Below are 46042 nucleotides of genomic sequence, written 5' to 3'. Positions count from 1 at the left end.
TTGAAGACGACGAGGTAGATAGGGCAGAGGTGGAAGCGCAGTAATGTGTGGAGCTGACTGTCACTAATAGGTCGAGGGCTTAACCAAGACGGTTTAGGAAATACAGAATTACGGATGATTCAATGTGCAGTTTTGAAGGTATATGAGAGAGGAGAGCTGTGTTCCAGAGATGGAACATGGCTTTTTTTGTTTTTTAGGAAAAATTCAGCATATTTAATATTTATTGATTGTCGGTGCATCAGTATCTGTTTGGTATCTTTTTGTCTGCTATAATACGCACATGAGATGGAAAGCAAAAGATAAAAAATAAAGACAGAAAGAAAAGAGGAGACTCATGATGAGAAAGAAAAAATCAATGGCAATTGGAATCCTGACGATGGCAGCCACCGCAGCTTTGATGACGGCATGCGGAAATGGCGGCGAAAAGATTCAGCAGACGGAGAGCACAGCGGTAAGTGCAAGCGAAGAGCAGAAGACAGAGACTAAGGGAGAATCAGTATCTGCAGGCACTGCCGAGGAGAGCACACAGGCGGAGAATGGGGTACAGACGGAGCAGGCAAAGCGAATCAGTCCCCTTCCGTCCACATTAAGCTTAGATGGGCTTCAGGATGCGACATTTGCGGCATCGATTCAGACCTCAGGTGTTACGATGGAGAATGGAACCTTGTCAGTTCGCATGATCGTTTATGATTATGAGTTGTTTGACATGACAGAGATCTCTCAGCTGAAAGAGGGAGATACGCTGGTGTGCAATGGAGAGGATCTGCTTGTGACATCCGTGGAGCGCGGAGATGGCGGAATGGTGACGGTGAACGGAGGACTTGAGGAAGGTGGATGCTATCTCGCGACAAACGGGGATGGTGTTTATTATGAGTCCGGATTTGATGATATGAAGAGCTATTATTCAATTGGGGAGACGGTTCTTGAGGCAGCCCCGGACTTTGTATTTGTTGATCGCTCGGACATTGAGATTCAGAGTGAGAAGACGATGAATGCGGAGGAATTTGCAGAGTTTGTCAAGACACAGGATGACAATGCCTTTTTGCCGACCGGCACACAGGTGAGAACCGAGAATGGAAAGATTGCGGAGATTGACAAAAACTATACGCCGTAACGGAAGGAAATGGACGTACGCTGTAAGCAATAAGTAACATAAAGATAAAGTAAGAAAGAAAATAGACGAAAAAAATAAAAAACAAGCCATCTATCAGACACCGGGATCGGATGGATTTCCTTTCCCGGTATCGATAGATGGCTGGGGATTATAGATCTATGGATCAGGATAATTTTTATGACTTATTGTCGCTTGGACGGCTGCCGAGTGTGACTGTGACATCGTGTTCCTGATACGTTCCGTTTTCGAGTGACTGAACGGTCAGGGTGACAGTGGATCCGCTCTTATAGTAGGTGAGCATTTCCTTTAACTCGTCCATTGTGGTGACAGACTGTCCGTCGAACTTGGTGATGATGTCCTTTTCCTTCAAGTCGGAGGAAGCGGCAGCACCGTCATCAAGAATCTTGTAGACATAGATGCCGACCGGCATTCCGTAAGCCTTGGAGGCGTTTGCATCGATGTTGGTGCCCTGGATGCCGAGGAAGCCCTGAGCACTCTCGTCGAGAGCCTCACGAGTCTGTTTTGTCTTCAGGTTGTCCAGAATTTCACCGGCTTTAGAGATCGGGATCGCGTAGCCGATGCCCTCGACTTCCGTGGATGCAGTTTTTGCTGCATTGATACCGATGACATTGCCGTTCAAATCGATCAGGGCGCCGCCGCTGTTGCCCGGGTTGATGGCTGCATCCGTCTGGATGTAAGAGTGTTCAACACCGTTGCTGTCGGAGATCTCACGGTTCAGGGCACTGACGTATCCAACTGTCACGGACTGACCGTAACCGAGCGCATTGCCGATGGCGATGACCTGCTGGCCTGCTTTGAGGTTGTCAGAATCGCCGAGGGAGGCAACCTTGATCTTGCTCAAGGTATCTGAGGAGATGTCACTCAGCTTGACTGCGATGACTGCAAGGTCTGTCGCAGAGTCGGTGCCTTTGACTGCGGCACTTGCGGTGTTGTCATCCGAGAAGGTGACGGTCAGATCGGTTGCTCCGGATACCACATGGTTGTTTGTGGCGATCAGAAGTTCACTGTCCGTCTTGTCGATGATGATGCCGGAACCGCTGCTCTGTGCCTGGTAAGTTTCTGGAAGACCAAAGATTCCGTACTGCTGAACCGTCATCGTATCGTTGATTGCGACAACCGATGGCATTGCCTGTTCTACGACATCGGAGACATCCATTACCGTGTTGGAGACAGGAGAGGAACCTGTGCCCGATGTATCTGAACTGCTGTTTCCGACCGTGGTGGAGACGGCAGGGATCCGGGTGTATCGCTCACCGAGATAGCTGACACCTGTCATCACGCCGCCGGACACAGCGCCGAATAAAACGGCTGCGGCAACAATTCCCGCTGTCTTTCTGGCAAGACTTTTTGAGGATTTCCGATGCTTTAAACCGGAAACGTCGTGCTGCTTGGGCTGCTGCGGGGCAGAACTGGTTTCATCTATATTTTGACGTTCATTTTCATTCTCATACATATCAATCACTCCTCTCAGAGAAATCTTTGTCACAGATTCATTGTTGAACAAATCTTTTCTCTCTTTCTGAGTACCAATATAGTAGGGATGTTTGATATAATTGTGATGTAATTGTGGAGATTTTGTGTCTTCTGACACAAAAGGAAGAAAAAAGAAAACGTAAGAAAAGAGGAAGCAAAGACGATGAACATTCAGATTTTTGGAACCGGAAAATGCTTTGACACGAAGAAGGCAATGCGCTATTTCAAGGAGAGAAAGATACCGTTTCAGCTGATTGACATGAAGGAAAAAGGCCTCAGCAAGGGCGAATATCAGCGTGTCCGCCAGGCGGTGGGCGGCCTTGATGCGATGCTTGATCCGAAGTGCAGGGACCAGGATACTCTGACACTGATTAAGTACCTTGCGGAGGAGGACCGGGATCAGAAAGTCCTTGAAAACCAGCAGGTGCTGAGAACTCCGATTGTGCGAAACGGGGCACAGGCAACGGTCGGGTATGTGCCGGATGTGTGGAAAACCTGGAAATAAAAAATCAGAGAAAATTCATAGGGAAAAGAGGATGATTCAGATGAAAATGATCTGTTTTGGGGATTCCAATACATATGGATACGATGCCTGCTCTGCCTTCGGCGGCCGTCTGCCGAAGGAGGAGCGCTGGGTGGATGTTTTGGCGGAAATGTCAGGCTGGAATCTGGTGAATGAGGGATTAAACGGGAGAGAGATCCCGCGTCAGTGGTTTTTAGAGCGTCTTGATCAGATTCTTGAGGCAGATGTTCCGGCAGACCGGCTTTTTCTGATGCTTGGCACAAATGATATTTTAAACGGAGGATATGTGGATGTTTCCGGCATTGGAAAAAGGATGGAGATGCTTTTAGCCCACCTGCTCTCACAGCCGTATTTTCGTGCAGACCAGATTGTGCTGGCATCGCCGCCACGTCTTGTGATGGCACATATGGGGATTGCGGAGGCATCAATGGAGAGAGCGATTGCAAAGCTTCGCCCGGAGTACCGGAAACTCGCCGAAAAATACGGCGTCCGATTTATCGATGTGGGAGGATGGCAGATTCCGCTGACTCCAGATGGAGTTCATTTTACCGCAGGGGGTCATGTGATGTTTGCGGGAAAGCTCTGGGAGGAATTGAAGCTTTGGGAGAGTCAGGAGAAAAAGTTTTAAATGAAAGGCTGAGGAGGGAGCACGATGGCATTGTATGCGATGGGGGATTTTCATCTCGCCTTTTCTACCGGAAAGACGATGGAGGTCTTCGGGCGGGAGTGGAAAGATTACGTCAATCGGATTGAAAAAAATTGCAGAAAATGTCTCAGACCGGAGGACACGATTGTGATTACCGGGGATCACTCGTGGGGGAAGAATCTTCAGGAATGTGAGCCGGATCTCAAGTTTATTGAAGATCTGCCGGGGCGGAAAATTCTGCTTCGGGGCAATCACGATATGTTCTGGGATGCAAAGAAGACAGAAAAATTAAATCAGATGTTTGAGGGAAGACTCCGTTTCCTTCAAAATAATTTTGAGGTTTACGAGGATTATGCGCTTGTCGGCACGAAGGGGTACTGTTACGAGGGAAAAGACAGCATTGAGCATTTTTATAAGATTCGGGACCGGGAGATCGAAAGGCTCCGGAATTCCTTTGAACTTGCGAGAGCAGCGGGATACCGGAAGTTTTTGATGTTTCTTCACTATCCGCCGACGAGTATCGGAGAACAGGAGAGCCCGTTTACACAGATGGCAGAGGAGTACGGGGCTGAGAAAGTGATTTATTCACACTGTCATGGACAGGAACGATATGATGACAGCTTTAAGGGGGTGGTAAATGGGGTGGAATATTTTCTGGTTTCTTCGGATTACCTGAAATTTCGTCCACAGAAACTGATGTAGTGGAGACAGGTATTTTTTCACAACTCAAAAAGAAAGATAAAAGAGAAAGAAAAAGAAAAAACAGGAGGAAATGACTTATGAAGTACGAGATTATCGGAACGACAATGCCGGCAGTGGAAATCACATTTGAGCGGGGAAGAGAGAAGATGTACACACAGTCCGGCGGAATGGCGTGGATGACAGATGGTGTGGAGATGAGCACAAATACAAAAGGCGGTCTGATGAAGGGTCTTGGAAGAATGTTTGCCGGTGAGTCCATGTTTATGGCGACCTACACTGCAACCCGCCCGGGCGCGTCGATCGCATTTGCATCCACTGTTGCAGGACAGATTTATCCGCTCGACGTCACAGCGACAGGCGGAATGATCTGCCAGAAGGGAGCTTTTCTCTGTGCAGAAGAGGGTGTGGAGCTGAATGTCACCTTCACAAAGAAAGCTTCCGCAGGTCTGTTTGGCGGAGAGGGATTCATTCTGGAAGACATCTCCGGAGATGGAATGGCATTTCTTGAGATTGACGGTGACATTATTGTGAAGGATCTTGCTCCGGGTGAGGTTCTGAAAGTGGATACCGGAAATGTCGTTGGATTTGAGCGCAGCGTCGAGTTTGAGATTGAGACGATCAAGGGATTCAGCAATGTGCTGTTTGGCGGAGAGGGACTTTTCCTGACGAAGCTGACCGGTCCGGGACGTGTCATCATTCAGACTCAGAATATCAATGAGTTTGCAATGAGAGTGGCAAGATACATTCCAAGCAGCAGCAAATAAACCGCAGCATGGACGAATAAATTTATCGGTGAGGAATCACAAACTTTCTCGGAAGAGGATGTCAAATGGCATCCTCTTTTTCTGCTTTTTTCATGCGCAGAATAGGCAAAAAGAAAACCAATACAGAAAGAAAAATGAACGAAAGTATCAAGTGATAAAAAGGAATTAAAAAGGTGTCAAAGGACATAATGACGAAATTGAAAAAAGTGCTTACGAAGATGAAAAACTTTCGGTATAATGGGGACTTGCAGTCTGAGAAAATAAAAATTTTCTGAGAGAAATCTGAGCCGGAATCAAAGGCAAAGAAGAGGAAAAAAGAGAAGAACAAAAAAGAAACAGAAAAACAAAAACAGCAAGAGGAGAGAAAGTAAGTATGCCGCAGAATAAGAGAGAGAGTTTGATTTTCACCGTGATGATGTGCTGCACGATGGTGCTCTGGATGAGTATTTATAACGTAACCCTTCACATGGGAGCATTGAACCTGACGACGATCAGGGAAGCATGGGTCGGGTTCCCGATCGCCTGCATTTTTGCAATGTGTCTGGACTGGTTTGCAGTATCTGGATTTGCAAAGGGATTTGCATTCCGTTTTCTGGTAAAACCGCAGGACAGCGGACTCAAGAAGGCGATCTGTGTATCTACCTGTATGGTTGTTCCGATGGTATTTTTCATGTCCCTGTACGGAGCACTTGAGGCGACGGTTCACACCGGAAACTGGGGTCTTGTTCCGGTCATCTGGCTGACGAACATTCCGAAAAACTTTATCATGGCACTTCCGTTCCAGCTGATTGTGGCAGGACCGCTTGTGCGCAAAGTGTTCCGCAGCCTTTTCCCGGAAGGAACGGTTCTGGCATAAGAAATAGTAAAAGAAATAGAAAAAGAAATCTCTTTCTGATGTGATTCTGATTCTGGAAACAGATCAAACAGATCATATCGAGAGAGATTTCTTTTTTGTTATGATAGTATCGTATCATTCAATATATGTTGTGAAACTGTGTCAAACCACATACATTTTGAGTGAACGGTCCACTTTTACTGCGTATTTTCCGGAAGATTCTCGTGAATGAGATTTAATACCGTTTTCAGATCTTCGGCATTGATCTGGCCAGGAGCGGAGGCCTTTCCGACGGCGCCGAATGTCAACGCAGATCCGAAGACTTCTCCGCAGAGGCGGCTGATGAGTCCGGTACCGCTCATCGACATCGTGATAATCGGTTTCTCGGAAAAATGAGATGCGGTTTCTGTCGCGGACAGCAGACGGAGAACATCTCGTCTGGAATTCGGCATCACGGCGATTTTTAAGATGTCAGCGCCGAGAAAATCCATTTTTTTGAAGATGTTGAGGATGGTTTCCTCATCCGGAGTCTCGTGAAAATGGTGATTGGAGGCGATGACCGGAATCTGGTGTGTGTGAGCTTTTGAAATAATTTTCTGCACGACATCATCTCCGCTGAAGATTTCCACATCGATCAGGTCGACGAGACCGGAAGTGATTGCGCGATGGTTCAGGAGGATATAGTCTTCCATTGCGATCTCGCGCTCACCGCCCTCCTTTCTGGTGCGGAAGGTAAAGAGCACAGGGGTGTCCGGAAGAACTTCGCGGAGTGTGTGCAGAGCTTTCTTCATCTGTTCTTCGTCGAAAATGTCAGAAAAGTAATCAGCACGCCATTCCACAATGTCAGGAGCAACCTGTCTGATTGAAAGAGCGGAGCTCCCTAATTCTTCGATAGTGCTTCCCACGATGGGAACACAGACTTTCGGGATGCCCTCTCCGATGGTAATTCCGCGAACAGTAATCGTTTTATCCATAATTTTCCGATGTCCTTTCCTTTATAAGTAGGTTAAATAAGTAGATAGATAAAATAAATAAGAAAATCCGATAAACAAAGTTTTGTTTTCTTGAACTTATGATACCATGGAGGTAGATCGGGTGGCAAGAGAAAAAGCGGTTGACATAACGGATGGATTCTCGTTATGATTATAAGATAAGGCGAAAACAAAAGAAAAAAGGGAAAGAAGGAAAGATGTGTTATGCCAGTGGGAATTTTAATTAACGCTTTGTCGATTGTGGCAGGTGGTCTGATCGGTCTGTTTGTGGAGGACAGACTTGATCTGGATTTCAAGGAAAAGCTCAACATGATTTTTGGTGTCTGTGCGATGGGAATGGGAATCAGTTCGGTCATGCTGATGAGAAACATGCCGGCAGTCATTTTCTCTGTAGTAATCGGAACAGCAGTCGGACTGATGATTCACCTTGGGGATTGGATCCAGAAGGGCGCAGGCATGATGCAGCGTGCAGCATCAAAGATCGTCACGAACAAGAACACCTCGATCTCAGAGGAAGAATTCATGACCACTCTGGTGACGGTGATTGTCCTGTTCTGTGCAAGCGGAACCGGAATTTACGGTTCGATTGTCTCTGGGATGACCGGAGATCACAGCATTCTGATCGCAAAGTCGGTGCTGGATCTGTTCACGGCGATGATTTTTGCGTGCATGCTTGGCGGAGTGGTATCTCTGATTGCGATTCCCCAGCTCGTCATCTTCCTTGCACTTTTCTTTTGTGCAGGCTTGATCTACCCGATGACGACACCGGAGATGATTGATGATTTCAAGGCAGCGGGTGGCTTCATTATGCTGGCAACGGCATTCCGGATGATGAAGGTAAAGATGTTCCCGACAGCAGATATGATCCCGGCGATGGTGCTCGTGTTCCCGGTCAGCTGGATCTGGAGTACATGGATTCTTCCGTTGGTCAGCTAAACGAAAGAGAAAATTTCCCAAACAGAAAATCTCTTATGGATACGGTTGCGGGAGCAGAGTTTGGCTGGAGATGACTGGAAAATAGGAGTTGACAGAAAACGTTTTTTTTCTGTATAATTATAACATAAACGAAGTACACAAGTACTTCATGTGATCAGAAGGATCACCGGATATCAGGCGCAGGCCTGTATTTGGTGATCCTTTTTTTACTTTAATAGGAAAGGACAGAACATATGGATCAAAGAAGAGAGAAGAGACAGAACAATCAGAGAGAGAACAGTCACGAGCGGACAAAGAAACTGACGCTTGCGGCGATGTTTTTTGCACTTGGAATCGTACTTCCATTCTGGATCGGACAGATTCCGGCGATTGGAAAAGTCCTGCTTCCGATGCATATCCCGGTGCTGCTTTGCGGACTGATTGTCGGCTGGAAATACGGTCTTGCGGTTGGATTTCTGCTTCCGGTTGTGAGAGGAATGCTCTTTGGCATGCCGAAACTCTTCCCGAATGGAATGGCAATGGCGCTGGAACTTGGAACATATGGGCTGGTGATCGGTCTCGTTTACGGACATTCCAAATGGAAATGTATGCTGGCACTGTATCGGAGCCTGATTACTGCAATGATTGCGGGGCGTCTCGTGTGGGCGGCAGCTGAAGTGGTACTTTTGGGTGTGACGGGAAGTGCGTTCACCTGGCAGATGTTTGTGGCGGGGGCTTTCCTCAATGCAATTCCGGGAATCATTCTTCAGCTTGTGCTGATTCCGACGGTGATGGCAGCGCTTAACCGCGCAAATGTCCTGAAATTTTCCCGGCCGGATGCACTCCGCGAGAACGCACAGTGATTCTAAGTGGCTTAGTGTGTGTGAAAATAAAAGGGAAAGAAAGATAAAAAACAGAAGATAGGACAGAGCGATAAATGGCAGAGAAAACAAGACAGACAAAAGAGATAAGTCAGACAGAGATAGGGCAGACAGAGACGGCACAGGAGTCGTCATACATGGCACAGGAGGCAGACCTTGTCATGCGAGAGATCCGCGGATTGCAGAAATTGCATCCGCGGGTTTTTGTCGCTGTTGACGGCAGATGCGGCGCCGGCAAGACGACACTTGCACAGGAAATTCGGAAGCAAACGGGATGTGCGCTTTTCCACATGGACGATTTTTATCTGAGGATGGAGCAGAGAACAAAGGAACGGTATGAGGAGCCGGGAGGAAATGTTGACCGGGAGCGCTTTCTTGAGGAGGTTTTGACTCCGCTAAAGACGGCAAAAGATGGAGAGATATTATCATATCGCCCGTTCCTCTGCGGAAAATGGGTGCTCGGTGATCCGATTTCGGAGCAGGTGGGATCGCTGATTGTCGTGGAAGGATCCTATTCCTGCCATCCGGAACTCTTTGACCGGTATGATCTGCATGTGTTTGTGGATATTGACCCGCAGACTCAGCAGGAGCGCATTTTGAGAAGAAACGGGGCGGAAAAGCTGGAGATGTTTAAGAACCGATGGATTCCGATGGAAGAGGCATATTTTTCTGCTTTCGGAATCCGGGAGAAATGTGAGATTCAGCTGAATGGAGGGCGCTGAAAGAAAAGCGGCAGATAAGAAAAAACCAGAATCCGGAGAGCGCACGAAGAGATAGAACAGAGAGAAAGAAAGCAACAGAAAATAAAGAAAGAGAAAGAAACAGAATACGAAAAAACGGAGAAAAGACAGGAGAAGAACAATGAGATCATTATATCTGGAATGTTATTCGGGGATCAGTGGGGATATGACAGTGGCAGCACTTCTTGATCTGGGGGCAGATCAGAAGGTTCTCGAGAAGGCGCTTGCAAGCCTTCCGGTTCACGGTTTTCAGACAGAAGTCACGAGGGTGAAGAAATCGGCGTTAGATGCCTGCGATTTCCTCGTAAAACTTGATGCGGAGCATGAGAATCACGACCATGACATGAAGTATCTGTATGGACATGATCACAGTGAGGACCACGAGCATCACGACCACGAGCATCCCCACAGCCATGGTCATGACGAGAATCACAGCCATGGTCATATTCACGAAGAAGAGCATGAACATGAGAACCATGAAGATCATGACCATGAAGAGCATCATGAGCACGATCATGCGCACCACCATCACCATGAACATCGCGGAATGAAAGAAATCATGGCGATTTTAGAGCAGGCCGAGCTGAGTGAGGGTGCACGCAGACTTGCGGAAAAGATTTTTACGATTCTCGGGGAGGCAGAGGCAAAGGCGCACGGAACGACTCTGGATCAGGTGCATTTCCATGAAGTCGGAGCGATTGATTCCATCGTGGATATTGTGGCTGCGGCAGTGTGCTTTGACAATCTCGGAATCGAGAATGTCATCATCCCGTTTCTCTGCGAGGGAAGCGGAACTGTGCGCTGCCAGCATGGCGTGCTTCCGATTCCGGTTCCGGCAGTGGCAAATATTGCGGCGGCAAATCGCCTGAGACTGCGCATGACCGGCGCAAAAGGCGAGTATGTGACTCCGACCGGAGCGGCGATCGCAGCGGCTGTGCGGACTTCACAGAAGCTTCCCGAGACGTTTGTGATTGAGCGCATCGGTCTTGGAGCGGGAAAGAGAGAGCAGGAGCTTCCGGGAATTCTGCGAGCAATGATTTTAAATGACAATGATGGGGAAGAATAATTACCAGAAAAATCTCTATTTCTTCCAGTAGTTCTGTTTTTCAAATCTGATTATAATGTCAGAGGAATGCAGAGAAATACGAAAGCACGGATCAGACAGATCGGTCGGACCAGGGATTTGAGACATCGTGGAGTGACGTGAAAAATGGGACGGGATGTGTTCTGAGAAGGCAGCGATTACCCCCATAATACAGCAGTATTTCTCTGCGTTCTGAGTAAAAAGTGACAGGGTTTGAGAGGATTTTTCAAAAGTTTCTTTTGGGAAAATAAGAATAGGCAGGTTTCAAAGAAAGAGGAGGAACGAGAGATGCGCTTTTTTGTGGATACGGCAAATGTGGAAGAGATTCGGAAAGCAGCGGATATGGGTGTGATCTGTGGTGTGACGACAAATCCGTCTTTGATTGCAAAAGAGGGACGGGACTTCAAACAGGTGATTGAGGAGATTGTCTCCATCGTGGACGGACCGGTCAGCGGTGAGGTCAAGGCGACGACCGTGGACGCAGAGGGAATGATCCGCGAGGGACGTGAGATTGCCTCCATCCATCCGAATATGGTTGTAAAGATTCCGATGACCGTGGAAGGTCTGAAGGCAGTAAAAGTGCTGACCGCAGAGGGAATCAAGACAAATGTGACTCTGGTATTTTCCGCAGCGCAGGCACTTCTGGCAGCGAGAGCCGGTGCCACCTACGTTTCTCCGTTCTTGGGACGTCTGGATGATATTTCCATGCCGGGTATTAACCTGATCGAGGAGATCACGGAGATTTTTCAGATGCACGATATTCAGACGCAGATCATTGCCGCAAGCATCCGCAATCCGATTCATGTGATTGACTGTGCGAGAGCAGGCGCAGACATTGCGACGGTGCCGTACAAAGTCATTGAGCAGATGACAAAGCATCCTCTGACAGATGCGGGAATTGCGAAATTCCAGGCAGACTACGAGGCATCTTTGAAGTGATGGATAAAATCGATGTGTTCTAAATGAGTCAGAATCCGAATAAGATGAATCTGAATAAGGTGAATCCGAATAAGAAGAATAAAAGCAAGAAGAGTTAAAACAAGAATGAAAACAACAAAAAAGCTGTGGCAAGGAGAAAATTGAGGGAGTACCTCATTTCCATGCCGCAGCTTTTTTCTATTTTCGGTTTTTTATTGAGCGTTATTAGGAATCAGATGTTATTCGCGATGATTGTTATTACACACCTTCTGCATTATTGGCATTTCCGAGAGCGCCGGAGGCAGGTCTTGAAGCACTCGAAGCCGGATGATATACGGCAATCGGATTGCCCGGTCTCCACCAGTTTAAGAGATATGCAGCTACAAACATCAGGGCAACTCCGCCGAGAATCACCCAGGTCACGAGGTTTGCACCGTAGACACCGAACTGTGCAATGACAATCGGGGGAACAACCTGGAGAGCGACGAGGATCGGGCGGTTGAAGAGATCGGAGATGCCGGAATCCTCGATGCCGCGGGATTTAAGATCCGGATCGACGACGCGCTGGAGAAGAACACCTGTTGCAGCGACACCTGTTGCATGACCCCATACCATCATGTTGCGCTCAAACCAGTCATAGGGAGAGCTCTTTGCACCGACTGCCATGAACCAGAGGAAGGTGACAAGGAAACCTGATGCACATACCACGATGAGAGGAACAGCATAGTGCATGACAAGCGCGAGCTTTACGGATCCGACACCGGAGATAATCAGAAAGTCCGTGGAAGTTCCGCTGATGCGGCTGACGGTGCTTCGGTCAATGTACTTGATTGCGCCGGTGCGTTTTAAGATTCCCTGCATCAGGAAACCGAAGAGCAGTGCCATACAGAATGCCGGGATCTCAGCCGGAATCAGAGTCTTTAAAAACTGGCAGAGGTAATATCCGCAGAGAGACGGAACAAGAATGATTGCAAGATGAAATGCCATTGGGTCTACACAGATGCTGGAAATCGTGATCTTTCCGCCCTGTTTCTGTTTTTCCGGAGCGATCAGACCGGTGCGAAGCTCAGATGGAAGATTTTTTGGGTCAGTGACATAGTGGGTGTAGCCTTTTCGAGTCCCCCAGTTGATGATTGCAATGCCGCCGATGATGCCGCCGACGATGCCGACGGTTGCCGTTGTCATTGCGAGGTCTCCTGCTTCCTCCCAGCCGAGACCGGCGAAGGTGGAGCCGACAGCGGCAGCGGTTCCGTGACCGCCGTAGAAACCGGTTGCCATCATCAGGCCGAATCCCGGATTCAGATTGGTGAAGAAGCGGTTGAGTACATATAAGGAAAGAAACATGCCGACGCCGTACTGGAGAACAGCGATTCCGGTGATGTTAAAAAACATGCCGCCAATGGCTCTTCCGCTTAAATGTTCTTTCGCGGGAGCATCCCCGATCGGCATTGCCGCAAAGATCAGAACGATCAGGACGCTGGCGTAAGTTCCGAGACTTCCGGAAAAGGGAATCACGTTAAGGCCGTTCGGTCCGAAGGCGAGTGCCAGAAAGCCGGCGATCAGAGACGGGGGAATCAGAAGTTTCTGAAAAAGTTTTACGTTTGCTCTCAGCACCTGACCAACCAGAAGAAGTCCGGCCATCAGGCTTACATCGGTAAATACAGTCCACAAGGTCATATTCGATACCTCCATACAGAAGCGTTTCACTTGAAAATTCCGGCATTTTTTCCGATCCGATATCGTTGTCTATATACCAGATATCTGGATATCTCTGATATTTCATCAGGGTAAGAAAAATGGCGTCGAAGCAATAAAATGTATAAATATGCATATTATGCATAAAACACATTTCCGCAGCTTGTGCGGATGCCTCTGACGCCTTTGCCAGTTTTTGTCAATGTTGGAAACGTTATTGATCAGTTTCGCTCGAGTTGCCTGTATTATACGACCCGAAAATCGAAAAGTCAAGCGATTTTACAATATTTTTTCTGTTATAGCCACAACTCTTTTATTGTGAAAGTCTGGGGCGAAATTATTGAAAAATGTTTTGGAAAGAAATTGACAAAGTGAAAAAAGTGTGTATATAATGCATACATGTTGCATACGAAACAGCCACCGCTTTGCCGGATGAATGGAGCGCAACACAGATTGAAAAACAAAGTCGATGCCGAGATGCCGCAGGACGGTGAGGCGATAATAAGGAGACTTGAGAGGAGGCAATTATGATCAAACAGGATGCTGCCGTTACTTATGACTGTCTGATTATCGGAGCCGGTGTCGTGGGAAGTGCGATTGCGAGAGAGTTATCGCGGTACTGCCTGAACATCGGAGTGCTCGAGAAGGAACCGGATGTGTGCTGTGAGACGAGTGCACGAAATTCCGGAGTGCTTCATGCCGGATTTAACAATAAACCGGGTTCGCTGATGGCGCGTTTCTGTGTGGAAGGAAACAGAATGTTTGACCAGGTTGCGAAAGAGCTGGATATTCCTTATAAGAGAACCGGAAAACTGATTGTCGGCTTCAATGAGGATGACAGAAAACGCCTTGAACAGATGAAAGCGACCGGAGACAAGAACGGGGTCCCGGGTCTTGAGCTGATCGACAAAGAGCGGATTCATGAGATTGCTCCTCTAGTCGGCGGAGAGTTTGCAATGTGGTCCCCATCCACGGCGATTCTCGATCCTTTCCAGTACACGGTGGGAATGGCAGAAAATGCGGCGAAAAACGGAGTTTCGTTCTTCTTTTCTCATGAAGTCACAGCGATTGAGACGGATGAAAATGGAATTTACACGGTTGAGACGACAAAGGGAAGTTTTCGGAGCCGCTGGATTGTAAACAGTGCCGGTCTCGGCTCCGCTAAGATTTCCACGATGCTTGGAATCGATGAATATACGATTTATCCGTGCCGTGGCGAGTATTTCATTCTCGATCAGAAGGTGGGACCGATGCTTCCGGTTCCGGCTTATCCGGTTCCAAACCCGAAGGAAGGAGGACTCGGCATTCATCTGACGCCGTCGATCGATGGAAATGTGTTTATCGGACCGAGTTCCGAGTACATCGATGCAGATGACGACTATTCGGTGACCCAGCATACGATGGATCTGCTGATCAAGGATGGATCCCGGATTTTCCCATATTTAAAGAGGGAATCCTTCATCCGAAATTTTGCGGGAATCCGCCCGAAGCTGGCACCGAAGGAGGAGGGCGGCTATCATGACTTTGTGATTGAGCGCCGGGATGACATAGCGCCTCATGCAGTCAACCTCGTGGGAATCGAGTCTCCGGGCCTGACGAGTGCCGTGCCGATCTCAAAAGAAGTTGTCCGGCTGATTGAGGAAGTGGAACCGCTTAAACCAAATCCGGACTTTGACCCGATCCGCAGACGCGTGGAGACATTCCGGGATAAGACGCCGGATGAGCAGGCTGAGCTGATCCGCAAGAACCCGGATTACGGCGATGTGATCTGCCGCTGTGAGAATATCACGAGAGCAGAGATTCTCTCCGCAATTCACAATCCGCTCGGCGTTCACACGGTGACAGGGGTAAAATACCGCTGCCGCGCGATGATGGGCCGCTGCCAGGGCGGTTACTGTCAGGCAAAAATTGCAGAGCTGCTGATGCAGGAGACAAAGACGGCGAAAGAAGATCTGCGCTATTGCAGAGATGATGGATGGATGTTTACAGGCGATGTCCGGACAAAGGTGAAAACGATATAACGACGATATAACAACGATATAATACAGTGGTGGCAGCAGATTTTGCCGGTTTGGAATGTGAAGCATCAGGAGCAGAGAAACCGGACAGGAGGGATGGAGAGATGAATCCAGTACATAAGAGCGTGGTTATCATTGGCGGCGGTCCGGCGGGACTTGCAGCCGCACTCAGACTTTATGAAAAGGGAATCAGGGATCTCGTGATTCTCGAGAGAGAACATCGGCCGGGCGGAATTCTCCGCCAGTGCATTCATGACGGGTTTGGACTGACCCGGTTTAAGGAGACGCTCAGTGGTCCGGAATATGCCGCAAGATTTGTCGATCAGGCGGAAAAACTCGGCATTGAGATCATCACGGACACGACAGTCATCGGTCTGACGAAAGACCGGATTGTGACGGCGGCTTCCCCGAAGGGCCTTCTCCAGTATCAGGCAGATGCAGTCATTCTTGCGATGGGATGCAGGGAGAGAACGAGAGGGGCACTCTCGATTCCGGGAGAGCGTCCGGCCGGCGTCTTCACCGCAGGCGTGGCACAGACTTACGTCAATCTGAAAAATACAATGGTGGGACGAAATGTCATCATCCTCGGTTCCGGGGACATCGGCATGATTATGGCGCGGAGAATGACGCTTGAGGGAGCGAAAGTGCTCGCAGTCTTTGAGATTCAGCCGTACCCGAGCGGACTTCCGAGAAACATTGAACAGTGCCTGAACGATTACGGAATCCCGCTCTATCTGAGTCACACGGTGACCGGAATTCACGGAAAATCCAGACTGGAGTCCGTGACCGTCAGTGAGGTGGATGAGAACCTCAGACCGATCCCGGGGACGGAGAAGGACTATGATTGCGATACGCTGATTCTCTCTGTCGGTCTGATTCCGGAGAATGAGCTCTCCTTAAAGGCCGGAATCGAGCTCGACCCGAGAACGAAGGGACCACTGGTGGATGAGAACTGCCAGACGACAGTTCCGGGAATCTTTGCTGCCGGAAACGTCCTTCATGTGCATGATCTTGTGGATTTCGTCTCTCTTGAGGCGGAGCGGCTTGCGGATGCGGCAGCCGACTGGGTGAAGGCACAGGCACTTCCGGAGTGTGAGATTGCTGTGCAGGCTGAGGGACCTCTCGGATATGTACTTCCGGAGGCGATCAGCGGAGAGAAGGATGTGACACTCTCGATGCGTGTGCGCCGTCCGATGAAAAACTGTCGTCTGGAGATCTGTCAGGACGGGGAAGTTCTGGTATCGAAAAAACTGAAAAAAGCGATTCCGGCGGAGATGGAGCAGATTGTGCTTCCTCATGCAAAGCTGAAATCAAAAAATCCGGTAAAGGTGGTGATTTGCGGTGAATAGAGTGTTTACCTGTATTTTATGTCCAAACGGATGCGAGATTGATGTGGATTACGAGGGCACGAAGATTCATTCGGTGAGTGGAAATCTCTGCCCGAAGGGAAAAGAGTATGTGACGCAGGAACTTGTTTGCCCGAAGCGCAATATTGCGACTTCGGTGCTTGTGGAGGGCGGAGAACTTCCGCTTGTGAGTGTGCGCCTGACATCTCCGGTTCCCAGAGAGGAGATTTTCCATGTGATTGAGGAGATCCGCAAACAGTGTCTGACGGCTCCGGTTCATGCCGGAGAGGTGATTCTTCCGAATGTTCTCGGACTCGGAGCAGACGTGATTGCGACAAAAACAGTGGAGAAGGTGTAGCGTGTGAAAATAGAGGGAAATGAGAAAGAAAAAGCGGCGATGGCGGAATTTCATAAGGGCAACCGCGCAGAAGGTCTGCGTCTGCAGGAAGAGTTTGCGAGTGAATTTCGCACAGAATATGCAGACAAAGACCACTGCCCGTGCCAGAAAGCCTGCAGATATCACGGAAACTGCAAGGAGTGTGTGGCGATCCACAGGGCGCATCAGGAGCATGTGCCAAACTGTATGCGTCCGCTGATCAATGCAAAGATCAAGATTCTGTCTGAGCTGACAGAACACACGATTGCAAAGGAAATTGAGGCGCCCAAAGAGATCCTGAGAAAAGAATTTCTATAACTCAGACATCACAAACTTTTATTTATTTGTTACTTGCTCTGCGGCCGAGCTGCCAGAAAGCGACTGCACTTGCGGCGGCGACATTCAGGGAGTCGACTTCATGGTACATCGGAATCATTACCGTGTAGTCGCAGTCTGCGATGGTTTCCTCTGCGAGACCGTCTCCCTCTGTCCCGAGAATCAGCGCGAGTTTTTCTTCGCTCATCAGTTTCGGGTCATCAATTGAGACGGAATCTGTCTTGAGTGCCATCGCGGCAGTGCGAAATCCCATGGATTTCAGCTTTGCCATTCCAGCCGCTGGCCAGTCTCCATCGATGAATGTCCACGGAATCTGAAAGACCGTTCCCATGCTGACACGTGAGGCGCGGCGGTAGAGCGGGTCGGAGCATCCGTGTGTGAGGAGAACTGCGTCGATGCCGAGGGCGGCAGCGGAGCGGAAAATGGCGCCCACATTTGTCGGATTCATCACATTTTCGAGAATGGCGATGCGGTGGGCATCCTTGCAGACACTCTCCACAGACGGGAGTGCCTTTCGGCGCATTGCGCAGAGAACTCCGCGCGTTAAGGCAAAGCCGGTGAGTTTCGTCAGAACATCAAAACTGGCTGTGTATGCCGGGACATCCGGGTATCTGGCGAGCAGGTCGGCGGCCAGTGTTTTGTTGTGTTGCCCGGCAGGCCGGGACTGGGCCACAGACGCATCCGACGATTCGAGAAGAAAAGAGACGGGCTCGTACCCCGCCTGAAGCGCCCGGGAGATGACATTGGGGCTTTCTGCGATGAAAAGTCCGGTCTGCGGTTCGTAATAGCGAAGAAGCTGGTTTTCATTCAGCCGGGCGTAGAGATCCAGTTCCGGTGCGGAAAAATCTTTGATTTTGATGATATTTGCCATATTGAGAAACTCCGTTTCATTTTTTTATTCAAAACTCTTTCATTCAAAACTCTTTTATTCAAAATTCTTTTATTTGAATTTTTATTTCTGCCAAAATTAAAAAAACAGCCAGAATCCATTTTATTTTACAATGGGGCGGACGTGTTTGTCCAGAATAAAAGAAATTGACAGTTACTGTTTGCGCAACGCGTGAACAGTAACAATTGACATGTTTTGCCAGTTGTGGTATGGTTACCGTATATAAAATAATAAAACAAACCAAACAATAAAAAAATAGAGTGACAAGCGCGGGAGTCTGTGTGGCAGACTGAGAGGAAGATGAATCTTCGACCGTACCTGATTTGGGTAATGCCAACGGAGGGAAGCCTGGGTATGAAGAGCATATCTTCGGAACGAGTTTCCTGAAAGATATGTTTTTTTTATTTCATAGGAAATGGTGTCCTATCATTCTGTTTTATTTTGGGGGAGATACATTCTGACTGCACAGCTTCAAAATCCTTAAATCCTTGTTCTTGTCTGTAAGATGAGCCGGAGACCGGCGATGAAGAAAAATAGAGATGAGAGTGAGAGAGGTAATTAAAACTGGAAAAGGAGACTGGAGGGGGAGCGCCCTGCGGTCGGGCAGAAGGAGTTTACATAGCGATGGGAATCCGTGTTTCGGAGTGAGAGGAAGTAAGGGAACTTCGACCGAAAAAAGGGATACCTGTCGCTTTTTTTGGCCATTTACTTTCGGATGATTGGTTCTTCCGGAGTGGGACAGAGAGACAGACAGGAATGTCCCAAAATCAGGAGGAATGGAAGATGGAAAAAGAGAGAATAAAGACGTTTCGCATGGTATTTCTGGCAATGATGGTTGCAATCGGCGTGGTGATTTCCCCGATTCTGAGAATTGAGGGAATGTGTCCGACGGCGCATCTGATCAATATTACCTGCTCTGTATTTATGGGGCCGTGGTACTCGCTTCTGTGTGCCTGCATGATCGGTGTGATCCGCATGATGTTCATGGGAATTCCGCCTCTGGCACTGACGGGAGCTGTGTTCGGAGCATTTCTGTCCGGAGTATTCTATCGCGCGTCGAAAGGAAAAATCATCTGCGCGGTGTTTGGTGAGATTTTTGGTACGGGAATCATCGGTTCTCTCGTCTCTTATCCGGTTATGGCGTTTCTGATGGGAAGAGAGGGGCTGAATGCGTTTTACTATACCCCGATGTTTATCTCCGCAACGATTATGGGCGGAATTGCAGCGTATATTTTCCTGAAGGCACTGAGCCAGACGGGAATGCTTGCAAAATTTCAGGAGAGTTTGGGAGCGAAAGTTTATGACAAGAACGGAAGAAAGAGAAATGGACATGCAGAGAATTCCGCGCATGCTGGAAATGCGAAGGTATCTTAGAGAAAAACAGCCTTTGATTCACTGCATTACCAATCCAATCTCGATTCATGACTGCGCAAACGTGATTCTGGCAGTGGGAGCGAGACCGATCATGGCAGAGCATCCGAGAGAAGTGGAGGAGATCACAGCGGTCTCCTCCGCTTTGATGCTGAATCTGGGAAATATCACGGATGTGAGGATGGAATCCATGAGGCTTGCGCTTGCACAGGCAAACCGCAAAAACATTCCGGTGATTCTTGATCTTGTCGGTGTGACATGCAGCAAAATGCGGCGAGAATTTGCGGAGGATCTTCTCGCAGACGGAAAATTTGCGGTGATGAAGGGAAATATTTCTGAGATTCTGGCGGTGGCGTCCCAGCCGTTTCATGGAACCGGCATTGATGCGGGGGAGGAGGACGCAGTTTCAGCGGCCAATCAGGGCAAGCGTGGAGAAGTCGCAAAAAATCTCGCGAGAGAGTTCGAATGTGCAGTCCTTGCAACCGGGAAGAATGATCTGGTTGCCGTCTCGGATCAGACGTTTCTCGTATCAAACGGAGATCCTGCATTGTCCGGGATCACAGGCACGGGATGTATGGTCGGAGCACTGACAGCGGCGTACCTCTCTGCGGTCTGTGCCCCGTCCGATCTGGCGCTGTCAGCCCTTCTCGGTGTTGTGACCATGGGAATTGCGGGAGAGCATGCGGCAGCGGTTTCCCGTGGTCCGGGAAGCTTCCAGGCAGCCCTTCTCGATGAGATTTTCTGTCTGGGCGAGGAGGACTTTGCGAGAGAGGCGAGAATTCTCGCAGACGAAAAGCGCGATGGAGGATGTGCGGAGAATGTGTAGATGATGTACAGGTGCTATACAGACGATGTGCAGATGATGCGCACGGATGAGACACAGGTGTTTTGCGGTTTTGCCGGTATCGTATCGGGCGGAACAATGAAAAGAAGAAAAAGGAAAGGGCGGAAGAGACAAATGAAAAATCTGGATATGAGCTTATATCTGGTCACGGACAGCACCTATCACACGGAGGAGTCTTTGCTGAGAACCGTGGAGGCGGCCTGTGAGGGAGGAGTCACACTGGTACAGCTCAGAGAAAAACATGCGGGAGGACGGGAATATCTCGAGAAAGCGAGAAAGGTCCGCGAGATTACGGATCGCTTTGGGATTCCGTTAATCATCGATGACCGTGTGGATGTGGCGATGGCGTGCGGGGCAGCGGGAGTCCATGTCGGTTCTTCGGATCTTCCGGTTTCGGAGGTGCGCCGGATCCTTGGACCGGACAGGATTGTCGGAGCGACTGCAAAGACTGTGGAAGCGGCACGCAAGGCATACGAGGATGGAGCAGACTATCTCGGAGTCGGCGCGATTTATCCGACGACGACAAAGGTGGTGACGATCCGCACAGAGGTCTCCACACTCGACGCGATCTGCCGTGCAGTCCCGATTCCGGCAGTTGCAATCGGCGGTCTGAATCTGGAAAATATGGGAATCCTGGACGGAACTCCGATTGCGGGAATTGCGGTGGTATCTGCGATCATGAAGGCAGAGGATCCGAAAAAGGCGGCAAGTGATCTTCTCGGAAAAGTCCGTCAGATGAGACATTAGCCAATTATTGCCAGTTACTGTTTGCAGGGCGCGTGAACAGTAACCACATGATAATTGAAAAGAAAAGACTCCTGTGTTAAACTATGCATAACAACACAGGAGTCTTTTGTCATTTTGCGCAGGGAGACTCCGGGAATACAAGAGAGTGAGAAGACAATGGTTAAGAAATGGGAGATTACAATCCCGCAGTTTACGGGAAATGAACCGCGCAGAGCCTATCTGTATCTGCCGGAATCTTATGATCAGGATCCGGGACGGCGGTATCCGGTTTTGTACATGTTTGACGGCCACAATGTATTTTTTGACTGGGATGCCACCTATGGAAAGTGCTGGGGAATGAAAGAGTACATGGACCAAAGCCAGACGCAGATGATTGTGGCAGCAGTGGAGTGCAACCGCGGTGCGGACAATGGACGACTCTCTGAGTATTCCCCGTTTGATTTTTCGGATGCGAATTACGGAAAATTCAAGGGGCGCGGGAGAGAGACGATGGAATGGTTTGTGCGGGAATTCAAGTCATACGTCGATCAGAATTACCGGACGATTCCGGACCGGGAGCACACATTTATTGCCGGAAGTTCGATGGGAGGCCTGATGAGCCTGTATGCGGTCAGCGCGTTCAATGATGTGTTTTCCAGAGCGGCAGCGCTTTCTCCGTCGATCTGGACTTCTCCGGGAAAGATTGCGAAGATGATTCGCGAGACCTCCTACGGCCCGGATACCGCGGTTTATCTCGACTACGGTTCCGAGGAGCTTGGGTATCGGGAAAAGGCGTCCGAGCAGTTTGCAAAGGTGACGGGACTTCTGATCAAGAAGGGAGTCATGGTATCTTCGAGGATCGTTCCGGGAGGCACGCACAGTGAGGCGAGCTGGGAGCGCCAGATTCCATTTTTCATGGAGGCACTGAGTTATCAGAGATAGTGGAAGTCAGTCAGGCAGGCACAGTTACAAGAGAATAATCAGACAGGAAAAAGAGCATATGGAAATAAATGCTCAACCTGTCTGAGGAAGGATGGCGAGTGACATGGAGATGAATTATGTTAAGCAGTACAGCCCGGCTCTGGGGAGAGATATGGAGTGCAAGATTTACGGTCATGCAGGAAGACCGGTGCTCTATATTCCTTGTCAGGACGGGCGTTTTTTTGATTTTGAAAATTTTCATATGCATGAAACGTGGGCGCCGTGGATTGACCGCGGAGATGTGATGGTCTTCGCGATCGACACGATTGACCGGGAGACCTGGTCGGATGCTGACGGGGATCCGTACTGGAGAATCCGTCGCTATGAACAGTGGATCCGCTACATCACGGATGAGATGGTGCCGTTTATGAGAGAGACTGTAAATAAGAGAAATGGATGGAATGGATATCCGGATGTGATCGCGTTTGGCTGCAGCCTCGGGGCGACGCATGCGGCAAATCTCTATTTCCGCAGACCGGATCTCTTTGACGGGGTGCTTGCTTTAAGCGGTGTATACTCCGCTTCATACGGATTTGGAACATACATGGATGATCTTGTCTACATCAACTCGCCGGTCGACTATCTCGCAAATATGCCGACCAATCATCCTTACATCGAACTCTACAATCAGAAAAATGCGATTTTCTGTACCGGTCAGGGGCCGTGGGAGATCCCGGAATCTACCAGACAGCTTCAGCGGATTTTAGAGGAGAAAGGGATTGATGCGTGGGTGGATTACTGGGGATTTGATGTCTCCCATGACTGGCCGTGGTGGCATAAGCAGGTGGAATATTTTGTGCCGTATCTTTTAGGGCAGCACGCGTAAGAGTGGTGAAGCAGCCGTGCCTGTTTCGAGAAGGATCCGGGCAGCCATGTTAAGAAAAGGTCGAAGGTAATCATGTTGTAATCAGGTTAAAAAACTAAAAGTTAAGAAAAGACAAGAAAAAAGAAACAGAGGGGAGCGGATCAGATGAAGAATTTTGTGTTTATCTCACCGAATTTTCCGACGAACTACTGGCAGTTCTGCCGGGAGTTAAAGAAAAATGGAATGAATGTGCTTGGAATCGGGGATCAGCCGTACAATGAGCTGAGTGAGGATCTGAAGGAGAGCCTGAATGAGTACTACAAGGTCAGCAGCCTGGAAAACTACGATGAGGTTTACCGTGGTGTGGCATTTCTGATTTTCAAGCACGGCAAGATCGACTGGCTTGAGTCGAACAATGAGTACTGGCTTGAGCGGGATGCGAAACTTCGCACAGCTTTTCACATCACGAGCGGATTTCAGGAGGAGGATCTTCCGCGCATCAAGTACAAGTCCAAGATGAAAGAATATTATCGGCGTGTGGGAATCCCGACAGCGCGCTATCATCTCGTCGATGATCTTGAGGGATGTCAGGCATTCATCGAGAAAGTGGGTTATCCGGTTGTTGTCAAGCCGGAAAACGGTGTGGGCGCAGCGAGCACATACAAGCTGAAAAATGAGGCGGAACTTGAGGATTTCCTCAAAGAACGGGAAGAAAAAATGCCGGAGGTTCCGTACATCATGGAGGAGTTCATTGAGGCGGAGATCAATTCCTACGATGCGATTATCGACTCTCACGGAAATCCGCTCTTTGAGACGGGAAATGTGACTCCGATCTCGATCATGGATATCGTAAATAACGGAGATAACTCGATTTTCTACATTGTGAAGGATCTGCCCTCCGATGTGAGAATGGCGGGACGTGCGACCGTCAAGAGTTTTGGCGTCAAGAGCCGTTTCGTCCATTTTGAGTTCTTCCGTCTGACGAAGGATCACGAGGGACTCGGCCACAAGGGCGATGTGATGGCTCTCGAAGTCAATATGCGTCCGTGCGGCGGATTTAGCCCGGATATGATGGATTTTGCGAACAGCACAAACGTGTACAAGATCTGGGCGGATATGATCGCCTACGACAAGACGGAGGTGAAACCGGGACAGCGCTCTTACTGTGCGTTTGCCGGACGGCGTGACGGAAAGAATTTTGTGATGAGTGATCAGCAGATCAGAGAGAAATACGGAGAGCAGATCAAGATGGACCAGCGTCTCCCGGATGTTCTTGCGACAGCGATGGGAAATCAGATGTATGTCGCCCTCTTCCCGACAAAGAAAGAGATGGATCAGTTCTTTAGCGATATTCTGGAGTGCCAGCCGCTGTAAGGTGGTAAGCAGTTGACAGTGAGTGCATTTCATAATGCATCTCATCTGTTTTGACCGCTTTGAATTCGTTTCAGGATAATTCGGACAAAGGAGGAGACATTCTGCCGCAGAACGTCTCCTCCTTTTTGACGTGATAGATTTTCTTATTGTACTCTTATTTTACTACTTTACGAACACGATTTTTCCGGTCTTGTGAATCTCTTTTTCCGGAGCCGGAGCTGCATAGCCGAGGGCTGCGATGCCGTAAGCGACGTGGTCATCCGGAATTCCCCAGCTCTTTAAGATTGCGCGGACTTCCGGAACATCACAGCAGTCGCGCAGCTGGTTGATCCAGACAGAGCCGATTCCGAAAGAGTGGGCGGCGAGGAACATATTTTCCATCGCGCAGGCATTGTCATCGATTCCGTGGCGGCTGGTTCTCTCATTTGTCGTCACAACGATTGCGGCTGGCTGGTACATATCGTATCCCTCACGGCCGAGTGCCTTTCCGACTGCGGCTGCAAGTGCCTGAATCTTTTTGGCATCCGTCACAACCGTGAACTGCCAGGTCTGGCGGTTCATTCCGCTCGGGGCGTAGATGGCAGCCTGAAGAATCTGGTTAAGTTCCTCAGCCGGGATTTCTTTCTTTTCAAATGCGCGCACACTTCTTCGTGTGAGCAGATTTTCCATCACTGCGTTCATATCTAATCCTCCATTTCTAAAAATCTAAAAATCTTAAACTCTCAAATTTTCAAACTCTTCGGATAGGGTTTGATGAATTCCCATGTGTACAGGAAAGAAACTATATTTACTCTAGCACAAACAGAAAAAAATGTAAATTGTAGGAGAAGAGGGGATATGATAAAATAAACTGGAAAAATGGATTAGAAAAGGAAATGTACAATACGTATGAGATATGAATTTGCACCGATGGAGGGAATCACCGGATATGTGTACCGGAATGCCCATCATCAGTATTATGGAAAGGTTGACCGGTATTTTACGCCGTTCATCACACCGAACCAGACAAAAAAATTTACAAGCCGTGAGATGAACGATGTACTTCCGGAACACAATCAGGGACTTGCGATCGTTCCGCAGATTTTGACAAACAAGGCGGAGGATTTTCTCTGGGCAGCGGGAAAACTTAGAGAGCTTGGCTATGGGGAGATCAATCTGAATCTGGGATGCCCGTCGGGAACGGTTGTGACAAAAAAGCGCGGATCAGGATTTCTGGCATTTCCGGTGGCGCTTGACGCATTTTTGAATGAGGTGTGCACAGAGATGGACAGGATGGGAATGAAAATCTCTGTGAAGACGAGAGTCGGAAAAGACAGTCCGGAAGAGTGGGAGGAGCTTTTGGAGATTTACAGCCGCTATCCGCTCTCAGAACTGATTGTGCATCCGCGGATCCAGACGGACTTTTACCGGAATCACCCGAATCTGGAGGCCTATGAGATGGCAGCAGAGAAACTGCCAGAGAAAATTCCGCTCACGTACAACGGAGATCTGTTTTCCGTCAAAGATTTTGAAAATCTGCTTGAGCGCTTCCCGGACACGGAGAGCGTGATGATGGGGCGGGGACTCCTGACAAATCCGGCACTTGCAGAGCAGATTGACGCCCATGTTTCGATGACCGGTCGGAAAGTTGGACAGGAGAGTCGGGAGACGCGAGAAGGACAGGAAAAGCAGAACGGACATGGATACAGGGAGTTTTCAGATGAAAAGAGAAGGCTTCGCGAATTTCACGATGCACTCTTGGCTGGGTATGCGGAGGCAATTCCCGAGGATCGAAATGTCCTGTTCAAGATGAAGGAACTCTGGTTTTATTTTGGTCAGGCATTTGAGAATGACGAGAAGGCCTTAAAACAGATCCGCAAGGCGGTGCGCATGGATGTGTACCGGGATGCGGTGGCAAAGATTTTTTCGGAGTGTGAGCTGAAAAATCCGCCGGCATTTCAATAAAGCTTTGGAGTTGGGTCAAAATCAAGAAAAACGTTTGATAAAGACTTTGATAAAGACAAAGAAATCTGTCGTGTAGAGTCGTATAAATATGTAAAGTTGTAAATGTGTAAAGTTGCAGCAGAATGATGTGGGAAGATGTGGGGAAAGTGTGGGAAGAGGAAAAATGGCAGTCAGAACAATCATTGTGGATAACGCGCCGGAACTTTTGGAGAGGCTTGGCGGTTTTTTAAAAACGATGGATGGGGTGGAACTTCTGGCGAGTTTTGAGGAGGCAGTGTCCGTCGTGGATTTTGTCAGAGAACATGAGGTGGATCTCGTGTTTACCGATATTGTGATGCCGGACATCAGCGGAATCAGTCTGGCAAAAAAATTGCAGCAGCTTCAGAATCCGCCGGCAGTCGTGCTGATGTCGAGCATTCCGGGATTTTCGCTGGAGGCGTGGAAAATCCAGGCGTATACATTCATTGAGAAACCATATACAAAAGCGGATGTGACGCGGGTGATTTCAAAGTTTGCTGCGGATCAGACATCTTGTGTATGAGGACGTATTTGTCTTTTTTTACGAAAAATGCAGAAAAAAGACGGATAAAATCATAACATTGAGGGTAGAAATAAAAAGAATTTCGTGGTAGAATATTCAAGAAAATAAAAATAGTAACTATTTGCATTATAATGCCATTTATGATGCTAAAAACATGATACGAAAAAACAGGAAAGACAGAAAAAGAAACGAAATAAAAATTAAAAATAACAACAAACAAAATAGATAGAGACTAGGAGAAGAAAAAATGATCAGTGATATGAAGATTTCGGATTCGGTTGTGTATGTGGGAGCAAATGATAAGACGATTGATCTGTTTGAGAGCCAGTATCCGGTTCCGAATGGTGTTTCTTATAATTCCTATGTGATTCTGGATGAGAAGGTAGCAGTGATGGATACCGTGGATGCGAGAGCGACAGAGGAGTGGTTTGCAAACCTGGAGCGCGTTCTTGCAGGACGCCATGTGGACTATCTTGTGGTTTCTCATATGGAGCCGGATCATGCCGCAAATGTTCAGAGATTTGCAGAGCGCTATCCGGATACAAAGATTGTTGGAAATGCAAAGACATTCGGAATGATGGGACAGTTCTTTGATTTTGATCTGACTGACCGCAAGGTGGAAGTGAAAGAGGGAAGCACTTTGGAACTTGGAAGCCACACACTTCAGTTCTTCATGGCACCGATGGTTCACTGGCCGGAGGTAATGGTCTCCTATGAGCAGAGTGAGAAGATTCTGTTTGCGGCAGACGGTTTTGGAAAATTTGGTGCAATTGATGTGGATGAGGAGTGGGATGACGAGGCAGCCCGCTATTATCTGAACATTGTGGGCAAGTATGGCGTTCAGGTCCAGGGACTCTTAAAGAAGGCAGCCGGCCTTGACATTCGCACGATCTGTCCGCTTCATGGACCGGTTCTGAAAGAGGATCTCGGCCATTATCTTGGACTGTATCAGACCTGGAGCAGCTACGAGCCGGAGAAGAAGGGCGTTCTTGTGGCATTTGCATCGATCCACGGCAATACAGCAAAGGCAGCCCAGCTGATGGCGGAGTACTTAAAGGAGAACGGAGAGGCAGATGTGACGGTGATGGATCTGTCCCGCACGGATGTCTCCTATGCTGTCCGCAAGGCATTCTACTATGACCGCGTGGTTCTTGCCGCTGCAACGTATGACGGCGGAGTTTTCCCGTGCATGGAGGAATTCCTGCTTCACTTAAAGTCAAAGAATTACCAGAAGCGCACGGTTGGACTCATTGAGAACGGCACCTGGGCACCGCTTGCAGGCAAGGTGATGAGAGGAATCCTTGAGACGATGAAGGATATCACAATCGCAGAGCCGGTTGTCACGATCCGTTCTACGGTGAAGGCGGAGACTGAGGAGAAGATGAAGGAGCTTGCAAAAGTTCTCACCGCGTAATAAAATAAGAAAGACAGAGGGGAAGCCTGCGCAGTCAGACTTCCTCGTTGTATATCTAATGAAAGGGCGGGAAACGGGAAGCATGAAAATTATTTACGCGATTGTAAGCGCGGATGACGGAAACAGAGTGACGGATGTGCTGAATGACCATCATTACAGCGTGACGAGACTGGCGACGACGGGAGGTTTCCTGAAAAAGGGAAATGCCACTCTGATGATCGGTACCCAGGATGAAAAAGTAGATTATGCGATTGAGCTGATCCGCGAGACCTGCGGCAAGCGCCAGAAAATCAGCTGTGATATGCCAAGCCCGAGCATCGGTTCGATGGCAGGCAATTATATGACGATGCCGGTGAGTGTGGAGACCGGTGGAGCCACGATCTTTGTGACGGATGTGGAGCGCTTTGAGAAGTTCTAATCTAAGTTCTAATCTGAATTGAGAAGTTCTGGATTTGAGAATTTCTCAATCGGAGAAGACAGATGACTCAGGGTGGTGGATGCGCAGTGATTCTGATTGCGGGATGTGAGGGAGCAAAGCAGTGCCGGTATGCGTCTGAGGCATGTCGGATGTGTTCTGGAATTGAAAGATCTGAGAAGAGGAAGCTGTCAGCGGGGGTGATCGGAATCACGCGCCAAGGCTCTGGGCGCGTCGGCTGAATAGGAGGGATCCGGGTGTGGACTTGCGCGTCAGATCCCGGTACAGAACTTTGCGAATGCCGAGTCGAAAGAGAATATACAGTTTAAATTGTTTGAATATTTATATACAATTTGACAATTTACAAAAAATATAAAAATAATTTACAAAAAGTGTTGACAAAACCGGATTGATCTGGTATTATAAAGACAACAAAGAAACAGAAACAAAACAAAAGAGAACAAGAGGTTCTCGAAAGAAATTCTCAGCGAAAGGGAATTTCAAAAAATCTAAAAGAAGGAGGTACAGTCCACCGAACAGTTAAATGAGTTTCCCTTATCAGATTAGAAATCCGAAAGGAAGAAAAAGAAGATAAGAAAGGAAACAGGAAAAGAATCTGTAAGTGGAAACAAAAAATATATTTTCCAGATCCAAACGTTATTGCAGACAGAGAGAAAAGAATCGGTTTTCTTATATGACGAGAAAGTATAGGAAGGACGATAGATTTCAGAATCGGATAACAGAGAAGAAAAAGATATAAAAAGGAAGGAAAATAAAAGAATATCCACAATACAGAGGAAGAAAGATATACATATAGAACAAAAAACTTCATAAGGAAAGAGCAAAGAGAGGTATAGTCCAGTGGACGAAGTGAATTGAAAGCGGATGCCAGAGATGTCAATCATTGGTATCCGCTTTCCTCGGTTTATAGCTCTTATAAACCCTCCAAGTCAAACGGCGGCGTGTATTCTTCACGGGCGCTGCTTTTTTTTTGCATAAATCCGTGATCCAGTCCGAGAGCGAGCGCAGTATCTACAACTTTCTCATACTCATAGCTGGTGATCCGGCGGTTTAATTCCGGGCAGTCGTCGAGGTGGCGGTAAGGTGTGTACTGGCTCATCAGACTGATAAAAAACCGATCCTTCGGGAAGTGGGCAGCGATCCAGTTTAAGAGTGCGATCGAGTCGTCTTTGTGTCCCGGCAGAACGAGGTGGCGGATAATGACGCCGCGGTCCATGAGAAGCGTCTCTTTTCCGTCTGGGGCAAGTTCTGTGTGAAAGACAGGCGTGCCGGTCTGGTCGATCATCTGTGAGATCGCCGCGGCGGCCTGTTCAAAATAGTCGGGAGCACCGCTGCAGCGGCGGGCGAGCGCAGAGTCAAAATATTTAAAATCCGGAAGCCAGATGTCGACATAGGGCTTGAGCGCCAGAATGGTCTCCGGGCGCTCATAACCGCCGCAGTTGTACACCACCGGAATCTTTAAGTCGGGCTTTGCAATCTTAAGTGCCGGAAGAATCCAGGGGAGGTACTGGGTCGCAGTCACGAGATTAATGTTGTGTGCGCCCTGATCCTGAAGGTTCAAAAAAACCTTGGCGAGCTCTTCGCAGCTTAAACTCTTTCCAAAATGTTCCTGACTGATCTCGTAGTTCTGGCAGAAGACACAGCGCAGGGTACAGCCGGAAAAGAAGACGGTTCCGCTGCCGGCAAAACCGCTGATGCACGGCTCTTCCCAGTGGTGAAGTGCGGCGCGTGCGGCGAAGATTCCTGCCGGAGAAGCGCAGTATCCGGTCTGCGTGCGGCGGTCGACTTTGCACTGGCGCGGGCAGAGACGGCAGGATGAGATCTGGTTTTCGATATCGAGAGCTGAGTGATTCAGATTCATAAATAAAATCCTTTCGATGGAATGTTTGAATGTTCTGCACGGAAATGCTGAAAATTGACTCTAGTATAGGAGAGTTTGGAAAAGATTGCAAGTGCTTTTGCCGGGAGGGATTTATTATGAACTTGAAAGATCATACTTGAAAAAGTGGGGAGACTGTTGTATAATCAATCCATAGCAAAACAGAGAAACGTAATTCCTGGAATGTTCGACAACCTTACCCATTTTGAACCTACATTTCTGACTCAGGGATTCCAATATTTGCAGACGGATGTCAAGCCTCCGATTAGCAGTGGAAGGCAGAAGCCTGCGTGAGGTCGCCCACCTAGCACTGCTAGGCGTCAATAAGTAAGACCGGCATTTTGGGATTACGAAAGATAAAGCAGCGAGCAATCGCTGCTTTATCTTTTTTTTTTCAGGAAAATGTGCTACTCTTATAAGCGAAATACGCATAGTAAGACACAATAAGAAAGAAACATGTGCCAAAGGATTTTCGGCACAATCTGAAACTGGAGGCTGCAGTGAAAAAAGAAAAATTTGAAACGTACATCTATTGGGGTGTGACCGCGTTCGTGGTTCTGGCTCTGCTTGTGGCGGTCATCTTTCTGCTGATCAACTGGAAATCGGCACAGAAGATGGGCACGGCACTTCTCGGAATCCTGGAACCGATCATCTACGGAGCGGTGTTTGCTTACCTCATGGCACCGATCTACAATCGCGTGTGCGAGTGGACAAAAAAGATTTTTTCACTTGTGAAACTGGAGAAGGCGGGAGAAAAACTGAGCACGACCGTGGCAACGCTGGCGAGTCTGCTGGTTCTGGTCGCAGTTGTGACGGGTCTCGTCTCCATGCTGGTTCCGCAGGTGATTACGAGTATCCGCGGGGTGATTGAGGCACTCCCGGCAGGAGCCCTGAATCTCGAAGAGTGGCTGGAACAGCTGTTCCGCGATAATCCGGATGTGGAGGCACAGGTGATGCAGTACTATGCAAAGGCATCGACCTGGCTTCAGGACTGGCTGACGAATGATCTGATCCCGAACATCTACAACATTGCGACGGGAGTGTACAGCGGAATCTTTACGGCGGTCCACACCGTCTTAAACATGATTATCGGGCTGATTGTCATGGTTTATCTGCTCAACATGAAGGACAAGCTCAAGACGCAGACGATTATGGTCATTTATGGGGCATTGCCTCTGCGTGCGGCGAATAAGGTGATAGAGGAAGCACGCTATGTTCACAAGATTTTTGGCGGATTCATCATCGGAAAATTGCTGGATTCCCTGATTATCGGAATTCTGTGCTACGTTCTTTTAAGTTTCATGAATATGCCTTACGTTCTGCTTGTCAGCGTGATTGTGGGTGTGACGAACGTGGTTCCGTTTTTCGGACCGTTCATCGGAGCTGTGCCGAGTGCATTTCTGATTCTTCTGGCAAGTCCGATCAAGTGTCTGTACTTTATTATTTTTATTCTTCTGCTTCAGCAGTTTGACGGAAACATTCTGGGACCGAAGATTCTCGGCGATTCGACGGGACTTTCGAGCTTCTGGGTGCTCTTCTCGATTCTGCTCTTCGGCGGAATATTCGGCTTTGTCGGTATGATCATCGGAGTGCCGACATTTGCGGTATTCTATAAATTGATGAAAGAGCTGATTGGCTGGCTGCTTGAGAGAAAGAAGCTCTCACTACAGCCGGAGTCATACGAAAATCTGGATTATATTGACGAGGAACACAAGACTTACATTCAAAAGAAGCAGTAGGGATGGAAAACGGCTACGAAGTCAGAAATAAGTAAGAGGCAGCTATGAAGAGTCGGAAACTAATCGCATTTATGGGCGGAATGGTGACATTGATCGCCGTACTGATCGGAATTATTCTTCTCTGTGAACCACAGAGAGACGGAATCTCGCGGGCAGAGGCAGCCCGTGCGGTTGTGCTCGCATTAAAGTCACCGGAGGAGGTGTCCATGTGGCGCAGGGAGGCGGAAAGCTCGCATTTTTCCGCAGAATCCCAGAATCAGTGGTATATCCCGTGGATGGATTACCTGTATGAAAAGGGATTTCTCTCGGAGGAGGAGACCCCGGCAGATGAGAAGACAGCGGAGAGCTGGCTGACCTACGGGGAGGCACAAAAGATCGCAGAGACCTCTGCGCCGACACTCGGCGTTCTGGTCAATGTGACGAAGAAGAACCGGAATCAGCCTTATCCGGAGGATTCGTGGTGGATTCTTTACGATGCGATCTTAAAGTCAGCGGATCCGAAAGGAAATGTGAAGACGCAGAGTGTCCTCATATATGGAACCCCGGAGACTGTGCCGGAAGCAGAAGCGTGGACAGCTTACACGAACCTCGGACAGCTTCGTTTTGACGGCCTGGCGCTCGATGCCTACCTTGACCATGAGCTCAAGGCATATGTGAGGGGAAACCAGCTGATCCATGTGATTTCAGACAGCGGACAGAACACGACGTACCGCAACGTCTGGATCATTGACGCTGACGAGAATGAGATGAAGGTCTATCTCGGGGATCTCGAGAGAACGATTCCGTTTCGCAGGAAAGTGAAGGAGAAGAGGGCGGAGGAGATGATCCGCAATCTGGCTGACATTCAGATGGAAAAGGGAAAGATCGCAAAAGTTTCTCTCAAGCAGGACACGATCACGGGAAAAGTGCTGTCTGTGCGGAGTGATTCCGTGGAGATTGAGGGATATGGATCTGTCCCGTTTGATGAAGAGTACAAGGTTCTGCGTACTTATGGGACTGTGAAGCGGGAAAATCTCTCCGACATTCTCATCGGATATAATCAGAATGAGTTTATTGTGGCAAAGGGAAAGATCTGTGCCGTGCTGACCGTGCGGGATGTCAATGCCGATACGATCCGCGTGCTCCTGATGGACAATGGGTTCAAGAGTATTTTCCACGACACGGTGACGATTTCCTGCAAAGGACCGATGGTGATGACGCAGGGAGATCAGGAGACGACTCTCGACGCGGGAAGCAGCATCTCGTTTTCTAAGGGAGACGGCAAGCTTGACGCGGGAAGAATCATCATAAAGCCCCAGAATGAGACGGATGAGCTGACGGTGCCGACGCTTGAACGCACACTCGGGACTCCATCCTATGCGGGAAGACTGGAGATTGTGGAGGCAGATACAGGTCTTGTCCTGATGAATGAGCTATATCTGGAGGATTACTTAAAAAAGGTTGTGCCGAGTGAGATGCCGCCGAACTATGAGAAAGAGGCGCTCAAGGCGCAGGCAGTCTGCGCGCGCACCTATGCCTATATGCAGATCCAGAGCAATACATACAGCCAGTATGGAGCCCATGTCGATGACAGCACGAACTTCCAGGTTTACAACAACGTGGAGACGAATGAGAGGACGGAGGAGGCAGTTGAGGAGACTTACGGAAAAATGCTGCTGTATGATGGCAAGCCGGTTTCAGCGTACTATTTTTCAACGTCCTGCGGAACGACGACGGACGGAAGCATCTGGGGAAATGATTCCTCGGAGACTCCGTATTTAAAGAGCGTGGCTCTGCGTCCGGGACGAAAGACTCTGGACCTTACGGAAAATGCGGATTTTGCGGCGTTTATCAAGGATCAGGATTATCCTGCCTATGATTCTTCTTATCCGTTTTACCGCTGGAATGTGACGACGAACGCGCAGGTTCTTGGCGATCACATCGGCGGGATCGGCACGATCGAGAGTGTTAAGATCACAGAGCGAGGTCCGGGCGGAGTCGCACTCAAGATGCTTGTCAAGGGAAGCGACGGGGAGAAGACGATCAGCGGACAGAATGCAATCCGGTCTGCTCTCGGAGATTCGAGCCTGACGATCAAGCGCAAGGACGGAAAGACGTCGGAGGGATGGAGTTCCCTGCCGAGCGCATTTCTGACGGTCGAGGATGTCGGAAAGAATGACAAGGGCATCACGCGCTTTAAGATTTACGGAGGCGGATACGGCCACGGTGCCGGCATGAGCCAGAACGGAGCGCAGGGAATGGCAAAAGACGGAATGACCTGTGAGGAGATTCTGAAATTCTTCTATGAGGATGTGAGCGTGGCGGAGCCGACAGTCGGAGAACAGCAGGCAAAGAATGCGAAGGACTGAAAAGATAGAAATCTGGAAACAGAGGAATTACAAAAATAAAAAAATTGCAGAAATAAAGAAACACGGAACGGGAGACGAATAGGAGACGGGTGAATGGTTCGGACAGGACAGAAGATTCTGGCGGCGCTGCTGCCGGATCATAAGGTGAAACTGGGACTTGCTTGGGCGTGCATTTTGGCGGTGCTCTGCGTTGCGCTGAGCGTTGCGATTTCCATGTTCGGAATGCGTGGATTTGATACGATTCTCGGAAGCAATGCCCGGAGCCTGTCCTTCTGGTCCGCAATGGATCAGGAGCGGACGACATTCAGCCGCTATATCCAGAGCGGAACGCAGGAGGCCAGAGAGGAGTACCAGCAGGCGAGCGAGCAGACGAGAAGAGAGTTAGCAAGGCTGTCGTTTGACTACCGAAAGATCGGCGCGGACTGTTATGCGAGAACCTGGTCGATTCGGAACCTGTATGAGAACTATGTGCCGGAGCGTGATCTCGTGCTGATGATGGATCAGCAGGAGAGCGGGTACCGGGAGCGCCTAAGCCGGGTATACCGGCTGCAGGGCTATCTGACCTCGTACGCGGGACAGCTTGAGCAGATGACGATTCAGCTCGGAAACCGCCAGTACCAGAGCAGCCGGACGATGCTGGTGCTCGTCCCGGTCGCGACGCTCTTTCTGGGTGTTCTTGCGCTCAGTCTGACATGGTACATCTCGGCACTCAGGGAGAAACACGATATGGAGCGGGAACTTGCGGATGTCCAGCTTCAGATGCTCAAAAACCAGATCAAACCTCATTTTCTGTTTAATACGCTGAACCTGATCGCAAGCATGGCCCAGATCGAGGATGCAGCGGTGACAGAAAAAATGATCGAGGCGCTCAGCCGTCTCTTCCGCTATAATTTAAAGTCGAGTGAGTCGGTGATGCCTCTTGAGAGAGAGCTGAGGGTTGTACAGGATTACATGTATCTTCAGCAGATGAGATTTGGAAAGAGGATTCAGTATCGGTCGGACTGTGCGCCGGAGACTCTGCCTCTTCTTGTGCCGTCGTTTGTGCTTCAGCCGCTTGTCGAGAATGCGGTCAAACATGGACTGTCGACGCGCAGCAGCGGCGGCCGGATTGTTGTCCGTTCCTGGATGGAGGGGGAGCGCTTCTGGATGAGTATTGCGGACACCGGAGAGGGAATGAGCGAGGAGCGCCTTGAGGAAGTCAGACAGCGTTTAAAGCGGGGTGAGAGAAGTGACACAAGGCCTTCTAAGGGAGAAAACGCAAAGAGCGAAACTTTAAGGGGAGAAACCTCAAGAGGTACAGAACATACCGGAATCGGTCTCTTAAATATCTGGAGCCGGATTCATGGCATGTACCGGGATGGGGAGATGGAGATTTACAGCCGCCAAGGGGCAGGAACTGTGGTGCGGCTGGCATTCACGCCGGAGAAAGGGCCGGAAGGGGGAGATTCAGATGTATCGGGTGTTACTGGCAGATGATGAACAGATTGAGCGCATGGCGCTTGCACGGAAACTTCAGCGCGCATTCGGAGGTCAGTTGGAGATCTGCGAGGCGTCAGACGGAAGGATGGCACTTGAGGTATTTCAGAAACAGAAGAGTCAGATTGTGATTATGGATATCTCGATGCCGGAGATGAACGGAATGGAGGCGGCGGAGGAGATCAGAAAGTTAGATCCCGCCTGTGTGATTCTGTTTTTGACGGCTTACGATGAGTTTTCTTATGCAAAGAGGGCATTTGTGATCCGCGCCCTCGACTACCTGTTAAAGCCCTGCGATCAGGAGGAACTTGCGGCAGTCATGGAGGAGGCGATGAGAATCACCGATCAGAGACTTGCGGGGGAGGCTGCTCAGACTCAGCCCGAGGAGCCTGAGACAGAGCCGGTTTACCGCGATGGCGGAGCCGGGGACACGAGACTTGACTGTGTTGCCGAGACGATCCGCCAGTACATCCGCGAGAATTATATGAATGAGATCTCGATGCAGGATGCCGCGAGGAGAATGCAGTACTCAGATGCCTATTTTTCCAAGCTCTTTAAGCAGTGCTTCGACCAGAATTTCACGACGTATCTGATGCATTTCCGGGTGGAGGAGGCAAAAAAACTGCTTCAAAACCGCCAGATCAGCGTCAAGGATGTGAGTGCGAAGGTCGGATACTACGATTCGAACTACTTTGCAAAGGTATTCAAGCGGATCACGGGAATGATTCCGTCAGAGTACCGCGCGCATTTTTTTGCGCCGTGAGAATCATTTACAGAAAATTTTATGAAGTTCCTCAAACAGCCGGGAGACATCAATCGGTTTTGAGAGGTGGCCGTTCATTCCCGCCTCAAGTGCCCGGTTCTTGTCTTCTTCAAAGACATTTGCGGTCATTGCGAGAATCGGAATCTGGGACTTGGCGGGATCGCTGAGTGCCCGGATTTTTTTTGTCGCCTCATAGCCGTCCATGATTGGCATCTGAATGTCCATGAGAATCAGCGCGTAATGTCCGTCGGCACAGGTCTGGACTTTTCTCACTGCGGCTGCACCGTTTCCGGCAAGTTCGACCTTAAAGCCGCTGTCAGTAAGAATCGTGGTCGCGATCTCCTGATTGAGCTCGTTATCCTCGACGAGGAGAATCGTCTTTCCTGCGAAGAGGGAGGAATCGGCCGGCATTTCTGACGGCTTTGCATCCTGCGGATGTGCTGGCGCAGTGTCCGATGATTCGGAGCGCGCTGCCGGAGAAACAGATGATGCCGGTGATGTTCCGGCGTTTGACTCGCTGATTGAAAATTGTAAGGAGACCGTAAATTCGGAACCCTTTCCCTCTTCACTCTGAACGGAGATCTTGCCGTTCATCATATCTACGATATTCTTTGTGATTGCCATTCCAAGACCTGTTCCCTGGATATTATTGACCGCGACGGATTCCTCTCGGGAAAAGGTTTCAAAGATGTGCTTTTGAAATTCCCTGCTCATGCCGATTCCGGTATCCCGGATCACAAAACGATAGCCGGTCTTGCCGTCGGTCTGCCTGTCTGACTCGTCGATCTCGTTGATCGTGAACCAGATGCTTCCGCCGGCAGGGGTGAATTTGATCGCATTGCTTAAGATATTGATCAGGATCTGATTCAGGCGAAGTTCGTCTGCGAGGATGTTCTCGTGTTTGATTGAGGAGAAGTCCGTAAAAAATTGCAGGTGTTTTGCTTCGAGGTCGACACAGATCATCGTCTGGATGTTTTTAAGAAGATCCGGGAGGTGGACGGGTTTCTCGGTGAGTCTCATTTTTCCGCTTTCGATCCGGCTCATATCGAGGATGTCATTGATCAGGGAGAGCAGATGATGACCGGAAATCGAGATTTTTTCAAGGTAATTGCGGACACGCTTCGGATTGTCGGCATTTGCGGCCGCAAGGGAGGAGAACCCGATGATTGCATTCATTGGAGTGCGGATGTCGTGGGACATATTGTTGAGAAAAATCGTCTTTGCACGGTTGGAGTGTTCGGCATCTGCTAAAGCTTTCTCGAGATCCGCCCGGCTTCGGGTGAGATCGTCATTGAGTTTTTTGATCTCTTCCATGCGGGAATTCATGTAGGCATTGTAGATTCCGGACACTTTCATGTCGGAGGTGTAAATGCCGAGGAGAAGCCCGGAGATGGAAAAAAAGATGGAGTTGCTCTGATTGGTGAGATAAACCGGGTAGGCGGACTGATACTTTGCAATCAGAAAAAGGTAGAGCAGTTCCGCCGGAACCATGATCGTGGCGAGCTCGGCGGCATTGAGGGCGAACATCATCGGGGCAGCGGTCACAAAGACCAGATAAAGGGTGGTTCTCTCCTTGATGCTCTCGGGTCCGATGGCTGAGAAAATTCCGATTCCGAGATAGATAATCAGAAATAAGTAGGCGCAGCAATGGATCAGAAAAGATCTGGATCTGACGAGGCGCAGGCAGTTACAGACAGCGAGGATTCCGAACAGGATGGCGGCGGTCAGAAAAAGTGTCTTGTTCAGTGTCAGAATGTGAGCATTAAAGAGTTTGATGCGGATCAGGTAAAAAAAGGCACAGGACGCAGAGAGGATGACGAGACTTTTTCGGTTTGCCTCATCGAGTTCCGGTGCAATCTGTCGATATTGTTCTTTTTGAAGCCCGCCGTAGAGGGCGAGGCAGATCAGTCTATCTAAAAATTTTGTCATAAATTTCCCCCTATGTGCTTGTATTATAATACGGTCTTTGCGGTTCTTTCAACATCATTTTCTGTAAAATCCCGGAAAAACCGGTGCTGTTTTTGAAAAAAACGAAATGGAAAAACCAGAAGAAATTCATGGAAAATCGTAGGAATTATCCAAAAAGGGAGGAGTCTGGATGGGATGGATCCGTGTGGAAGACGATGAGAGGAGAGGAGGAGAAAATATTTGTGGACAAAGTATACAAAGACAAAATCTTCTTCCTAAATCGCAAGGATTTACGGTACCAAACAAAATCTTAACGCTATATAATGGGAGTCGTGGTCAGGTGATGGTTAAAAATCTGTCACAACCTGAAATGATATGCAAAGATGTAGCTATTCATCAATGCGAAGATGCATAGGCGCGTTCACGATGAGAGTGATCTGTGGGAAGGTAGGAACACAGACCGGAAAACTTGATCTGACTGAACGGGATAAGAAAACATAGAAAACATCATGATAGAAACAAAAGTGTGTGTTGAGGCATATGATTTGGGGCAATGGCAAACGAAAAAAATGAAATGGAGGGAATAAAGGTGAAGAAGATTTTGAAGCAGGCGACAGTGTGTCTGTTTGCGGCAGCGATGACATTTGGTCTGACCGGATGTGGTTCGCTCACAAACGGAAAGCGAATCATCCGGATTTCGCATGCACAGTCAGAGACCCATCCGGAGCATCTTGGACTTCTTGCATTCAAGGAGTATGTAGAGGAAAACCTTGGAGACAAGTATGAGGTGGAGATCTTCCCGAACGAGCTTTTGGGATCTGCACAGAAGGCAATTGAGCTGACCCAGACCGGAGCAATCGACTTCGTTGTGGCAGGTACTGCAAATCTGGAGACATTTGCGGATGTCTATGAGATTTTCAGTATGCCGTATCTGTTTGATTCTGAGGAAGTTTACAAGTCTGTTATGCAGGATACCGATTACATGGAGAAGATTTATGAGTCCACAGATGACGCAGGATTCCGTGTCGTAACCTGGTACAATGCAGGAACGAGAAACTTCTATGCAAAGACTCCGATCCGCACCCCGGATGATTTAAAGGGCTTAAAGATCCGTGTACAGCAGAGCCCGGCGAGTGTAGCAATGGTAAATGCGTTCGGCGCAGCAGCATCTCCGATGGGATTCGGTGAGGTTTACACCGCAATTCAGCAGAACGTTATCGATGGTGCAGAGAACAATGAGCTGGCACTGACGAACAACAAGCACGGTGAGGTTGCAAAGTATTATTCTTACAACAAACACCAGATGGTTCCGGATATGCTTGTCGGAAACCTGAAATTCCTTGAGAACCTGAGCCCGGAAGAGTACCAGGTATTCAAAGACGCAGCTGCTCTGTCTACTGAGGTAGAGATGGCAGAGTGGGATAAGTGCGTAAACGAGGCAAAGGACATTGCACAGAATCAGATGGGCGTAGAGTTCATCGATGTCGATGTCGACGCATTCAAGCAGAAAGTTCTTCCGCTTCACGAGCAGATGCTCAAAGAGAACCCGAAGATTGTGGATGTTTACAACCACATTCAGGAAATCAACGAAAAAGCGAAGGAGGGAAAGTAATAAATGGAAGCGATGCATAACCTGAGAAAAGGCATCATGCGCGTTCTGGGAACGGCAATGATCGTCCTGTTCGTTCTGATGACCGTGATCGGAACCTATCAGATCGTAACCCGTTACTGCTTCAACCGTCCGAGTACGGTGTCTGAGGAGCTTCTGACTTACTCCTTCACCTGGATGGCACTTCTTGCGTCTGCTTACGTGTTCGGCAAGAGAGATCACATGAGAATGGGCTTCCTCGCTGACCAGATCAGTGGTCCGGCAAGAAAGATCCTTGAGGCAGCAAGCGATATCATGACCTTCCTTCTTGCAGCAGTAGTCATGCTGTACGGCGGAAGCGCAATCACAAAGCTGACCATGATTCAGAAGACAGCTTCCCTGCAGGTTCCGATGGCATACATCTATGTGATGGTGCCGATCAGCGGTGTGCTGATCATGATCTTCAGCATCATGAACCTGATTGATACCTGTCACAACGATTACAGCAAGCAGAAGAAGGAGGAAGAGTAAGATGAGCTCAATCGCAGTTGTATGCGGCCTGATTATTCTGGCCGTCCTCGTAGTCATGCTGCTTGGCGGTATGCCGATCGCAGTAGCACTTGCAGTATCTTCAATCTGTGCAATCCTTCCGGTTCTTGACTTGAACGTAGCCGTTCTGACCGGTGCACAGCGAATTTTTTCCGGTATTTCCGTATTCAGCCTGCTTGCAATCCCGTTTTTCATTCTTGCAGGTAACCTGATGAACAAGGGCGGTATCGCAATCCGTCTGATCAATCTGGCAAAGCTTTTCGTAGGTAATATCCCGGGTGCTTTAGCACACACGAATGCAGTAGCAAATATGCTCTTCGGTGCAATCTCCGGTTCTGGTACCGCAGCTGCTTCCGCAATGGGTTCCATCATTGGACCGATCGAGGAGGAAGAGGGTTATGACCGTGACTTCTCCGCAGCAGCAAACATTGCAACCGCACCGACCGGACTTCTGATCCCGCCGAGTAACGTTATGATCACGTTCTCTCTGGTTTCCGGAGGAACTTCCGTAGCAGCTCTGTTCATGGCAGGATACATTCCGGGAATTCTCTGGGGTCTTGCATGTATGACGGTAATCTATTTCTTCGCAAAGAAGAAGGGATACCGCAGCACAAAGAAGTTCACGAACAAAGAGAAAGTAACCGTATTTTTACAGGCAATTCCGTGTCTGTTCATGATCGTCGTTGTAATCGGCGGTATCATCGGCGGTATCTTCACCGCTACCGAGGGAAGTGTCGTAGCTGTTGTATACAGCCTGATCCTTTCTGTTGTATTTTACAAGTCCATCAAGATTTCCGAGCTTCCGAAAATTTTCTTGGACAGTGCTGAGATGACCGGTATCATTATCTTCCTGATCGGTGTTTCCAACATCATGAGCTGGGTAATGGCATTCACCGGAATCCCGACCGCAGTTTCAGAGGCAATGCTGAGCATCTCTGACAACCGCTATGTGATCCTGTTCATCATCAACATCCTGCTTCTGATTGTCGGAACTTTCATGGATATGACCCCGGCGTGCCTGATCTTTACGCCGATCTTCCTGCCGATCTGCCAGCAGCTTGGTATGAACACAATTCACTTTGGTATCATGATGATCTTCAACCTGTGTATCGGAACGATCACCCCGCCGGTTGGAACAACCCTGTTCGTCGGTGTAAAGGTGGGCGGAAGCAAGATCGAGAACGTAATCAGACCGCTTCTGGTTTACTTCGCAGCAATTTTTGCGGTGCTGCTGATCGTATCTTACATTCCGGCGGTATCCCTGTGGCTTCCGAGCCTGATGGGTTACGTATAAGGCATAAGTGCTTTGTCATAGCATGAATGCAGGACAGATTCACAGCGTTGATTCTGTAAATTTGATTTTGTAATCTTGTAAAATTTAGTTATCGTTAAAAATAGAGTTGAGTATTTGAAAGAAATTTTGTATGTAATAGTAAAGCAGTAAGCAAAAAGCGAAAATCTCTCATTGGGTCTGGGAGGTTTTCGCTTTTTTAGCTTTCAGAAATCATAAAAATCGGGTATAATGAAAGGTACCCATTAAATACAGAATTCCTGTATTTGTGGGGGGAAAAGCTTAAAAAAACAAAATTTTATTAGGTAAAGGGGTGCTGTTTATGTCGCTTGTTTATGCAAAAGGAAAAGAGTTTCACATTCAGACAACACCGGAGATTGTTGGAAAATACGTGATTCTTCCGGGAGATCCGGGAAGGTGTGAGAAGATCGCAAAATATTTTGATCATGCGGAGAAGGTTGCACAGAATCGTGAGTTTGTGACGTACACTGGAGAACTTGACGGGGAGAAGGTGTCTGTCTGCTCAACCGGAATCGGTGGCCCGTCCGCATCGATTGCAATGGAGGAACTGATTCACTGCGGGGCAGACACGTTCATCCGCGTCGGAACTTCTGGCGGAATGCAGCCGGAGATCTGTGGGGGAGATCTCGTGATTGCAACCGGAGCGATCCGCATGGAGGGGACAAGCAGGGAATACGCTCCGATCGAGTATCCGGCAGTTGCCCACTATGATGTCGTTGAGGCTCTCAAAGCAGCAGCGGATCAGATGCATGCGAAGAGTCATGTCGGTGTTGTGCAGTGCAAGGACAATTTCTACGGTCAGCACTCCCCGGAGACGATGCCGGTATTCTATGAGCTGGAAAATAAGTGGAATGCATGGATCCAGTGCGGGGCGCTTGCATCGGAGATGGAGTCGGCAGCCCTTTTCATTGTAGGTGGAGTGCGCCGCGTCCGGGTCGGATCGGTGATGCTTGTGATTGCGAACCAGACCCGCCGTGCGATGGGACTTGAGGATCCGCAGGTCTACGATACGGATCTGGCTGTCCGTGTTGCCGTGGAGGGAGTGCGCGAGCTGATCCGCAGGGACAGAGAGAAGAGAGCATAAAAAATCCCCCGCCCGCCTTCGCCTTGGAAAATGGACAGGGGATCAAAAAGGGGAGGTTTTTATATTAGTAAATGATTCCCCTGTGATTTCTGTTTATCCCGACGGATAAACACTCTTTTTACTGCTTTTATTGTTTATCCTGTGTTGTCTACGAGTTATCCTATTTGTGTCATGTTTTGTGTCAAAAATCTTCATAATAAAGTTATTGCTGTTAAACAGATAAAACATTAACCAGATAGTTATTCATACGAGAATAGCTATCTGGTGTTTTTGTGTTGCGGAAATTTACAATGTAAATTTCCATGAAATTTTACACGAAGCAATCAAATGAATTTTCTATGAAAAAGAAATATAGTAATTTTTAAGAAGGGAGGGAAGTGTGTTTGAAAACGATCAATATCAAACCGCATGACTTAGCAGGCATTTATGGGGAATTAGCTGAAATTATTGGAACTGATGATGCAATCATTATTTATGAATATTTTAAAGGACAGCAGGTATCATTTCCAACACGCTTATACTCAAAAGATTTCGTGATAGAACAAGTCGTTTCTAACAAATCTCTACCAATTAAAAAACTTGCAACACAATATGGATATTCCGAACGGCGCTTACGCCAAATTATTCAAGAAAGAAAAAAGGGGGTTCAACAGATATGAGCTTTTGGAATACTTTAGGAAGTATGCTTTCATCCTTAGACGAGATGAATCAGGGAGCTGTTAGTGATGCGGCTAGATTATCCACAGATGAGCTTTGTCAAAAAGTAAATTCTGTAAATGTATTAGTAAACCCATTAATTTACACTGCCTGTTCGGAAGAATTAATCAGACGCACTAAAAAAATGTCAAATGATGAACTGATGGCGTACTATGATGAGTATGGGGTTCGGGAGCGTACCGATGCAAAAGATATTTTAATTGAAGAATTAAAAAAACGTGGGCTTTATTCTAATGAATAAAATAAACTCAATAAAGGAGGATATATACATATGGATTTCGTGAAAAAACTCTTAGGTCCTTCAATACAAGAACGCTTCCAGAAAGAGGACGAAAAACGGGCAAAAAAGGACCTGATTTACAGCCGGATGAATGACCGTGATTTATTAGACACTTATCAGAAAGTAATAACCAATTCCAAAAAAGGAAAGGGCGTATCTGTAGCTTCTTTTTATGGGTTGATGGAAGAACTTCAAAAGCGAGGGTTAAAAAATTTCTGAATTTGTAATCAATTATGTACCAAAGGAGGACATTCTCATGTTCGCTAAGAAAAAAAAAGTAACAAAAGATACCAAAGCGTCTACTATTAGTGAAAGAGAAGCAAAGTTGGTTCTTAAAGCTAATAAAAAACAGGCAGAAGAATTATTGCAAAATGAAGAAAAAATGAACAGCTTCCTTGCTCAGTTAGACAGAAAGTTTAATGCGATTACTGGGCTCAAAGATAAATTTGATGATGTCCCTATCATTATTCAGCTGATTAAAGATTATATCAGTGGACGCTATAGAACTATCCCTTTAGGCACTATAATTGCGTTGATATGCGCACTAATTTATTTTCTCAGTCCTGTTGGGGTGATTCCTGATGTCATTCCCGGTATCGGTTATTTGGATGATTTGACTGTGATTGGTCTTGCTGTCAAATTTGCTTCAACCGATTTCGATGATTATAAGGAATGGTTGAAAAAGAATAAATCGTAACTCTTTTGTTTGAATAGGAAAATTGCGTTTTTATACTTCTTTTAACCCTTGAAGATTCTTGACTTAAAGAAAATATGCTTTTACAATTCAATACATAGGGTGAAAATAGCGTATTACAGCAAGGTATTATTTGACTAATACCTTGCTGTATATAAATTGGAGGAGTATATGCATTATACATTACCACAAAATCTATATGGGGAAGAAATACTGCTTGAATTTTTGAATAAATATAATTTACATATAAAGCGTAGTGGAAAAATTATACATCAAACTTGGCAAGACAATACTGTCGTTGCCCGTGATTACATCGGTATTACAAACATTGAATATGTTGGTTTATCCGCCGATGGGGCAAGGATTGAGGTATCTTACCAAACATCTGATGATGAACATATTGACTTTATCGAAAAAATATTACCAATAACCATTAGCTTTCATGGTGGTATCTTTTTTGATTCGTCTATGCTTTTAAATGATTTGAATACGCTTATCAAAGACAAGAAATATACAAACCGTCTTCAATCTATCTACCAGAAATATTTTAGAGAATGTATGAAAAAATGGTTGAGCTTAAATCCCGGTTTGTTATTCCAATGTGGATGGTTTCAGGAAGATCAGAGAGAAAGGGGCTTTAAATCCATTACATATAGGGATAGAGAAGCGATAAATGTACCGTATTCCCAAATAGATTCTCTCATCTTCAATGGTCTGCTTCCTGAATTTAATCACACTTCACCTGATGATTATTGTATACAACATGATTTACATAATTTTTTTGATTTTCTCCAAAATAAGCATGCGTTATTCCTTTTTACATGTACCATTCATGCACTTTTGACGGATTATATTCCTAGCTATAAATGAGCAAGTTCGTGATTTTGCATAAAAGAAAGACACCTTGAATTCGATTATGTTGTATAATGAAAGTGCCCAAACTAACATTTACAGCATTCACGAAAGAAGGTGTCTCCTGCAAATACTATACATCATTCAGC

General features: G+C 48.1%; 47 protein-coding genes, 1 rRNA gene, 1 other RNA gene and 1 riboswitch. Of the genes, 42 read left to right on the top strand and 7 right to left on the bottom strand.

What is annotated here, in order from left to right:
• Nucleotides 1-87: ribosomal RNA gene (locus ACR0QE_RS08275) — 23S ribosomal RNA — on the top strand; the annotation flags it as partial.
• 250 nt (nucleotides 88-337) lie between these two features.
• Nucleotides 338-1114 carry a hypothetical protein gene (locus tag ACR0QE_RS08270; RefSeq protein WP_432627893.1) on the top strand — a complete coding sequence of 259 codons (777 nt, stop codon included), beginning with the start codon at nucleotides 338-340 and terminating at the stop codon, nucleotides 1112-1114.
• A gap of 175 nt (nucleotides 1115-1289) precedes the next feature.
• On the opposite strand, the gene ACR0QE_RS08265 is transcribed toward ACR0QE_RS08270, so the two are convergent.
• The gene (locus tag ACR0QE_RS08265; RefSeq protein ID WP_432627892.1) at nucleotides 1290-2588 is read right to left on the bottom strand and encodes a S1C family serine protease; all 1299 of its coding nucleotides are present in this window, start codon (nucleotides 2586-2588) and stop codon (nucleotides 1290-1292) included.
• Nucleotides 2589-2771: 183 nt separating this feature from the next.
• Between ACR0QE_RS08265 and ACR0QE_RS08260 the strand changes: the two genes are divergently transcribed.
• The 5 genes from ACR0QE_RS08260 (at nucleotide 2772) to ACR0QE_RS08240 (ending at nucleotide 6099) form a co-directional block, all read left to right on the top strand.
• The gene (locus tag ACR0QE_RS08260; protein ID WP_432627891.1) at nucleotides 2772-3113 is read left to right on the top strand and encodes an arsenate reductase family protein; all 342 of its coding nucleotides are present in this window, start codon (nucleotides 2772-2774) and stop codon (nucleotides 3111-3113) included.
• A gap of 31 nt (nucleotides 3114-3144) precedes the next feature.
• Nucleotides 3145-3759, top strand: a complete 615-nt coding sequence (locus tag ACR0QE_RS08255) for an SGNH/GDSL hydrolase family protein (RefSeq protein WP_432627890.1) — start codon at nucleotides 3145-3147, stop codon at nucleotides 3757-3759.
• Between the two features lie 24 nt (nucleotides 3760-3783).
• A complete protein-coding gene (locus ACR0QE_RS08250; RefSeq protein ID WP_432627889.1) occupies nucleotides 3784-4479 on the top strand; it encodes a metallophosphoesterase in 696 nt (231 codons plus the stop codon).
• A 77-nt stretch (nucleotides 4480-4556) separates the two neighbouring features.
• The gene (locus ACR0QE_RS08245) at nucleotides 4557-5243 is read left to right on the top strand and encodes a TIGR00266 family protein (protein ID WP_432627888.1); all 687 of its coding nucleotides are present in this window, start codon (nucleotides 4557-4559) and stop codon (nucleotides 5241-5243) included.
• Nucleotides 5244-5616: 373 nt separating this feature from the next.
• Complete coding sequence (locus ACR0QE_RS08240; protein WP_432627887.1) at nucleotides 5617-6099, top strand: DUF2798 domain-containing protein; 483 nt, start codon at nucleotides 5617-5619, stop codon at nucleotides 6097-6099.
• A 176-nt stretch (nucleotides 6100-6275) separates the two neighbouring features.
• Here the strand turns inward: ACR0QE_RS08240 and aroD are convergent, their stop codons facing one another.
• Entirely contained in the window at nucleotides 6276-7052 is a 777-nt protein-coding gene (gene aroD / locus ACR0QE_RS08235) for a type I 3-dehydroquinate dehydratase (protein WP_432627886.1), read from the bottom strand.
• Nucleotides 7053-7274: 222 nt separating this feature from the next.
• On the opposite strand from aroD, the gene ACR0QE_RS08230 reads away from it, so the two are divergent.
• The 5 genes from ACR0QE_RS08230 (at nucleotide 7275) to fsa (ending at nucleotide 11629) form a co-directional block, all read left to right on the top strand.
• Nucleotides 7275-8006, top strand: coding sequence for a DUF554 domain-containing protein (locus ACR0QE_RS08230; RefSeq protein ID WP_432627885.1), 732 nt, complete (start codon nucleotides 7275-7277; stop codon nucleotides 8004-8006).
• Between the two features lie 233 nt (nucleotides 8007-8239).
• Nucleotides 8240-8848, top strand: coding sequence for an ECF transporter S component (locus ACR0QE_RS08225; protein ID WP_432627884.1), 609 nt, complete (start codon nucleotides 8240-8242; stop codon nucleotides 8846-8848).
• A 74-nt stretch (nucleotides 8849-8922) separates the two neighbouring features.
• Complete coding sequence (locus tag ACR0QE_RS08220) at nucleotides 8923-9588, top strand: uridine kinase family protein (RefSeq protein WP_432627883.1); 666 nt, start codon at nucleotides 8923-8925, stop codon at nucleotides 9586-9588.
• 139 nt (nucleotides 9589-9727) lie between these two features.
• A complete protein-coding gene (locus ACR0QE_RS08215) occupies nucleotides 9728-10672 on the top strand; it encodes a LarC family nickel insertion protein (protein ID WP_432627882.1) in 945 nt (314 codons plus the stop codon).
• 306 nt (nucleotides 10673-10978) lie between these two features.
• Complete coding sequence (fsa, locus tag ACR0QE_RS08210) at nucleotides 10979-11629, top strand: fructose-6-phosphate aldolase (RefSeq protein ID WP_432627881.1); 651 nt, start codon at nucleotides 10979-10981, stop codon at nucleotides 11627-11629.
• 237 nt (nucleotides 11630-11866) lie between these two features.
• Here the strand turns inward: fsa and ACR0QE_RS08205 are convergent, their stop codons facing one another.
• Nucleotides 11867-13285 (bottom strand): sodium/glutamate symporter, encoded by a 1419-nt coding sequence (locus ACR0QE_RS08205; protein WP_432627880.1) that lies wholly within the window; start codon nucleotides 13283-13285, stop codon nucleotides 11867-11869.
• Nucleotides 13286-13830: 545 nt separating this feature from the next.
• On the opposite strand from ACR0QE_RS08205, the gene ACR0QE_RS08200 reads away from it, so the two are divergent.
• The 4 genes from ACR0QE_RS08200 (at nucleotide 13831) to ACR0QE_RS08185 (ending at nucleotide 17361) form a co-directional block, all read left to right on the top strand.
• On the top strand, nucleotides 13831-15324 hold the full coding sequence (locus tag ACR0QE_RS08200; protein ID WP_432627879.1) for an NAD(P)/FAD-dependent oxidoreductase: 1494 nt from the start codon (nucleotides 13831-13833) through the stop codon (nucleotides 15322-15324).
• Between the two features lie 101 nt (nucleotides 15325-15425).
• Nucleotides 15426-16670, top strand: coding sequence for an NAD(P)/FAD-dependent oxidoreductase (locus ACR0QE_RS08195; RefSeq protein ID WP_432627878.1), 1245 nt, complete (start codon nucleotides 15426-15428; stop codon nucleotides 16668-16670).
• Entirely contained in the window at nucleotides 16663-17025 is a 363-nt protein-coding gene (locus ACR0QE_RS08190) for a DUF1667 domain-containing protein (protein WP_432627877.1), read from the top strand. Before ACR0QE_RS08195 ends, ACR0QE_RS08190 begins: the two co-directional genes overlap by 8 nt.
• A 3-nt stretch (nucleotides 17026-17028) precedes the next feature.
• On the top strand, nucleotides 17029-17361 hold the full coding sequence (locus ACR0QE_RS08185; RefSeq protein WP_432627876.1) for an LPS biosynthesis protein: 333 nt from the start codon (nucleotides 17029-17031) through the stop codon (nucleotides 17359-17361).
• A 22-nt stretch (nucleotides 17362-17383) separates the two neighbouring features.
• Here the strand turns inward: ACR0QE_RS08185 and ACR0QE_RS08180 are convergent, their stop codons facing one another.
• Entirely contained in the window at nucleotides 17384-18250 is an 867-nt protein-coding gene (locus ACR0QE_RS08180; protein WP_432627875.1) for a TrmH family RNA methyltransferase, read from the bottom strand.
• A 277-nt stretch (nucleotides 18251-18527) separates the two neighbouring features.
• Nucleotides 18528-18631, top strand: a riboswitch (TPP riboswitch).
• Between the two features lie 420 nt (nucleotides 18632-19051).
• Here ACR0QE_RS08180 and thiW point away from each other — a divergent pair.
• From thiW to ACR0QE_RS08150, 6 genes are all read left to right on the top strand, one after another.
• Nucleotides 19052-19642, top strand: a complete 591-nt coding sequence (gene thiW, locus ACR0QE_RS08175) for an energy coupling factor transporter S component ThiW (protein ID WP_432627874.1) — start codon at nucleotides 19052-19054, stop codon at nucleotides 19640-19642.
• Nucleotides 19593-20465: a hydroxyethylthiazole kinase gene (gene thiM / locus ACR0QE_RS08170; protein ID WP_432627873.1), complete on the top strand. Its 873-nt coding sequence runs from the start codon at nucleotides 19593-19595 to the stop codon at nucleotides 20463-20465. The genes thiW and thiM overlap by 50 nt, the downstream gene beginning before the upstream one ends.
• 132 nt (nucleotides 20466-20597) lie before the next feature.
• Nucleotides 20598-21230 (top strand): thiamine phosphate synthase, encoded by a 633-nt coding sequence (thiE, locus tag ACR0QE_RS08165; protein ID WP_432627896.1) that lies wholly within the window; start codon nucleotides 20598-20600, stop codon nucleotides 21228-21230.
• Nucleotides 21231-21386: 156 nt separating this feature from the next.
• Nucleotides 21387-22151 (top strand): alpha/beta hydrolase, encoded by a 765-nt coding sequence (locus ACR0QE_RS08160; protein WP_432627872.1) that lies wholly within the window; start codon nucleotides 21387-21389, stop codon nucleotides 22149-22151.
• A gap of 103 nt (nucleotides 22152-22254) precedes the next feature.
• Nucleotides 22255-23016, top strand: coding sequence for an esterase family protein (locus ACR0QE_RS08155; protein WP_432627871.1), 762 nt, complete (start codon nucleotides 22255-22257; stop codon nucleotides 23014-23016).
• A gap of 144 nt (nucleotides 23017-23160) precedes the next feature.
• A complete protein-coding gene (locus tag ACR0QE_RS08150) occupies nucleotides 23161-24369 on the top strand; it encodes an ATP-grasp domain-containing protein (protein ID WP_432627870.1) in 1209 nt (402 codons plus the stop codon).
• Between the two features lie 162 nt (nucleotides 24370-24531).
• Here the strand turns inward: ACR0QE_RS08150 and ACR0QE_RS08145 are convergent, their stop codons facing one another.
• Nucleotides 24532-25050 carry a nitroreductase gene (locus ACR0QE_RS08145; protein ID WP_432627869.1) on the bottom strand — a complete coding sequence of 173 codons (519 nt, stop codon included), beginning with the start codon at nucleotides 25048-25050 and terminating at the stop codon, nucleotides 24532-24534.
• A 207-nt stretch (nucleotides 25051-25257) separates the two neighbouring features.
• On the opposite strand from ACR0QE_RS08145, the gene ACR0QE_RS08140 reads away from it, so the two are divergent.
• The 5 genes from ACR0QE_RS08140 (at nucleotide 25258) to ACR0QE_RS08120 (ending at nucleotide 28925) form a co-directional block, all read left to right on the top strand.
• Nucleotides 25258-26313, top strand: a complete 1056-nt coding sequence (locus ACR0QE_RS08140; RefSeq protein ID WP_432627868.1) for a tRNA dihydrouridine synthase — start codon at nucleotides 25258-25260, stop codon at nucleotides 26311-26313.
• 163 nt (nucleotides 26314-26476) lie between these two features.
• Complete coding sequence (locus tag ACR0QE_RS08135) at nucleotides 26477-26854, top strand: LytR/AlgR family response regulator transcription factor (protein WP_432627867.1); 378 nt, start codon at nucleotides 26477-26479, stop codon at nucleotides 26852-26854.
• Nucleotides 26855-27104: 250 nt separating this feature from the next.
• Nucleotides 27105-28268 (top strand): FprA family A-type flavoprotein, encoded by a 1164-nt coding sequence (locus tag ACR0QE_RS08130; protein WP_432627895.1) that lies wholly within the window; start codon nucleotides 27105-27107, stop codon nucleotides 28266-28268.
• Nucleotides 28269-28350: 82 nt separating this feature from the next.
• Nucleotides 28351-28686 (top strand): cyclic-di-AMP receptor, encoded by a 336-nt coding sequence (locus ACR0QE_RS08125; protein ID WP_432627866.1) that lies wholly within the window; start codon nucleotides 28351-28353, stop codon nucleotides 28684-28686.
• Between the two features lie 62 nt (nucleotides 28687-28748).
• On the top strand, nucleotides 28749-28925 hold the full coding sequence (locus ACR0QE_RS08120) for a hypothetical protein (RefSeq protein ID WP_432627865.1): 177 nt from the start codon (nucleotides 28749-28751) through the stop codon (nucleotides 28923-28925).
• Between the two features lie 692 nt (nucleotides 28926-29617).
• Here ACR0QE_RS08120 and ACR0QE_RS08115 read toward each other — a convergent pair.
• On the bottom strand, nucleotides 29618-30565 hold the full coding sequence (locus tag ACR0QE_RS08115) for a radical SAM protein (RefSeq protein ID WP_432627864.1): 948 nt from the start codon (nucleotides 30563-30565) through the stop codon (nucleotides 29618-29620).
• Nucleotides 30566-30755: 190 nt separating this feature from the next.
• Here ACR0QE_RS08115 and ssrS point away from each other — a divergent pair.
• From ssrS to ACR0QE_RS08090, 5 genes are all read left to right on the top strand, one after another.
• Nucleotides 30756-30935: non-coding RNA, 6S RNA (gene ssrS / locus ACR0QE_RS08110), on the top strand.
• A gap of 148 nt (nucleotides 30936-31083) precedes the next feature.
• Nucleotides 31084-32322 (top strand): AI-2E family transporter, encoded by a 1239-nt coding sequence (locus ACR0QE_RS08105; RefSeq protein WP_432627863.1) that lies wholly within the window; start codon nucleotides 31084-31086, stop codon nucleotides 32320-32322.
• Nucleotides 32323-32366: 44 nt separating this feature from the next.
• A complete protein-coding gene (locus tag ACR0QE_RS08100) occupies nucleotides 32367-34670 on the top strand; it encodes a SpoIID/LytB domain-containing protein (RefSeq protein WP_432627862.1) in 2304 nt (767 codons plus the stop codon).
• 93 nt (nucleotides 34671-34763) lie between these two features.
• Complete coding sequence (locus ACR0QE_RS08095; protein WP_432627861.1) at nucleotides 34764-36146, top strand: sensor histidine kinase; 1383 nt, start codon at nucleotides 34764-34766, stop codon at nucleotides 36144-36146.
• A complete protein-coding gene (locus tag ACR0QE_RS08090) occupies nucleotides 36121-36909 on the top strand; it encodes a response regulator transcription factor (RefSeq protein WP_432627860.1) in 789 nt (262 codons plus the stop codon). Before ACR0QE_RS08095 ends, ACR0QE_RS08090 begins: the two co-directional genes overlap by 26 nt.
• A gap of 3 nt (nucleotides 36910-36912) precedes the next feature.
• Here the strand turns inward: ACR0QE_RS08090 and ACR0QE_RS08085 are convergent, their stop codons facing one another.
• A complete protein-coding gene (locus tag ACR0QE_RS08085) occupies nucleotides 36913-38838 on the bottom strand; it encodes an ATP-binding protein (protein ID WP_432627859.1) in 1926 nt (641 codons plus the stop codon).
• Nucleotides 38839-39007: 169 nt separating this feature from the next.
• Between ACR0QE_RS08085 and ACR0QE_RS08080 the strand changes: the two genes are divergently transcribed.
• From ACR0QE_RS08080 to ACR0QE_RS08035, 10 genes are all read left to right on the top strand, one after another.
• Entirely contained in the window at nucleotides 39008-39232 is a 225-nt protein-coding gene (locus ACR0QE_RS08080) for a hypothetical protein (RefSeq protein ID WP_432627858.1), read from the top strand.
• A gap of 222 nt (nucleotides 39233-39454) precedes the next feature.
• Nucleotides 39455-40429 (top strand): TRAP transporter substrate-binding protein, encoded by a 975-nt coding sequence (locus tag ACR0QE_RS08075; protein ID WP_432627894.1) that lies wholly within the window; start codon nucleotides 39455-39457, stop codon nucleotides 40427-40429.
• Nucleotides 40430-40432: 3 nt separating this feature from the next.
• Complete coding sequence (locus ACR0QE_RS08070; protein ID WP_432627857.1) at nucleotides 40433-40936, top strand: TRAP transporter small permease; 504 nt, start codon at nucleotides 40433-40435, stop codon at nucleotides 40934-40936.
• 1 nt (nucleotide 40937) lies between these two features.
• Complete coding sequence (locus ACR0QE_RS08065) at nucleotides 40938-42248, top strand: TRAP transporter large permease (RefSeq protein ID WP_432627856.1); 1311 nt, start codon at nucleotides 40938-40940, stop codon at nucleotides 42246-42248.
• A 319-nt stretch (nucleotides 42249-42567) separates the two neighbouring features.
• A complete protein-coding gene (udp, locus tag ACR0QE_RS08060; protein WP_432627855.1) occupies nucleotides 42568-43350 on the top strand; it encodes a uridine phosphorylase in 783 nt (260 codons plus the stop codon).
• Nucleotides 43351-43733: 383 nt separating this feature from the next.
• The gene (locus ACR0QE_RS08055) at nucleotides 43734-44009 is read left to right on the top strand and encodes a Mor transcription activator family protein (protein WP_432627854.1); all 276 of its coding nucleotides are present in this window, start codon (nucleotides 43734-43736) and stop codon (nucleotides 44007-44009) included.
• Nucleotides 44006-44308, top strand: coding sequence for a hypothetical protein (locus ACR0QE_RS08050; protein WP_432627853.1), 303 nt, complete (start codon nucleotides 44006-44008; stop codon nucleotides 44306-44308). The genes ACR0QE_RS08055 and ACR0QE_RS08050 overlap by 4 nt, the downstream gene beginning before the upstream one ends.
• Before the next feature lie 30 nt (nucleotides 44309-44338).
• Nucleotides 44339-44566, top strand: coding sequence for a hypothetical protein (locus tag ACR0QE_RS08045; protein ID WP_432627852.1), 228 nt, complete (start codon nucleotides 44339-44341; stop codon nucleotides 44564-44566).
• A 37-nt stretch (nucleotides 44567-44603) separates the two neighbouring features.
• Nucleotides 44604-45044 (top strand): YkvA family protein, encoded by a 441-nt coding sequence (locus tag ACR0QE_RS08040; protein WP_432627851.1) that lies wholly within the window; start codon nucleotides 44604-44606, stop codon nucleotides 45042-45044.
• Nucleotides 45045-45212: 168 nt separating this feature from the next.
• Nucleotides 45213-45911: a hypothetical protein gene (locus tag ACR0QE_RS08035; protein WP_432627850.1), complete on the top strand. Its 699-nt coding sequence runs from the start codon at nucleotides 45213-45215 to the stop codon at nucleotides 45909-45911.
• The last annotated feature ends 131 nt before the right edge of the window (nucleotides 45912-46042 follow it).

The organism is Brotaphodocola sp. (assembly GCF_050873065.1).
Lineage (GTDB): Bacteria > Bacillota > Clostridia > Lachnospirales > Lachnospiraceae > Brotaphodocola.
The sequence above is the reverse complement of the archived record's forward strand: the minus strand, read 5'-3'. Positions and strand labels throughout refer to the sequence as shown.

What these genes read in the sequence shown, in the direction of transcription:
- ACR0QE_RS08245 (WP_432627888.1), top strand. Translation starts at nt 4,557, where the DNA reads ATGAAGTACGAGATTATCGGAACGACAATGCCGGCAGTGGAAATCACA.
- ACR0QE_RS08145 (WP_432627869.1), bottom strand. Translation starts at nt 25,050, where the DNA reads ATGAACGCAGTGATGGAAAATCTGCTCACACGAAGAAGTGTGCGCGCA.
- ACR0QE_RS08255 (WP_432627890.1), top strand. Translation starts at nt 3,145, where the DNA reads ATGATTCAGATGAAAATGATCTGTTTTGGGGATTCCAATACATATGGA.
- ACR0QE_RS08065 (WP_432627856.1), top strand. Translation starts at nt 40,938, where the DNA reads ATGAGCTCAATCGCAGTTGTATGCGGCCTGATTATTCTGGCCGTCCTC.
- ACR0QE_RS08115 (WP_432627864.1), bottom strand. Translation starts at nt 30,565, where the DNA reads ATGAATCTGAATCACTCAGCTCTCGATATCGAAAACCAGATCTCATCC.
- ACR0QE_RS08160 (WP_432627872.1), top strand. Translation starts at nt 21,387, where the DNA reads ATGGTTAAGAAATGGGAGATTACAATCCCGCAGTTTACGGGAAATGAA.
- ACR0QE_RS08140 (WP_432627868.1), top strand. Translation starts at nt 25,258, where the DNA reads ATGAGATATGAATTTGCACCGATGGAGGGAATCACCGGATATGTGTAC.
- aroD (WP_432627886.1), bottom strand. Translation starts at nt 7,052, where the DNA reads ATGGATAAAACGATTACTGTTCGCGGAATTACCATCGGAGAGGGCATC.
- ACR0QE_RS08155 (WP_432627871.1), top strand. Translation starts at nt 22,255, where the DNA reads ATGGAGATGAATTATGTTAAGCAGTACAGCCCGGCTCTGGGGAGAGAT.
- thiW (WP_432627874.1), top strand. Translation starts at nt 19,052, where the DNA reads ATGGAAAAAGAGAGAATAAAGACGTTTCGCATGGTATTTCTGGCAATG.
- ACR0QE_RS08125 (WP_432627866.1), top strand. Translation starts at nt 28,351, where the DNA reads ATGAAAATTATTTACGCGATTGTAAGCGCGGATGACGGAAACAGAGTG.
- ACR0QE_RS08205 (WP_432627880.1), bottom strand. Translation starts at nt 13,285, where the DNA reads ATGACCTTGTGGACTGTATTTACCGATGTAAGCCTGATGGCCGGACTT.
- ACR0QE_RS08200 (WP_432627879.1), top strand. Translation starts at nt 13,831, where the DNA reads ATGATCAAACAGGATGCTGCCGTTACTTATGACTGTCTGATTATCGGA.
- udp (WP_432627855.1), top strand. Translation starts at nt 42,568, where the DNA reads ATGTCGCTTGTTTATGCAAAAGGAAAAGAGTTTCACATTCAGACAACA.
- ACR0QE_RS08050 (WP_432627853.1), top strand. Translation starts at nt 44,006, where the DNA reads ATGAGCTTTTGGAATACTTTAGGAAGTATGCTTTCATCCTTAGACGAG.
- thiE (WP_432627896.1), top strand. Translation starts at nt 20,598, where the DNA reads ATGAAAAATCTGGATATGAGCTTATATCTGGTCACGGACAGCACCTAT.
- ACR0QE_RS08135 (WP_432627867.1), top strand. Translation starts at nt 26,477, where the DNA reads ATGGCAGTCAGAACAATCATTGTGGATAACGCGCCGGAACTTTTGGAG.
- ACR0QE_RS08240 (WP_432627887.1), top strand. Translation starts at nt 5,617, where the DNA reads ATGCCGCAGAATAAGAGAGAGAGTTTGATTTTCACCGTGATGATGTGC.
- ACR0QE_RS08270 (WP_432627893.1), top strand. Translation starts at nt 338, where the DNA reads ATGAGAAAGAAAAAATCAATGGCAATTGGAATCCTGACGATGGCAGCC.
- ACR0QE_RS08120 (WP_432627865.1), top strand. Translation starts at nt 28,749, where the DNA reads ATGACTCAGGGTGGTGGATGCGCAGTGATTCTGATTGCGGGATGTGAG.
- ACR0QE_RS08080 (WP_432627858.1), top strand. Translation starts at nt 39,008, where the DNA reads ATGGGATGGATCCGTGTGGAAGACGATGAGAGGAGAGGAGGAGAAAAT.
- ACR0QE_RS08070 (WP_432627857.1), top strand. Translation starts at nt 40,433, where the DNA reads ATGGAAGCGATGCATAACCTGAGAAAAGGCATCATGCGCGTTCTGGGA.
- thiM (WP_432627873.1), top strand. Translation starts at nt 19,593, where the DNA reads ATGGACATGCAGAGAATTCCGCGCATGCTGGAAATGCGAAGGTATCTT.
- ACR0QE_RS08265 (WP_432627892.1), bottom strand. Translation starts at nt 2,588, where the DNA reads ATGTATGAGAATGAAAATGAACGTCAAAATATAGATGAAACCAGTTCT.
- ACR0QE_RS08100 (WP_432627862.1), top strand. Translation starts at nt 32,367, where the DNA reads ATGAAGAGTCGGAAACTAATCGCATTTATGGGCGGAATGGTGACATTG.
- ACR0QE_RS08225 (WP_432627884.1), top strand. Translation starts at nt 8,240, where the DNA reads ATGGATCAAAGAAGAGAGAAGAGACAGAACAATCAGAGAGAGAACAGT.
- ACR0QE_RS08075 (WP_432627894.1), top strand. Translation starts at nt 39,455, where the DNA reads ATGACATTTGGTCTGACCGGATGTGGTTCGCTCACAAACGGAAAGCGA.
- ACR0QE_RS08195 (WP_432627878.1), top strand. Translation starts at nt 15,426, where the DNA reads ATGAATCCAGTACATAAGAGCGTGGTTATCATTGGCGGCGGTCCGGCG.
- ACR0QE_RS08250 (WP_432627889.1), top strand. Translation starts at nt 3,784, where the DNA reads ATGGCATTGTATGCGATGGGGGATTTTCATCTCGCCTTTTCTACCGGA.
- ACR0QE_RS08045 (WP_432627852.1), top strand. Translation starts at nt 44,339, where the DNA reads ATGGATTTCGTGAAAAAACTCTTAGGTCCTTCAATACAAGAACGCTTC.
- ACR0QE_RS08215 (WP_432627882.1), top strand. Translation starts at nt 9,728, where the DNA reads ATGAGATCATTATATCTGGAATGTTATTCGGGGATCAGTGGGGATATG.
- ACR0QE_RS08180 (WP_432627875.1), bottom strand. Translation starts at nt 18,250, where the DNA reads ATGGCAAATATCATCAAAATCAAAGATTTTTCCGCACCGGAACTGGAT.
- ACR0QE_RS08095 (WP_432627861.1), top strand. Translation starts at nt 34,764, where the DNA reads ATGGTTCGGACAGGACAGAAGATTCTGGCGGCGCTGCTGCCGGATCAT.
- ACR0QE_RS08085 (WP_432627859.1), bottom strand. Translation starts at nt 38,838, where the DNA reads ATGACAAAATTTTTAGATAGACTGATCTGCCTCGCCCTCTACGGCGGG.
- ACR0QE_RS08220 (WP_432627883.1), top strand. Translation starts at nt 8,923, where the DNA reads ATGGCAGAGAAAACAAGACAGACAAAAGAGATAAGTCAGACAGAGATA.
- ACR0QE_RS08090 (WP_432627860.1), top strand. Translation starts at nt 36,121, where the DNA reads ATGTATCGGGTGTTACTGGCAGATGATGAACAGATTGAGCGCATGGCG.
- ACR0QE_RS08040 (WP_432627851.1), top strand. Translation starts at nt 44,604, where the DNA reads ATGTTCGCTAAGAAAAAAAAAGTAACAAAAGATACCAAAGCGTCTACT.
- ACR0QE_RS08230 (WP_432627885.1), top strand. Translation starts at nt 7,275, where the DNA reads ATGCCAGTGGGAATTTTAATTAACGCTTTGTCGATTGTGGCAGGTGGT.
- ACR0QE_RS08260 (WP_432627891.1), top strand. Translation starts at nt 2,772, where the DNA reads ATGAACATTCAGATTTTTGGAACCGGAAAATGCTTTGACACGAAGAAG.
- ACR0QE_RS08035 (WP_432627850.1), top strand. Translation starts at nt 45,213, where the DNA reads ATGCATTATACATTACCACAAAATCTATATGGGGAAGAAATACTGCTT.
- fsa (WP_432627881.1), top strand. Translation starts at nt 10,979, where the DNA reads ATGCGCTTTTTTGTGGATACGGCAAATGTGGAAGAGATTCGGAAAGCA.
- ACR0QE_RS08150 (WP_432627870.1), top strand. Translation starts at nt 23,161, where the DNA reads ATGAAGAATTTTGTGTTTATCTCACCGAATTTTCCGACGAACTACTGG.